Source organism: Streptomyces niveus (assembly GCF_001723055.1).
GTDB classification, from domain to species: Bacteria; Actinomycetota; Actinomycetes; order Streptomycetales; family Streptomycetaceae; genus Streptomyces; species Streptomyces niveus.
Map to the genome: position 1 here is coordinate 1 of NZ_MDCR01000005.1, position 51,911 is coordinate 51,911.

The 51,911-nt window shown below is 69.9% G+C and carries 78 protein-coding genes and 1 tRNA gene (1 of these 79 running past the window's edge); 14 read left to right on the plus strand and 65 right to left on the minus strand.

What is annotated here, in order from left to right; genetic code table 11:
- Window positions 1-1,779: cysteine protease StiP domain-containing protein (locus BHU15_RS00415; protein ID WP_069625302.1), on the plus strand; the 1,779-nt coding region annotated here is incomplete at its 5' end.
- The gene (locus tag BHU15_RS00420) at window positions 1,776-2,609 is read left to right on the plus strand and encodes an HAD family hydrolase (RefSeq protein WP_069625303.1); all 834 of its coding nucleotides are present in this window, start codon (window positions 1,776-1,778) and stop codon (window positions 2,607-2,609) included. The genes BHU15_RS00415 and BHU15_RS00420, both read left to right, overlap by 4 nt.
- On the opposite strand, the gene BHU15_RS00425 is transcribed toward BHU15_RS00420, so the two are convergent.
- Entirely contained in the window at window positions 2,578-3,204 is a 627-nt protein-coding gene (locus BHU15_RS00425) for a DedA family protein (protein WP_069625304.1), read from the minus strand. The two genes, BHU15_RS00420 and BHU15_RS00425, sit on opposite strands and share 32 nt — an antisense overlap.
- Window positions 3,205-3,313: 109 nt before the next feature.
- On the opposite strand from BHU15_RS00425, the gene BHU15_RS00430 reads away from it, so the two are divergent.
- Window positions 3,314-4,453 carry a sensor histidine kinase gene (locus BHU15_RS00430; RefSeq protein ID WP_107422735.1) on the plus strand — a complete coding sequence of 380 codons (1,140 nt, stop codon included), beginning with the start codon at window positions 3,314-3,316 and terminating at the stop codon, window positions 4,451-4,453.
- Window positions 4,444-5,088, plus strand: a complete 645-nt coding sequence (locus BHU15_RS00435) for a response regulator transcription factor (protein ID WP_069625306.1) — start codon at window positions 4,444-4,446, stop codon at window positions 5,086-5,088. Before BHU15_RS00430 ends, BHU15_RS00435 begins: the two co-directional genes overlap by 10 nt.
- 17 nt (window positions 5,089-5,105) lie before the next feature.
- Here BHU15_RS00435 and BHU15_RS00440 read toward each other — a convergent pair whose 3' ends face one another.
- The 4 genes from BHU15_RS00440 to BHU15_RS00455 all read right to left on the minus strand — a co-directional run bounded on the left by BHU15_RS00440 (window position 5,106) and on the right by BHU15_RS00455 (window position 8,290).
- Window positions 5,106-5,327 (minus strand): FmdB family zinc ribbon protein, encoded by a 222-nt coding sequence (locus tag BHU15_RS00440; RefSeq protein ID WP_031231787.1) that lies wholly within the window; start codon window positions 5,325-5,327, stop codon window positions 5,106-5,108.
- A 9-nt stretch (window positions 5,328-5,336) separates the two neighbouring features.
- Window positions 5,337-5,969, minus strand: coding sequence for a DUF4383 domain-containing protein (locus tag BHU15_RS00445; RefSeq protein WP_079127774.1), 633 nt, complete (start codon window positions 5,967-5,969; stop codon window positions 5,337-5,339).
- An 88-nt stretch (window positions 5,970-6,057) separates the two neighbouring features.
- Window positions 6,058-7,422: a coiled-coil domain-containing protein gene (locus BHU15_RS00450; protein WP_069625307.1), complete on the minus strand. Its 1,365-nt coding sequence runs from the start codon at window positions 7,420-7,422 to the stop codon at window positions 6,058-6,060.
- Window positions 7,423-7,495: 73 nt separating this feature from the next.
- Window positions 7,496-8,290, minus strand: coding sequence for a DUF4097 family beta strand repeat-containing protein (locus BHU15_RS00455; RefSeq protein ID WP_069625308.1), 795 nt, complete (start codon window positions 8,288-8,290; stop codon window positions 7,496-7,498).
- A gap of 189 nt (window positions 8,291-8,479) precedes the next feature.
- On the opposite strand from BHU15_RS00455, the gene BHU15_RS00460 reads away from it, so the two are divergent.
- A tRNA-Val gene (locus BHU15_RS00460) sits at window positions 8,480-8,554 on the plus strand.
- Between the two features lie 524 nt (window positions 8,555-9,078).
- The gene (locus BHU15_RS00465) at window positions 9,079-9,315 is read left to right on the plus strand and encodes a helix-turn-helix domain-containing protein (RefSeq protein ID WP_069625309.1); all 237 of its coding nucleotides are present in this window, start codon (window positions 9,079-9,081) and stop codon (window positions 9,313-9,315) included.
- Between the two features lie 42 nt (window positions 9,316-9,357).
- Here BHU15_RS00465 and BHU15_RS39910 read toward each other — a convergent pair whose 3' ends face one another.
- The 5 genes from BHU15_RS39910 to BHU15_RS00485 form a co-directional block, all read right to left on the minus strand.
- On the minus strand, window positions 9,358-9,531 hold the full coding sequence (locus tag BHU15_RS39910) for a hypothetical protein (RefSeq protein ID WP_171908282.1): 174 nt from the start codon (window positions 9,529-9,531) through the stop codon (window positions 9,358-9,360).
- Window positions 9,532-9,595: 64 nt separating this feature from the next.
- A complete protein-coding gene (locus tag BHU15_RS00470) occupies window positions 9,596-10,087 on the minus strand; it encodes a glycine-rich domain-containing protein (protein ID WP_107422737.1) in 492 nt (163 codons plus the stop codon).
- A gap of 97 nt (window positions 10,088-10,184) precedes the next feature.
- Complete coding sequence (locus BHU15_RS00475; protein ID WP_069625310.1) at window positions 10,185-10,367, minus strand: hypothetical protein; 183 nt, start codon at window positions 10,365-10,367, stop codon at window positions 10,185-10,187.
- A complete protein-coding gene (locus BHU15_RS00480) occupies window positions 10,367-10,546 on the minus strand; it encodes a hypothetical protein (RefSeq protein ID WP_069625311.1) in 180 nt (59 codons plus the stop codon). Before BHU15_RS00480 ends, BHU15_RS00475 begins: the two co-directional genes overlap by 1 nt.
- A complete protein-coding gene (locus BHU15_RS00485; protein WP_069625312.1) occupies window positions 10,543-10,773 on the minus strand; it encodes a hypothetical protein in 231 nt (76 codons plus the stop codon). Before BHU15_RS00485 ends, BHU15_RS00480 begins: the two co-directional genes overlap by 4 nt.
- Window positions 10,774-10,936: 163 nt before the next feature.
- On the opposite strand from BHU15_RS00485, the gene BHU15_RS00490 reads away from it, so the two are divergent.
- On the plus strand, window positions 10,937-12,103 hold the full coding sequence (locus BHU15_RS00490; protein ID WP_079127776.1) for a helix-turn-helix domain-containing protein: 1,167 nt from the start codon (window positions 10,937-10,939) through the stop codon (window positions 12,101-12,103).
- A 38-nt stretch (window positions 12,104-12,141) separates the two neighbouring features.
- On the opposite strand, the gene BHU15_RS00495 is transcribed toward BHU15_RS00490, so the two are convergent.
- Window positions 12,142-12,543, minus strand: coding sequence for a WYL domain-containing protein (locus BHU15_RS00495; RefSeq protein WP_171908283.1), 402 nt, complete (start codon window positions 12,541-12,543; stop codon window positions 12,142-12,144).
- Between the two features lie 100 nt (window positions 12,544-12,643).
- Here BHU15_RS00495 and BHU15_RS00500 point away from each other — a divergent pair, with 100 nt between their 5' ends.
- A complete protein-coding gene (locus BHU15_RS00500) occupies window positions 12,644-12,895 on the plus strand; it encodes a hypothetical protein (protein ID WP_069625315.1) in 252 nt (83 codons plus the stop codon).
- On the plus strand, window positions 12,892-13,287 hold the full coding sequence (locus BHU15_RS00505) for a hypothetical protein (protein WP_069625316.1): 396 nt from the start codon (window positions 12,892-12,894) through the stop codon (window positions 13,285-13,287). Before BHU15_RS00500 ends, BHU15_RS00505 begins: the two co-directional genes overlap by 4 nt.
- Window positions 13,288-13,351: 64 nt before the next feature.
- Here BHU15_RS00505 and BHU15_RS00510 read toward each other — a convergent pair whose 3' ends face one another.
- From BHU15_RS00510 to BHU15_RS00665, 36 genes are all read right to left on the minus strand, one after another.
- Entirely contained in the window at window positions 13,352-13,762 is a 411-nt protein-coding gene (locus BHU15_RS00510; RefSeq protein WP_141726736.1) for a DUF732 domain-containing protein, read from the minus strand.
- Window positions 13,763-13,845: 83 nt separating this feature from the next.
- Entirely contained in the window at window positions 13,846-14,460 is a 615-nt protein-coding gene (locus tag BHU15_RS00515) for a collagen-like domain-containing protein (RefSeq protein ID WP_069625318.1), read from the minus strand.
- Window positions 14,461-14,468: 8 nt separating this feature from the next.
- Complete coding sequence (locus BHU15_RS00520; protein WP_069625319.1) at window positions 14,469-14,816, minus strand: hypothetical protein; 348 nt, start codon at window positions 14,814-14,816, stop codon at window positions 14,469-14,471.
- Between the two features lie 32 nt (window positions 14,817-14,848).
- Window positions 14,849-15,235: a hypothetical protein gene (locus BHU15_RS00525; protein ID WP_069625320.1), complete on the minus strand. Its 387-nt coding sequence runs from the start codon at window positions 15,233-15,235 to the stop codon at window positions 14,849-14,851.
- Between the two features lie 15 nt (window positions 15,236-15,250).
- Window positions 15,251-15,487, minus strand: a complete 237-nt coding sequence (locus tag BHU15_RS00530; RefSeq protein ID WP_079127784.1) for a hypothetical protein — start codon at window positions 15,485-15,487, stop codon at window positions 15,251-15,253.
- Window positions 15,488-15,498: 11 nt separating this feature from the next.
- A complete protein-coding gene (locus BHU15_RS00535; protein WP_069625321.1) occupies window positions 15,499-16,380 on the minus strand; it encodes a hypothetical protein in 882 nt (293 codons plus the stop codon).
- A gap of 1 nt (window position 16,381) precedes the next feature.
- Entirely contained in the window at window positions 16,382-16,945 is a 564-nt protein-coding gene (locus BHU15_RS00540) for a hypothetical protein (protein ID WP_141726737.1), read from the minus strand.
- A gap of 96 nt (window positions 16,946-17,041) precedes the next feature.
- A complete protein-coding gene (locus tag BHU15_RS00545) occupies window positions 17,042-17,479 on the minus strand; it encodes a hypothetical protein (RefSeq protein ID WP_069625323.1) in 438 nt (145 codons plus the stop codon).
- 10 nt (window positions 17,480-17,489) lie between these two features.
- Window positions 17,490-20,810 (minus strand): hypothetical protein, encoded by a 3,321-nt coding sequence (locus tag BHU15_RS00550; RefSeq protein ID WP_069625324.1) that lies wholly within the window; start codon window positions 20,808-20,810, stop codon window positions 17,490-17,492.
- Window positions 20,810-24,133 (minus strand): hypothetical protein, encoded by a 3,324-nt coding sequence (locus tag BHU15_RS00555; RefSeq protein ID WP_069625325.1) that lies wholly within the window; start codon window positions 24,131-24,133, stop codon window positions 20,810-20,812. The genes BHU15_RS00550 and BHU15_RS00555 overlap by 1 nt, the downstream gene beginning before the upstream one ends.
- 132 nt (window positions 24,134-24,265) lie before the next feature.
- The gene (locus BHU15_RS00560; protein ID WP_069625326.1) at window positions 24,266-24,670 is read right to left on the minus strand and encodes a hypothetical protein; all 405 of its coding nucleotides are present in this window, start codon (window positions 24,668-24,670) and stop codon (window positions 24,266-24,268) included.
- 4 nt (window positions 24,671-24,674) lie between these two features.
- On the minus strand, window positions 24,675-25,082 hold the full coding sequence (locus tag BHU15_RS41020) for a hypothetical protein (protein ID WP_255292985.1): 408 nt from the start codon (window positions 25,080-25,082) through the stop codon (window positions 24,675-24,677).
- Window positions 25,083-25,087: 5 nt separating this feature from the next.
- Window positions 25,088-25,516: a hypothetical protein gene (locus BHU15_RS00570; protein ID WP_069625327.1), complete on the minus strand. Its 429-nt coding sequence runs from the start codon at window positions 25,514-25,516 to the stop codon at window positions 25,088-25,090.
- Entirely contained in the window at window positions 25,516-26,265 is a 750-nt protein-coding gene (locus tag BHU15_RS00575) for a hypothetical protein (protein WP_069625328.1), read from the minus strand. The genes BHU15_RS00570 and BHU15_RS00575 overlap by 1 nt, the downstream gene beginning before the upstream one ends.
- Window positions 26,262-26,717 carry a hypothetical protein gene (locus BHU15_RS00580; protein ID WP_069625329.1) on the minus strand — a complete coding sequence of 152 codons (456 nt, stop codon included), beginning with the start codon at window positions 26,715-26,717 and terminating at the stop codon, window positions 26,262-26,264. The genes BHU15_RS00575 and BHU15_RS00580 overlap by 4 nt, the downstream gene beginning before the upstream one ends.
- Window positions 26,717-27,100, minus strand: a complete 384-nt coding sequence (locus BHU15_RS00585; protein ID WP_069625330.1) for a hypothetical protein — start codon at window positions 27,098-27,100, stop codon at window positions 26,717-26,719. The genes BHU15_RS00580 and BHU15_RS00585 overlap by 1 nt, the downstream gene beginning before the upstream one ends.
- A gap of 1 nt (window position 27,101) precedes the next feature.
- A complete protein-coding gene (locus BHU15_RS00590) occupies window positions 27,102-28,163 on the minus strand; it encodes a hypothetical protein (protein ID WP_141726738.1) in 1,062 nt (353 codons plus the stop codon).
- A 31-nt stretch (window positions 28,164-28,194) separates the two neighbouring features.
- Entirely contained in the window at window positions 28,195-28,452 is a 258-nt protein-coding gene (locus BHU15_RS00595) for a hypothetical protein (protein ID WP_069625332.1), read from the minus strand.
- 367 nt (window positions 28,453-28,819) lie between these two features.
- Window positions 28,820-29,236: a hypothetical protein gene (locus BHU15_RS00600; protein WP_218028036.1), complete on the minus strand. Its 417-nt coding sequence runs from the start codon at window positions 29,234-29,236 to the stop codon at window positions 28,820-28,822.
- Window positions 29,233-29,673 (minus strand): hypothetical protein, encoded by a 441-nt coding sequence (locus tag BHU15_RS00605; protein ID WP_069625333.1) that lies wholly within the window; start codon window positions 29,671-29,673, stop codon window positions 29,233-29,235. Before BHU15_RS00605 ends, BHU15_RS00600 begins: the two co-directional genes overlap by 4 nt.
- Before the next feature lie 96 nt (window positions 29,674-29,769).
- Window positions 29,770-31,128, minus strand: coding sequence for a phage major capsid protein (locus tag BHU15_RS00610; RefSeq protein ID WP_069625334.1), 1,359 nt, complete (start codon window positions 31,126-31,128; stop codon window positions 29,770-29,772).
- Window positions 31,125-32,132, minus strand: a complete 1,008-nt coding sequence (locus BHU15_RS00615) for a head maturation protease, ClpP-related (protein WP_069625335.1) — start codon at window positions 32,130-32,132, stop codon at window positions 31,125-31,127. Before BHU15_RS00615 ends, BHU15_RS00610 begins: the two co-directional genes overlap by 4 nt.
- Complete coding sequence (locus BHU15_RS00620; protein WP_069625336.1) at window positions 32,129-33,784, minus strand: phage portal protein; 1,656 nt, start codon at window positions 33,782-33,784, stop codon at window positions 32,129-32,131. Before BHU15_RS00620 ends, BHU15_RS00615 begins: the two co-directional genes overlap by 4 nt.
- A 254-nt stretch (window positions 33,785-34,038) precedes the next feature.
- Window positions 34,039-35,379 carry a phage terminase large subunit gene (locus BHU15_RS00625; protein ID WP_069625337.1) on the minus strand — a complete coding sequence of 447 codons (1,341 nt, stop codon included), beginning with the start codon at window positions 35,377-35,379 and terminating at the stop codon, window positions 34,039-34,041.
- Window positions 35,376-35,723, minus strand: coding sequence for a hypothetical protein (locus tag BHU15_RS00630; RefSeq protein WP_069625338.1), 348 nt, complete (start codon window positions 35,721-35,723; stop codon window positions 35,376-35,378). Before BHU15_RS00630 ends, BHU15_RS00625 begins: the two co-directional genes overlap by 4 nt.
- Complete coding sequence (locus BHU15_RS00635; RefSeq protein WP_069625339.1) at window positions 35,720-36,253, minus strand: hypothetical protein; 534 nt, start codon at window positions 36,251-36,253, stop codon at window positions 35,720-35,722. The genes BHU15_RS00630 and BHU15_RS00635 overlap by 4 nt, the downstream gene beginning before the upstream one ends.
- 149 nt (window positions 36,254-36,402) lie before the next feature.
- Window positions 36,403-36,576, minus strand: a complete 174-nt coding sequence (locus BHU15_RS39915; protein WP_171908284.1) for a hypothetical protein — start codon at window positions 36,574-36,576, stop codon at window positions 36,403-36,405.
- Window positions 36,577-36,809: 233 nt separating this feature from the next.
- Complete coding sequence (locus BHU15_RS39920; protein ID WP_171908285.1) at window positions 36,810-36,980, minus strand: hypothetical protein; 171 nt, start codon at window positions 36,978-36,980, stop codon at window positions 36,810-36,812.
- A gap of 77 nt (window positions 36,981-37,057) precedes the next feature.
- Window positions 37,058-37,504: a hypothetical protein gene (locus BHU15_RS00640; protein WP_141726740.1), complete on the minus strand. Its 447-nt coding sequence runs from the start codon at window positions 37,502-37,504 to the stop codon at window positions 37,058-37,060.
- 116 nt (window positions 37,505-37,620) lie between these two features.
- Window positions 37,621-38,130, minus strand: a complete 510-nt coding sequence (locus BHU15_RS39005) for a hypothetical protein (RefSeq protein ID WP_069625341.1) — start codon at window positions 38,128-38,130, stop codon at window positions 37,621-37,623.
- Window positions 38,127-38,696: a hypothetical protein gene (locus tag BHU15_RS00650; protein WP_069625342.1), complete on the minus strand. Its 570-nt coding sequence runs from the start codon at window positions 38,694-38,696 to the stop codon at window positions 38,127-38,129. Before BHU15_RS00650 ends, BHU15_RS39005 begins: the two co-directional genes overlap by 4 nt.
- 89 nt (window positions 38,697-38,785) lie before the next feature.
- Window positions 38,786-39,844 (minus strand): hypothetical protein, encoded by a 1,059-nt coding sequence (locus BHU15_RS00655; RefSeq protein WP_069625343.1) that lies wholly within the window; start codon window positions 39,842-39,844, stop codon window positions 38,786-38,788.
- Window positions 39,841-39,990, minus strand: a complete 150-nt coding sequence (locus BHU15_RS39925; protein WP_171908286.1) for a hypothetical protein — start codon at window positions 39,988-39,990, stop codon at window positions 39,841-39,843. The genes BHU15_RS00655 and BHU15_RS39925 overlap by 4 nt, the downstream gene beginning before the upstream one ends.
- A gap of 75 nt (window positions 39,991-40,065) precedes the next feature.
- The gene (locus BHU15_RS39930) at window positions 40,066-40,224 is read right to left on the minus strand and encodes a hypothetical protein (RefSeq protein ID WP_171908287.1); all 159 of its coding nucleotides are present in this window, start codon (window positions 40,222-40,224) and stop codon (window positions 40,066-40,068) included.
- Complete coding sequence (locus BHU15_RS00660; protein WP_069625344.1) at window positions 40,224-40,526, minus strand: hypothetical protein; 303 nt, start codon at window positions 40,524-40,526, stop codon at window positions 40,224-40,226. Before BHU15_RS00660 ends, BHU15_RS39930 begins: the two co-directional genes overlap by 1 nt.
- The gene (locus BHU15_RS00665; protein WP_141726742.1) at window positions 40,523-40,825 is read right to left on the minus strand and encodes a hypothetical protein; all 303 of its coding nucleotides are present in this window, start codon (window positions 40,823-40,825) and stop codon (window positions 40,523-40,525) included. Before BHU15_RS00665 ends, BHU15_RS00660 begins: the two co-directional genes overlap by 4 nt.
- A gap of 137 nt (window positions 40,826-40,962) precedes the next feature.
- Here BHU15_RS00665 and BHU15_RS00670 point away from each other — a divergent pair, with 137 nt between their 5' ends.
- The 4 genes from BHU15_RS00670 to BHU15_RS39010 all read left to right on the plus strand — a co-directional run bounded on the left by BHU15_RS00670 (window position 40,963) and on the right by BHU15_RS39010 (window position 42,935).
- The gene (locus BHU15_RS00670; RefSeq protein ID WP_079127781.1) at window positions 40,963-41,757 is read left to right on the plus strand and encodes a GntR family transcriptional regulator; all 795 of its coding nucleotides are present in this window, start codon (window positions 40,963-40,965) and stop codon (window positions 41,755-41,757) included.
- Window positions 41,750-41,929, plus strand: a complete 180-nt coding sequence (locus BHU15_RS00675) for a DUF6221 family protein (protein ID WP_069625346.1) — start codon at window positions 41,750-41,752, stop codon at window positions 41,927-41,929. The genes BHU15_RS00670 and BHU15_RS00675 overlap by 8 nt, the downstream gene beginning before the upstream one ends.
- Window positions 41,926-42,321 (plus strand): helix-turn-helix domain-containing protein, encoded by a 396-nt coding sequence (locus BHU15_RS39615; protein ID WP_141726743.1) that lies wholly within the window; start codon window positions 41,926-41,928, stop codon window positions 42,319-42,321. The genes BHU15_RS00675 and BHU15_RS39615 overlap by 4 nt, the downstream gene beginning before the upstream one ends.
- A 251-nt stretch (window positions 42,322-42,572) precedes the next feature.
- Window positions 42,573-42,935: a hypothetical protein gene (locus BHU15_RS39010; protein WP_107422739.1), complete on the plus strand. Its 363-nt coding sequence runs from the start codon at window positions 42,573-42,575 to the stop codon at window positions 42,933-42,935.
- Window positions 42,936-42,949: 14 nt separating this feature from the next.
- On the opposite strand, the gene BHU15_RS00690 is transcribed toward BHU15_RS39010, so the two are convergent.
- The gene (locus tag BHU15_RS00690; RefSeq protein ID WP_141726744.1) at window positions 42,950-43,285 is read right to left on the minus strand and encodes a hypothetical protein; all 336 of its coding nucleotides are present in this window, start codon (window positions 43,283-43,285) and stop codon (window positions 42,950-42,952) included.
- Between the two features lie 92 nt (window positions 43,286-43,377).
- On the opposite strand from BHU15_RS00690, the gene BHU15_RS00695 reads away from it, so the two are divergent.
- The gene (locus BHU15_RS00695; RefSeq protein ID WP_079127782.1) at window positions 43,378-43,728 is read left to right on the plus strand and encodes a DUF6233 domain-containing protein; all 351 of its coding nucleotides are present in this window, start codon (window positions 43,378-43,380) and stop codon (window positions 43,726-43,728) included.
- Window positions 43,729-43,781: 53 nt separating this feature from the next.
- Here BHU15_RS00695 and BHU15_RS00700 read toward each other — a convergent pair whose 3' ends face one another.
- The 17 genes from BHU15_RS00700 to BHU15_RS00775 form a co-directional block, all read right to left on the minus strand.
- Window positions 43,782-43,991 carry a hypothetical protein gene (locus BHU15_RS00700; RefSeq protein WP_069625351.1) on the minus strand — a complete coding sequence of 70 codons (210 nt, stop codon included), beginning with the start codon at window positions 43,989-43,991 and terminating at the stop codon, window positions 43,782-43,784.
- A 107-nt stretch (window positions 43,992-44,098) separates the two neighbouring features.
- The gene (locus tag BHU15_RS39935) at window positions 44,099-44,272 is read right to left on the minus strand and encodes a hypothetical protein (RefSeq protein ID WP_171908288.1); all 174 of its coding nucleotides are present in this window, start codon (window positions 44,270-44,272) and stop codon (window positions 44,099-44,101) included.
- 60 nt (window positions 44,273-44,332) lie between these two features.
- Window positions 44,333-44,602 carry a hypothetical protein gene (locus BHU15_RS00705; RefSeq protein WP_069625352.1) on the minus strand — a complete coding sequence of 90 codons (270 nt, stop codon included), beginning with the start codon at window positions 44,600-44,602 and terminating at the stop codon, window positions 44,333-44,335.
- Entirely contained in the window at window positions 44,602-44,958 is a 357-nt protein-coding gene (locus BHU15_RS00710; RefSeq protein ID WP_069625353.1) for a hypothetical protein, read from the minus strand. The genes BHU15_RS00705 and BHU15_RS00710 overlap by 1 nt, the downstream gene beginning before the upstream one ends.
- Window positions 44,955-45,194 (minus strand): hypothetical protein, encoded by a 240-nt coding sequence (locus tag BHU15_RS00715; protein WP_069625354.1) that lies wholly within the window; start codon window positions 45,192-45,194, stop codon window positions 44,955-44,957. Before BHU15_RS00715 ends, BHU15_RS00710 begins: the two co-directional genes overlap by 4 nt.
- On the minus strand, window positions 45,191-45,640 hold the full coding sequence (locus BHU15_RS00720) for a hypothetical protein (protein ID WP_069625355.1): 450 nt from the start codon (window positions 45,638-45,640) through the stop codon (window positions 45,191-45,193). Before BHU15_RS00720 ends, BHU15_RS00715 begins: the two co-directional genes overlap by 4 nt.
- Window positions 45,637-45,969, minus strand: a complete 333-nt coding sequence (locus tag BHU15_RS00725) for a hypothetical protein (protein WP_069625356.1) — start codon at window positions 45,967-45,969, stop codon at window positions 45,637-45,639. The genes BHU15_RS00720 and BHU15_RS00725 overlap by 4 nt, the downstream gene beginning before the upstream one ends.
- A 127-nt stretch (window positions 45,970-46,096) precedes the next feature.
- Window positions 46,097-46,396, minus strand: coding sequence for a hypothetical protein (locus BHU15_RS00730; RefSeq protein ID WP_069625357.1), 300 nt, complete (start codon window positions 46,394-46,396; stop codon window positions 46,097-46,099).
- Complete coding sequence (locus tag BHU15_RS00735) at window positions 46,393-47,403, minus strand: hypothetical protein (RefSeq protein WP_069625358.1); 1,011 nt, start codon at window positions 47,401-47,403, stop codon at window positions 46,393-46,395. Before BHU15_RS00735 ends, BHU15_RS00730 begins: the two co-directional genes overlap by 4 nt.
- 80 nt (window positions 47,404-47,483) lie before the next feature.
- Window positions 47,484-47,969, minus strand: a complete 486-nt coding sequence (locus tag BHU15_RS00740; RefSeq protein WP_069625359.1) for a hypothetical protein — start codon at window positions 47,967-47,969, stop codon at window positions 47,484-47,486.
- Window positions 47,970-48,021: 52 nt separating this feature from the next.
- Window positions 48,022-48,351 carry a hypothetical protein gene (locus BHU15_RS00745; RefSeq protein WP_069625360.1) on the minus strand — a complete coding sequence of 110 codons (330 nt, stop codon included), beginning with the start codon at window positions 48,349-48,351 and terminating at the stop codon, window positions 48,022-48,024.
- A gap of 32 nt (window positions 48,352-48,383) precedes the next feature.
- Window positions 48,384-48,620, minus strand: a complete 237-nt coding sequence (locus BHU15_RS00750; RefSeq protein ID WP_069625361.1) for a WhiB family transcriptional regulator — start codon at window positions 48,618-48,620, stop codon at window positions 48,384-48,386.
- A 352-nt stretch (window positions 48,621-48,972) separates the two neighbouring features.
- Window positions 48,973-50,679 (minus strand): DNA cytosine methyltransferase, encoded by a 1,707-nt coding sequence (locus BHU15_RS00760; protein WP_255292986.1) that lies wholly within the window; start codon window positions 50,677-50,679, stop codon window positions 48,973-48,975.
- A complete protein-coding gene (locus tag BHU15_RS00765; RefSeq protein ID WP_069625363.1) occupies window positions 50,676-51,137 on the minus strand; it encodes a RusA family crossover junction endodeoxyribonuclease in 462 nt (153 codons plus the stop codon). Before BHU15_RS00765 ends, BHU15_RS00760 begins: the two co-directional genes overlap by 4 nt.
- Window positions 51,134-51,466 carry a hypothetical protein gene (locus BHU15_RS00770; RefSeq protein ID WP_069625364.1) on the minus strand — a complete coding sequence of 111 codons (333 nt, stop codon included), beginning with the start codon at window positions 51,464-51,466 and terminating at the stop codon, window positions 51,134-51,136. Before BHU15_RS00770 ends, BHU15_RS00765 begins: the two co-directional genes overlap by 4 nt.
- Window positions 51,463-51,726 carry a hypothetical protein gene (locus BHU15_RS39620; protein ID WP_141726745.1) on the minus strand — a complete coding sequence of 88 codons (264 nt, stop codon included), beginning with the start codon at window positions 51,724-51,726 and terminating at the stop codon, window positions 51,463-51,465. The genes BHU15_RS00770 and BHU15_RS39620 overlap by 4 nt, the downstream gene beginning before the upstream one ends.
- Window positions 51,723-51,911, minus strand: partial view of a phage/plasmid primase, P4 family gene (locus tag BHU15_RS00775; RefSeq protein ID WP_069625365.1) — the final stretch only. It continues 2,328 nt past the right edge of the window; the window shows 189 of its 2,517 coding nt (coding positions 2,329-2,517); the start codon falls outside the window, past its right edge; its stop codon occupies window positions 51,723-51,725. The genes BHU15_RS39620 and BHU15_RS00775 overlap by 4 nt, the downstream gene beginning before the upstream one ends.

A 51,911-nucleotide genomic window follows, 5' to 3' on the forward strand; every position in this document is an offset into this window, starting at 1 on the left:
CTCCCCACCCCCACCTCGCGCCCCGATGCGACACGCAATGGCATCGTGCGTGTGTCGCTCGGCTGGCCCGACGGGCTGCCCGACGGCGGGCGGCACGGCTTCACACCGGCCCACCGCGCACGCCTGGAGGCCGCCGCACCCGGCATGGCCGACGCGCTCGCCCAGGAGCTCGGCGACGCCCGACGCGTCCTCGTCCTCGGCTTCGAGGAGCTGATGTACGCGCCCCTGCGCCTCGCACTGGAGCTGGAGCGGTCCGTCACCGGCATCGAGGTCCGCTACTCGACCACGACCCGCTCACCTGTCCTCGCCGTGGACGACCCCGGCTACGCGATACGCAGCCGACTCGTCTTCCCGGCCCACGACACCGCCGCTTTCCCGGCCGGCGAAGGCACCGGCGACCGGTACGCCTACAACGTCGCCGGCGGCGGCTTCGACGCCGTCGTCGCGGTCGTCGACTCCCTGGCGGACTCCCCGGAACTGCATGCCCCGGGCGGCCTGCTCGCCCAGCTCGCCGCGCATGTGCCGCGTGTCGTGCTCGCCGTCGTCCCCTCGTACCTCCCCTCTCCCTCGCACGTCGCCGACCGGCAGGAACCCTCCATGCTGCCCGCCCCTCTCCGTGGCCCCGCCTTCTCCTCGTACGCCCCCGACGACGTCGGCTGGCTCCTCCAGGACCTCTCCGACGTGGAACTGGAAGCCCCGACGGAGGAGCGCGAAGAGGCGATACAGAGCGGCGGCGCCCACTATGCGGAGTCGCTGCCCGTCGAGTACCAGCCCAGCCCCGAGTACCAGGAACTCTTCCGCTCCGCCCTCGGCACCTCCGCGGCCCGAATCGCCCGTGCCGTCGGGACCGTCACCGAGACCGTGCTGGCCGAGCACCCGCGGCGCTACGACGACCCCGCCTCCCGGGAAGCCACCCAGGCCCGGCCCGTCCTGGTCTCACTCGCCCGGGCTGGCACACCCGTGGGTGTCCTGATGCGCCGCTGGGCCATGCACCGGCACGGTCTGGACCTCAAGCACTACGCCATCTCCATCGTGCGCGGCCGAGGCATCGACACCAACGCCATCCGCTGGCTCGCCGCCCACCACAACCCCGCCGACATCGTCTTCGTCGACGGCTGGACCGGTAAGGGCGCCATCACCCGCGAACTGGCCGACGCACTGGCCGAGTTCGCCGACTTCCACCCCGAGATCGCGGTACTCGCCGACCCCGGCGGCTGCGTACGGACCTACGGCACCCGTGAGGACTTCCTCATCCCTTCCGCCTGTCTCAACTCCACCGTCTCCGGACTCATCTCCCGCACCGTCCTGCGCGCCGACCTCGTCGGACCCGAGGACTTCCACGGAGCCAAGCACTACCGCGAACTCGCCGACGCCGATGTGTCCGGCTACTTCCTGGACACCGTCGCCGCCCGCTTCGCCGACGTCACCGACGCGGTGGACACCGACGTCAAGGAACTTCTGTCCACCGACCGCGCACCCACCTGGGAAGGCTGGGCCGCCGTCGAGCGGATCAGTGAGGAGTACGGCATCCACGACGTGAACCTCGTCAAGCCCGGTGTCGGCGAGACCACCCGCGTCCTGCTGCGCCGCGTCCCCTGGAAGATCCTCGCCAAGCGCGGAGCGGGAACCGACCTCGACCACGTCCGGCTGCTCGCCGAGCAGCGCGGCGTACCGGTGGAGGAAGTCGACGGACTTCCCTACACCTGCGTCGGGTTGATCCACCCGCGCTACACCCGTGGCGCCACGGGCGCGGACGGCACGGCGGTGGCCACCTCGTGAACGCCTCCACCTCCCCGGCGGCACTGGTCGCCAGCGACCTCGACCGCACCCTCATCTATTCGGCCGCCGCGCTCCAGCTGGCCATGCCTGACGCCGAGGCACCCCGTCTGCTCTGCGTCGAGATCTACGAGCGCCGGCCCCTGTCGTACATGACGGAGACCGCCGCCGGGCTGCTCGAAGATCTCGCCGCTGGCTCGGTCTTCGTACCCACCACGACCCGCACCCGCGAGCAGTACTTCCGTATCCATCTGCCGGGCCCCGCCCCTCGGTTCGCGATCTGTGCCAACGGTGGTCATCTTCTGGTCGACGGCGAGTCCGACCCCGACTGGCAGACCCAGGTGAGGGAGCGTCTCGCCGAGAGCTGCGCCCCGCTCAAGGAAGTCAGGGAGCACCTTCTCGCCGCCGCCGACCCCGCGTGGCTGCTCAAGGAGCGCATCGCCGAGGACCTGTTCGCGTATCTCGTGGTCGACCGTGCGCTGCTGCCCGAGGGCTGGGTGAAGGAACTCTCCGAGTGGGCCGGCCGACGTGGCTGGACGGTCTCCCTCCAGGGCCGGAAGATCTACGCCGTACCGCGACCGCTGACCAAGAGCGCCGCCATGCGTGAGGTCGCCCGGCGGACCGGAGCCGAACTGACCCTGGCTGCCGGGGACTCGCTCCTCGACGCCGATCTGCTGCTGGCCGCCGACCGTGGCTGGCGGCCCGGCCACGGCGAGTTGGCCGACACCGGCTGGAGTGCCCCGCACGTGGAGACGCTGACGGAGACCGGCGTCGCCGCGGGGGAGGAGATCCTGCGGCGGCTCAGTCGCGCCGCTTCTCCTTACGCGACCTGACCACCCGCCTGACCACCAGGACCAGAAGCGCGAGAAGCGCGATACCCAGGACCAGCTTCGAATACGTCGAGACATAGCCGCTCACCTCCTTCCAGTTCGCGCCGAGCGCATAGCCGGCCATGATGAACGCGGTGTTCCAGATCGCGCTGCCGAGTGTGGTCAGACCGAGGAAGAGGGGCAGCGGCATTCTCTCGACGCCCGCGGGCACGGAGATCAGGCTGCGGAACAGGGGGATCATCCGGCCGAAGAAGACAGCCTTCGCCCCGTGCCGGTTGAACCACGCCTCGGTCCGCTCGATGTCCCTGGTCTTCACCAGCGGCACCTTGGACGCGAGAGCGATGGTCCTCTCCCGTCCGAGCCACATCCCCAGCCCGTACAGCGCGAGCGCGCCCACGACCGAGCCCGCGGTCGTCCACAACACCGCCGCTGTCAGACTTATCTTGCCGGTGCTGGCCGCGAATCCGGCCAGCGGCAGGATCACCTCGCTGGGCAGGGGAGGAAACAGATTCTCCAGGGCGATGGCTATGCCCGCGCCCGGTGCTCCGAGCGCGCCCATCAAGCTGTTGACCCATTGCTCCGGGCTGTTTCCGATCATGACTCCCACGCTAGAGGCCTGCTCAGGCAAGCACATTGAGGCGGACCGTATGGATTACTGAGGTTTCCCGCAGTGTGCGGGCACATGTCCCCCGCTAGCGTTATTGATCGTGAACACAGTGGTGCGTCGAGTGGCGCGACTCGGGGTCGGACTCGTCATCGGAAGCGGCACGGCCGTGTTCGAGCTGCTCTTCTCGCTGGTCGTGGGCGTGGCTCTGCTCCTCGTGCGGGCGTGGCCGCGCGGGCGGCGCGCGGTCATGCGACCGGTGACGGCCTGTGCGCGAAGACTGGTCGATCTGGAGCGGCACCGGCTTCGCACGCTGCTCGACGAGCGGGTCTCGGCGAGTTACGAGCCGGCCGGAGCTCTGCTCTATCTCGCGGCGCGCTGGGCGCTCGGACTGTTCGGGGCCGTGATGGTGGGGACCGCGGCGATCAGCGCCGGGTACGGCACCTTTTTCGTCTACGCCTGGGCGATCACGGATCTCAACCATCCGGGCACGCTCGCGCTGGCCACCTTCGGCGGTCTGTTCCTGCTGTTCCTCTGTGTGCAGGGGTTCTTCGTGGTCGCCTCCCTCGAAGGGCAGTTGGCCAGGCACTTCCTGGGGCCGAGCCGGCAGGAGGCGTTGGAGCAACGTATAGAACAGCTCGCCGTCAGCCGGGCGGGAGTGGTGGACGTGGTGCATGACGAGCGCCGTCGTATCGAGCGGGATCTGCACGACGGGGTGCAACAGCAACTTGTGGCTCTCGGGATGCTGCTGGGCCGGGCCCGGCGCAGCGGTGACGCGCGGCACGCGGACGAACTGCTGCGGCAGGCGCACGAACACAGCAGCAACGCTCTGAACGAACTGCGGGAGGTGGCCTGGCGTGTCTATCCGACGGTGCTGGACGAGGCGGGCCTCCGGGCGGCGCTGGAGACGGTGGCCGAGCGGTCGCCGCTGCCGGTGCGGCTGCGCTGCCGGCTGGGCGGCGAACCGCCGAAGGCGGCGGCGACCGTGGCGTACTTCGTGGTGTCCGAGAGCGTCACCAACGCGGTCAAGCACTCAGGGGCGACGAGTATCGAGGTGAGAGTTGTCGAAGACACCCGCACCCTGCGAATACGAGTGACGGACGACGGCAAGGGCGGCGCCGATCTGTCGGGCAGCGGTCTGTTCGGGCTGGCCCGTCGTGTCGACGCCCTCGACGGGCTCCTGCGGATCGACAGTCCGCCCGGCGGCCCCACCACCATCACCGCGGAGATTCCATGCGAGTAGTTCTGGCCGAGGATTCGACGCTGCTGAGGGAGGGCCTGGTGCGGCTGCTCTCGGAGGAGGGGCACGAGGTGATGGACGCGGTCGCCGACGCCGGCGCGCTGCTGGCCGTCGTCGCCCATGACCAGCCCGATGTGGTGGTGGCGGATGTACGGATGCCGCCCTCACACACCGACGAGGGGCTTCGGGCGGCGCTGGAGATCCGCGAACGGTGGCCCGCGGTGGGGGTGCTGGTCCTCTCCCAGTACGTGGAGAAGCGGTACGCGGGGGAGTTGCTGAGCGCCGATTCGGGGGGAGTGGGGTATCTGCTCAAGGACCGGGTGGTCCAAGTGGACGAGTTCCTCGACGCGTTGGAGAGGGTGGCACAGGGCCGGGCGGCCTTCGACCCGGAGGTCGTGCGGCAGTTGCTGGCCCGCTCCAACCGTACGGACCCGCTGTCCCGGCTCACCGAGCGTGAGCGGGAGGTGCTCGCCGAGATGGCCCAGGGGCACACCAACACGGCCATCGCGCGGCGCCTGCACATCTCGGTCAGCGCCGTCGAGAAACACTGCAACGCGATCTTCGAGAAGCTGGAGATCAGCGGCACCGGCGGCTACAGCCGCCGGGTCCTCGCCATCCTGCGCTACCTGAACACCTGACGCGGGGGCCGGGGGCCCTAGGAGCAGCAGCCCCCGCCGCAGCAGCCGCCTCCGCCGCCCGCCGAGGGGGCGGGGGCCGGTGAGCCCTTCGCGGAGCCGCCCACCGCGACGGTGGACAGCAGCTTCACGGTGTCCTGGTGGCCGGCCGGGCAGGTGGCCGCGGCCGACGACTCCGCCATGGGACGGCTGAGTTCGAAGGTGGTGTCGCAGGGGCGGCAGCGGTACTCGTAGCGAGGCATGGGGCCAGGCTATCCGGCCGTCCGGTGCGCGCCCTGCCGGTGCTGGGAGGTCACGGCACGGTGGGCGTGGGCCGCGCGCTGCTCGGCGGCGGCCCGGTCACGCCGCTCGTCCTCCACCTGCCGGGGATGGCGGGCCCGCCAGTAGGGGTTGTCGTGCGGCAGGCTGCCGCTGACTCTCCCGTACATGCCGAAGAACATGAGCAGCAGACCGACCACGAAGCTGAACAGCACGTTCTGGATGCGGAAGTTGAGGGGGTTGAAACTACTGTCGATCAGCGCGAGATTGACGAAGCCGCTGAGGATGAAGAGCACGCCGAGGATCATGTTCAGCGTCGACGCGAAGTTCTTGCCGATGAGCATGCCGATGAACAGCAGGACGCCGACGCAGATGGACAGCACGCTCAGCGCGCCGTTGGTGTTCAGACCGGCCGTGGTGTGGCTGCCGGTGCCGAAGACACCGATCTGATTGACCAGCCCGAGGATGCCGAACACGAGCAGCACCAGACCGATCAGCCCCGCACCGATCCGGTACACGCGAATCAGGGTGTGGTCGACGGGCAGGTGCTCGTCGAGCCTGACCCGCCGCCGTCGCCGGCCCTGCCGTTGCCCTACGGGGCGGGAAATGGTCCCTTGACCGGACATGAGGCCCCCTTCAGCCGTGCGTGCCTGTGGCCTGGGTACGTACCTCAAGGATCCGTCCGGCACGACCGGGGGACAAGTCGGACGGACGTCAGGCTCCCGCGCCGCGCTCGTCCCGGATCTCGCCGACGACACGGGCCGCCGTGTTGCGTACGGCGTCCGTCTCCGTCAGGAAGTGCCACCAGTCGGGATGCCGGCCCTCCAGCCCCGCCACGGCCCGGTCCAGCCGTGCCACGGCGTCGTCCAGGGGGCGCGCGTGCCGGGGGTCGGGCGTGTTGCGGCCCGCCATCGCGAGGCGCTGCGCGTCCCGTACGGCGAACCGCGTCCGGTCGATCTCCTGCTGCGGGTCCTTGGAGACGGCGTTGAGCCGCTGCAGCCGGTCGCCTGCGGCGGACACGGCCTCGTCGGTGGAGTTCAGCAGCGCCCGGACGGTGCTGAGCAGGGCTGTCGCGTCGGGCCAGCGCTGCTCATCGCGCGCCTTGGCGGCCTCCTTCAGCTTCTCCTCCGCCTGGTGCACGGAGGTCTCCGCCTGACCGGGCACGGGCTGGAGGTCCTGCCAGCAGGCGGCGCTGAAGCGGCGCCGCAGCTCGCTCAGGACGGGCTCCACGGAGCCCGCGCGCGTCGTCAGGGCCTGCGCGCGCGTACGCAGCGACACCAGCCGCCGGTCGATCTCCGCCGCGCGCTCCGGCAGCCGCTCGGCCTCGGCCCGTACGGCCTCGGCGTCCCGCAGCACCCGGTCGGCGCGCTGAAGGGTCTCGGCCACGCCGTGCTGCCCCGCGCCCTGGTTGAGCTTGGTCAGCTCCGGTCCGAGCGTGGCGAGGCGCGCCGCGAGGTCGTCGGCCCGCAGCCCGGAGCCACGGACCGCGTCCAGGGCGTTGCTCGCGGCGAGCAGCGTCTGCCGGGCCCGCTCCACGGCGGGTGCCAGCCGTGCCAGCTGTGTCTCCGCCTTGTCGAGCAGCGGGCCGAGCCCGCGCTCGAAGCGGTCCAGCTCGCCCTTGACCCGTACCAGCTCGTCCTTGGCCCGCGTCAGCTCCGTACGGGCCGTGGAGGCCACGGACGGCTCCAGGTCGTCGCGGTCGAGATCATGGGCGTCGACGGCGTTGATGTAGCCGCTGCTGGCCTCGTCGATCCGCGAACCCAGCCTGGCGAACTCGTCCACGACCCGCCGCGCGCCCGGCGAACTGTCGACCGCGGTGATCGTCTCTATCGAGATGCGCAGGTCGCGCTGGGCGGTGTCCAGCTCGTAGAAAGCGGCGGCGGCGGCGTCCTTGGCGGCCTGCGCGTCGGCCCGCTGATTCTCGCCGCGCCCGCCGAACCAGCGCCGCGTACCCCCGCCGGCGAAGGCCCCCGGCAGGGTCGCGGCGATCAACGGCACCGGCAGCAGCATCAGGGTGAGGACATCACGGACGCCACCCGCCCTCGCTCGTGCGTGCGGCTGCGCGTGTGTCGCCGTCACATCCCTCTCCCGTGCCGATTACGCCCCTGCCGACTACATTCTCCCACCAGGAAGGGACGAACACACGGGTCGGTTAGTTCGCGCTTCGGACTGTGACTTTGCCGTTGTCACTACGGGCCTTCACCACATGCCCGCTTTTCCCGTCCGTGGGCACGTCCACGTCGACGCTCCCGTTGCGGCTCTTGGCGGTCACGGCGTAGGTGGCGCCGGACGCCGGCAGGTCGATCGTGACGGACCCGTTGTTACTGAAGGTGTCCACCGTGTCCGGTACGGAGGTCAGCTTCAGCCGTACCGCGCCGTTGTCCGACCGGGCGTGCACCGACTTGGACGAGATGCCGTCGGTCGTCACCTTGCCGTTGTCGCTGAACAGGTCGAGCTTGCCGCTGGAGTCGCGTACCTGGACGGAGCCGTTGTCGGAGCGCAGGCGCAGGTCGGTGTCGAAGCCTTCGGCGCGCACGCTGCCGTTGTCGTTCTCCACCGTCACGGCCATCCCGCGCGGCACCTTCACCTTGTGCCGGGACTCGCAGTTGTTGACGACGGCCTCGCACTTCACCTTGAGCGTGAGGGTGTCCTCGTCCAGCTTCCAGACGGCGTCGGGCCCCGAGCCGAACAGCACCCAGCCGTCGACCTGGCGCGTCACCTCGATGTCCTTCACGTCCGCGGGCACCAGGTCGATCGAGGAGTTCCCCGACGCGATGGTCAGCGTCTTCCCACTGAAGGCGAACGACCGCTTCTCGACGGGCGCCTCGCCGGCGTCGGCGCTCCCGCACCCACCGACGGCGACCACGGCGAGCACGGCCCCCGAGGCGGCGACGAGCGTACGGGCGCGCCGGGTGCGGCGGGTGTGGTGCGTGCGGCGTGTGTCCACGGTGATCGGTCCCCCAAGATGGTCCTGCGGATGTGCCTCCACCGTACGAATCGGACCGCCCCGGAACGATCCGGTCGGCCACCGTCTCCGTGGTGGGGATATCCCCCCGGCGCCCCGGACGGGCCGCCCGCTCCGTGAAGGCGTTTGTGGGCGGGGGCCGTGCTCCATGTACGCTGTTGCCTCATCCAAGGGTGCGTAGCTCAGGGGTAGAGCGCTGCTCTTACAAAGCAGATGTCGGCGGTTCGAAACCGTCCGCGCCCACCAGGGTAAGTAGCAGGTGAGTGGCCCCTTCGGCCCTCCGGTCGTGTTCGGCTGGAGGGCCGTTTCCATGATCGATGCCACATGGATGCCACATCCCCCTGAGAATCGGCCTGTTGGGAGATATTCAGCTCACCCGTTCGGGGGAGTGGACCAGCGGCGTGACGCACGTAGAGTGCTGTGCATGGGAGGGGCAGGTGTGTCTCCCCGCACACGCCTGACACGCGCCTCCCGCATTCTGCGGACGCCCGGCGGGGAGGCCGGCGCCGCAGGCGAAAGCCCCCGCGAGATCTGCGGGGGCTTTCTGATGCCCAAAGTAGACCGCCCCGCACCTGGATGGGCGCGGGGCGGGGCACCTTGACGGAGTCATGGCGCCTAACGACCGGATCCGGTGGACACGCGTACGCCGGATGGTCGCTCCTGTGCCGCCTGTGTCGGCGGCAGTTCGAGGATGGGTGCTGGATGCACCGATTGGGAAGTGCACTGTTAACAGTGCATACATTTGATCATGGACTCGCAACGGTGGGCAGGTGCCTGCACCGCCGCGACCCGACCGCCTACCGAGGCGCCGCGCCATCGGCGAGCAGATCCGCACCGCCCGCCGCCGTGCGGGCTTCAGCCAGATGACCGTCGCCGAGCGCGTGGGCATCAGCCTCGACAACTACGGGCGGATCGAACGCGGCCAGGCATCCCCGACGCTCGACGTGCTCCTCGGCGTCGCCGACGCCCTCAGCGTGCCGCTGTCCGAACTGGTCCGCGAGGAGTAGAGCCCCGGCCAGCGACGGGGGAGACACCGGCCGGGGCAGTCTTCAGCGGGGCACGGTGACCGGCGTCATCGTCGCCGGGTCCACGAACACCACGAACGGGTCCCCGTACGGCCGGTCTTTCATCAGCCCGTGCCGCTTCCGTGGCGCGGGCGCTGCCGCCTTCTCCGCCTGGTACCGGGCGGCCACGGTCACGTACCGCGGGTCTGTCCACTCCATCGGATCACCTCTCTCGGTTTCCCAACGACGGTACGGACGCCGGGCAACGACGTAATCGGAACGGTCAGTTCGGTCCGCTCGGCCCGTCACCTTCACCGCTGCCGGTGCAACTGCCCTCGGGGCCGCCTGGTGAGTGCTGGCACGATGCGGCCACGGGGATGGTCGTGTCGGTGGGGCCTGCCCACAGCTTCGGGTCGGGTACGTATCCGGCACCCTCGATGGCGGTCTGCGTGAGGAGAAGGGCGTCCACATCGCGTCGGCCTGGGTCCGGCGCCTCGGGGACGTGGTGCACGAAGTAGCCGAGCCTGGACGCGAGGTTGGCCTTCACGCGGGTGTGGAGGATCAGGGCGTGCCATCCCTCGTCCACGACGCGGCTAGGCGTCAGGCGCAGGGTCGGGGACGCGGCGCACGCGGCTTCGAACTTCACGGCCTCCAGCACGATGCGCTCCGCCAGCTCGACGGCCGTGCCGGGGTTGCTGAGCTGCACGGTGGTGGTGACGGCCGCCAACTCCTCGGCGGTCAGCAAGTCGCGAACGTCTCGCGCCACGGGCGCCATGACGGTGATACTCAAGGGGTCCTGCCTCTCTGTGATGGATGGGTGGGTACCGCCCTGGTCGGGGTTTCCTGGCCGGAGTCGTCGGCCAGGGCGGGGGTCAGTGGGGGCGCGCGCCGTCGGCGGGCAGGAGTTCGTACCGGGCAGGCCGCGACGGGTAGACGTGGCCGAGGTCTTCGGGCGTGATCGGCAGGCCGTGGAACAGCAGCGTGACTCCGTGCTCGGGGCAGTACGCGCCCTCGTCGTCCTCGCTTGGGAAGTCGTGGGTTCCGCTGATGCACATCACGGGCGCGCTCCCGACGCCAGGCGGGCGACAGCTTGTGCGTTCGCGGCCAGCAGCTCGTAGTCGGCCGGCCCGAGGACAAGGGGGCGCAGGCGCTCGCCCGGCCAGTACGGGCCTCGGTTGTACCAGTCGGGATCGCGCGGGTCCGGGGGTGCGCTGGGGGCGCCGCGCCCGGTCACGGGGCTGCCGTCCGTGCGGCGATGCTCGCCGACCGCGTCTCGTGCAGCCGGGCCTTAAGGGCGCCGACGTCGTAGCAGTCGATGCCCCGGCGGCGGCAGGCGTAGCAGTCCTTCACGTGGTCCATGAACGCCCGGTGCGCCGCTGTGTATGCAGCGGTCAGATCGGCTGCGGCGGTGTCCTGTTCGCGTTCCTGCGAGGCGTGCGGCGGTGGCTTATCGTCTGCCATGTCGGGGCTCCCTGCTGAGCGTCGGCCATACCCCGGACCGGTGACGCGGTCGCGGGGACCTACGTTCCGCCACGTTTCCGTCACCACGCGTTCGTGCACAGCGGCCCCGCGTAGGCCCGGTGTAGCCCACACTGGCCGTATGCGCGGTGAGACTGTGGCCCACATGATCAAGCGGCTGAGGCAGGCCAAGGGGTGGAGCCAGCCCCGCCTGGCCGCCGAGATGTGCCGCGCGGCGGGACTGCCCCCGGAATCCCTCACCCGGCAGGACGTCTACCGGTACGAGGCGGGGAAACGCACGCCGCGCGACTGGTTGCCCGCGCTCGCCCTGGCCCTCGGGGTACCGCTCGCCGAGTTCGAGGCAGCCCTGGCACCGCAGAAAGAACAGCCCGCCACGGTGGCCGACTTCCTACCCGAAGGCGACCCGCTCGCCCCGCTGAAGACCCGACAGGGCAGACGCGTCGGGACGGTCGACGTCACCGACCTCGCCGGCAGGATCCACGGCCTGCGCCTGGCCGACGACGTCATGGCAGGGGGCGACCTCATCGCCCCGGCCCTGCGGGAGCTGCGGTCCGCAGTCAAGCTCTACCGCGAAGGCGCCCACACCGAGGAGATCGGGCGCGCGCTGCTCGCACAGATCGGCGAACTCGCCCAGATCGCCGGATGGATCGCGGCGGACGCCGGCCAGCAGGACGAAGCAGAGCGCATCTACCGACTCGGCCTGAGCGCCGCGCAGCAAGCCGAAGACGTAACCGGCGTGGGCAACCTGTCGGGGTCGCTGGCCTACATGTGGGCCAACAACGGGCAGGCGGACAAGGCTGTCGAGCTGGCGCGGGCGGGCCTGTCGGACGATGCCCCGCCAAAGGCGCGGGCCCTGCACTGGGACCGTGTGGCATGGGCGCACACGCAGGCCAACGAGGCGAAGCCAGCGATCCGCGCACTCGGTGAGGCGCGCGATGCGTTGGGGCAGGATCACGGCGACAACCCGCCGTTTCTGTACTGGGTCTCGCAGGACGAACTCACCATCATGGAAGCGCGGGTCTACACCGAGCTGCACCGCCCGCTTCGGGCAGTTCCGATCCTGACCGAGGTGCTGGCTCGGTACGACGCCACCAGGGCACGCGAGTTGGCCTTGTACCTGTCGTGGCTGGCGGTGGCCTACGCGGACGCCAACGAGCCGGAAGAGGCCGCCGCGACGGCGCAGCGCGTCATCTCGATGGCGGCCGACGTGGCGAGCGACCGTACGGCGGCGCGCGTCAGCGCCGTGCTGGACCGGCTGCGAGAGTACGACGGCGTCCCCGAGGTGCGGGCGGTCCTCGACGGCGCTGCTTGACCCCGAACGCTCGAAGGCAGGAGGGGGCGCAGCGCTGTTCAGGCGGCGGTGAGGATGGCGTAGCCGTCGCCGTAGTACGCGGCGTCATCCCGGGCGATCTCCCGGCCGATCACGGCGGCCGGCACACGCGCGGCGGGGGCGGCGACGCGGGGCTGTCCGTCGGCGGCGGCCGGGCGGGGCACCAGGTAGGCGGTGCGGTGGACCGTGTACGCGCTGATGCGGTCGAGGCGCCAGGTGCGGGACTCGCCGGTCTCGCGGTCCATGGCCTTGAGGACGATGTCTCCGGCCTTCGTGGTGTGGATGTCGTAGATCTCGATGGTGCGGAGGGTCTCGGTGCCGTCGGCCTTGGTGTAGGTGATGGTGACGGGGTGCTGGCGGTCGGCGGCGGTGTAGAGGTCGGCGAGGGTCTTGGTGGTGGTCTGCTTCGCCGTGGCCTTCATGGTGTCCCCTTTGCCGTTACCGTGTACCCACACAGTAGTCATGAACCGTGTGGGTACACAAGAGGTTGCGGCGGGGAATCCGTGTGGGAACATGGAACGCATGGCAGCCGACCCGACCGATCACACCTTCAGCACCAAGTTCCGCATCCCCCGCGGCCTCTGGGACGCCTACGGACGGGTCACAGCCCGGCTCGACACCGACCGCAGCGCCGACCTCCTCGACTACGTGCGCGCCATGGTCGAACAGCACGGCGACGCGCAAGACCGCGCCGACCTCGCCGCCGCTGACCAGGAGTTGGCCGCGCGCCGCGCGCGCAAAGGCGGCCGGCCCAAGAAGGAGCCCACGCTGTGAGCGACGAGCACACTCTCGAACACCTCTACGTCGTCTTCTACGACAACGCCCAGGGCCTCGGCCTCTGCGGCTGCGGCAACCCCGAAGCGACCTACGACCTCGTCCGAGACCTTCTCGGCCTCGCACCCCTCTACGAGGAAGGCCGGTGGCAGACCGCCGAAGCGCTGACCGGGAACATCCCCGGCGCCAGCCACATCGTCCTCGGGGCAATGGAGCGGGCCGAACTCATCGAGCACGGTTCGAGCCTGCGTGGTGCGTGGCTGACGCCGAAGGGCGAGTGGTGCCTGGCCGCAATGCGAGCAGCGGAGTTCGGCGACTTCGACCAGCAGGGCTACCCGCACAACGGGGAGCGTTGCACGGACGGCTGCTGGAGAGTCCCAACCAGCGCCTGACCCCGAACGCGACGAAGCCCCCACCTAACCTCGGGCGGGGGCTGAATCGTGAGCGGCCACCAGGTCAGTACGCCCCGGTTGCCCGCAACTCCTCCACCACCTGATCCCTCATCTCCGGACAGTACGACTCCGTACCCAGCACGATCAGCTCCTGCGCATCCGGCTTCGCTGTACCCCAGTCCTGCCCGATCGGGTAGTACGTCGGATCGTCCAGCAGGTACGCCACGCTGTGCCCCGCCTCCAGCTCGCCGCACCACAATGGAGGGAACGTCACCAGCTCGTCATCCGTCGGCCCGGTGTCCTCCCAGCTCGCAAACGCGGCAGCTTCCACGGCGGCCAGGAACTCGGTGTCCGGGTCCGGTGCCGGCGCGGACGACTCGGCAGGCGGTTTCGCGTCGTCGCCCCCGTCGTCGGAGCAGGCGGTGAGCGCGCCGAGCAGCAGAACGGCCGCTATCGCGGCGGTGGTTGTACGCATGGTCCCCCCAAGGGCGCGGATCGTGAGGAGCATCATCCGGCCCGTGAGCATTTCGTGGAAGCCATGTGACGAAAGAGTGACCCTTACGGGTACTGGCGGCGGAACGGATCCATCGCCACCGACGACGGCCCCGGCGACGGCCCCGGGCCCGGCGCACTGTCCCGCCGGCACACCAGCGCGTCAGGGTCGTCGAGCGGGGGCTGGAGCGAGTAGCCGGCTGGGCACGTCTGGCCGTCGCGCCCGTCCTTGCCGTTCGCGCCGTCCGCACCGGGAGGCCCGGCGGGGCCCGGTGCACCCTGCGGCCCGGCGGGGCCAGGCTCGCCCACCACCGTCGCCCCGTCCTGGCCGGGAGTTCCCGGCTCCCCAGGCTTGCCAGTGCCGTCCTCCCCGTCGACACCGGGGTCACCCTCCGGTCCGGTCGGCCCAGTTGGCCCCTGGACGCCCTGCTCCCCGGCAGGACCGCGCGGCCCGGCCGCGCCCACACCAGGCTCGCCCCGGCTTCCCGGTGGCCCTGCGACGGGCTTCGCACCGAGGCGCTGCACCTGCGCCGCGAGCTGATCCCGCGCGGCGTTCGCCGTACGCAGATCACCCGACAGCCCCTGCACCAGGATCACGATCGCCGCGAACCCGCCGAGGACGAGCACGAACAGCAGCGCGAAGCCCAAGTCCGCCCGTCGGCGGCGGGTCGTCGTGCTCATGTGGCGCCTCATGCCGTAGCCCCCTGGGCGGAAAGGTAGAGAGTGAGGAGCAGCATCAGCACCGGGGCGATCAGCGCGGAGAACAAGATCCGGCGGTCGGCCGCGCGCCGGTCGGCTGCCTTCTGCTCGGCCTCCCGCCGGTCCCTGTCCTCCTGATCGCGGGCGCTCTCGATCGCCTTGACGCGCTCGACGATCTGCCGGAGCGCTTCGTCGCGGGCCTGCTGCTCCAGTGAGTACCGCTCCATCGACACCTTGCTGTCGAGGCGTGTGCCCAGCTCCCGGAAGTCCTCCTTCAGATCCGCGCGCACGTCTTCCAGGCGGCGCATCACCTCGCCGAGAGTCGGGTCTTCAGGCACGTGCGGCTCCTCGCTGGTCGATCAGATTCAGGTCAGGCGCTGGCAGGCTCGGCCGGCCGGTTCACCGGGCTCGACTGCTCCAGCCGGTGCGACGACACCGGGGCCGTCACCTCGCGGTGGATCAGCAGCGCCACGGCGCCTTCCACGGCGAGCATCCACAGCGACTGCGTCTCGGCGGACATGTTCAGCCCGAAGGCGAGGAAGAGGGCGAGGACGCCCTGCGCGAGGTTCACGATCGACGCGGCGACGGCGCCGGTGCGCAGGACGATGGCGGTGGCGACGGCGACGATGAGGGAGAGGACGGCCATGATGGCGCCCTGCTCTTCTCCGGTGACGTCGAGGCCGTAGGCGGCGCTGAGTTTGAGGGTGATGGCGATGAACGCGAGGACGTAGACGGGCTCTCTGCCGAAGATCTTCATGGTGGTGGTGTCCGTTCAGGTGGTGGTGGGCTGGGGGTCGTCCCAGACGATGGTGGTGTGGCCGCCGTGACCGTGGATGGCCTCGGCGTCTTCGATGCGGTCCCAGTGGACGGTGGAGGCGCGGGGCCCGCGCCAGCGGAGCGTGACCGCGCCGTCTGGCCAGAGCACGCCATCGGCGACGCGCCCGGTGCCGGACGCTCCGGTGACGTCCACGTCACGCTGGAGATGGAAGAGATGCGGAAGATCAGGCACGCGGCTCACGATCACGCGCCGAGCTTCTTGCGGATCGCGGCGAGACTGGTGCGGGAATACGAGAGGTCCGACAGCAGGCGGTTGAAGAGTGTCCGCCCGGACCATGTCGAGTTGGGCCCGGTGGGCTCGTAGTCGGACGCGTCCTTCGGCGCCGGCCACACGTCCTTGGTCATCATCCGGGCGACGACTGCGTCTGCGACCTTCTCGATGTCTGAGCTACTGAGTGCCACGTCTTCCTCCTCAGGGGGGTTGGTGCCTTTCGCGTGCGCGAGCACCCGGGCGAAGTCCAGATCGCCGGGGTCGCCGTGGTCGTTTTCGGGGACGTGCTGGTGGCCGAGCCACCCGTAGTAAGCGCCCCACTGGGAGCCCGTGAGCCGAACCCCGTTGGCGCCGTAACTGCCGCCGACCTGACCCTTCTTGTAGGGCTTCCAGGTGACGGTGGAGGCCAGGCGGACGCCGTGCTCCTCGTTCGCCCACTTCACGAACTTCGCCAGCTCGGCCAGCGCCCAGTCAGGGGCGGCGGGCCAGAAGATGTAGTCCACTCCGGCGCGCTTGCCGTCCCAGGTGGCGGTATGGCGCTCGTCGCACGTGCCGACCAGCTCCACCTGCACGGCGTTCGCGGTGTTCGTGTCGACGCCGCCCGCCTTGTTGACGAGCGCGCGGGAGGACACGTCGAAGTCGAAGTGCTGGTACCACTTCAGCTTCTTCGCCTTGATGTCCGGCAGCGCGGTGAAGTTCGGGGCCGAGCCGCCCCCGCCGTACGACGGGAGGGTCCTGCCCTCCGTGGTGTGCATGACGCCGACGTTCGACTCCATCGCCGAGCCGCCGAACTTGCTCTGGTAGAAGTACGCCGTCGACGCGCCCGGGTACTTCTGCGGTCCGGTCTTGGCCATATCAGGACTCCTCTGCTGTACAGCCCGCAGGCACGGGCGCTGGAATGATCCGGCCGCGGACCCACAAGTTCCCCGACGACGACGAGACCGATGCCGGGGACACCGGAGGCACCACACGCCGGCCGAACCGGGTCACGTACACCCGCATGCTCGTGAGCGGCGACGGAGCAGCGGCCAGCGACCCGTACGCCCCGCTGTAGAACCCCAGCTGAGTCGTCGTCGCGGTCAACGCCCCCACCTGCGCGAGGAGGTTGCCGCGGTTCGCGAGGGCCACCTCGCCGCCGGTGCCCATGTCCTCGTGGGTCATCGTCAACAGGCCGCCCGCGAAGGTGAACCCGCCGAACACGCCGTTCTCCGAGTGCCAGGCCCCGGACGCGTAGTACACGTAGTCGCCGATCCGGTCGGCGGGCTCGTCGTACAGATAGATCTTGCTGATGTCGATGCCGACGGACGCGCCGCACCGCAGCCCCAGCGCGGCGTACGTCTCATCGACACCGATCTGCATGAACGACACCCGCGCGCCACCCACCGCGTGCTGGAGTTCGATGTGATCCGCGTGGGTCACGACCCCAGTGATGCCCGTCGGCTCATGCCCGGCATCCTCGATCACCGCCCAGCCGGAACCCGAATTGCGGAGCGCTCCCGCCACCCACCCGCCCACTCAGACCACCTCGTAGATCGTGACGACCAGCCCGGTGTACAGGTTGAGGTTGACGCCGGTCGCCAGCGTCGTGGCGAGCTTCAGCGTGTGGGACCCGGCCGTGCCGAGGCTGACGCGGTAGCTCTGCGAGTGCGTGCCGCGGTCGCCGGAAACACCAGGGCCCGCCTGGAACACGGCAAACAAGCCGACCGCTACCCCGTCGACCCAGAGGCGCCCGGAGGACAGGCCGCCCACGGCGCCCGTGGGGTCGAAGTCGAACGTGGCGTCCACGGTGGCGATCGCGTTGTCCGTTTCCGTGATGAGGGTGATGGTGGCGCCGGGGACGTCCGTGTTGGTCTGCGGCCCCGTCAGGGCGGAGCTTGCGACGGCGTCGTACGTCGTCGGTTGCAGGCGGTTGAGCTTGGCCGCGGTGAGACGTTCACCCGCGAGAAGCGGCATCTGGTCCTCCTTACAGGGCGGTGATGGTGGGCTGGGTGAGACGGAGATCCGTCCCGGCGGTCTGGGGCTTGGTGATGCCGTTGACGGAGCGGGTCAGGGTGAACCGCTGCGGCGTGATGACCTCGAACTGGTCATAGCGCAGTTGGGCGTTGACGAGCGTCATCCCGGCGAACGCGGACCCCACCAGGCCGACCGTCCCGGTAGCGATCGTGTTGGTGACCACGGTCTCGGTGTGGTGCCACACATCGGGCTCGGTGGCGCCGACGGGCCAGACGCGAATCTGCACGGTGTGGCCGATGAGCCGCACTCGCACCTCGAACTCATCGTTCGCCGCGTAGGTGTAGGGGAGACTCGGGGAGGCACCGATCTGGGTGGTGTCCCGGGTGACGGACGCAAACATGCTGCCGCCGGTGCCGAAGTGCACCCGGGCCCGGTAGTAGTCCCCCGCGGTGGCGCACCGGAGCATGACCCCGGGCACGAGCGACGCGCCGGTCGCGACCGCCGAGACGGACAGGCGTACGCGTACCTCGCAGTTGCCGACGGCGGCGGACAGCAGTTCCTGGAGGCGGACCGTCGACACGTTCGCGGCGAGGGTGATGACGCCGCGGCTCCCGTTGACGGACCGGTCGGACGCGAGGCCCCCCGCCGTCTGCCACACCAGGCCGGACGATGAGGTGCCCCAACTGCCTGCCGCGACTGTGCGGTTGAAGGTGTCAGCGCAGTTGAGGATCCCCGTTGTTGTGACGACCTCCCCGCCCATGCTCACGTCGAACGGGAAATGGGAGGCGTACCCGGCGGAGTCGACCCACCGCGGGTACTCGGTGGCCCGGTCAGTCAGAACCCATGCCGTGGTCGCAGTGCTCGTCAGGTCCGTCACCAGCGACGATCCGTCTGTGTCCGCGCGGGACACGTCCGGGTCATCCACCACCCCCACCGTGTACGGGCTGGCGGGGGTGCAGTTGAACGCGAACGCCCATGTGTACTGCGACAGGGTCTCCGTGTAGCCCTGCACCAGCAGGTCGATAGTGTCCGGCTGGAACCGGGCCGGCGGGCCGGTGATCTGCATCCGCGCCCCCGAGTCCAGGGCCATGACCTGCGAGGTCAGCTCCGGATTGCGGTGCAGCGCCACATTCACGACCGGGTACCGGGCCTCGTCCACCGTGCCCAGGTGCATCAGCCAGCCCGCATGGAGCACTGCCTGCGCGTCCTGGTGCAGCGACAGGCTGACGCTGTCCGGGTACGGGCCGATCCCCGCCGGTGGCGCCAGGACGGACAGGCGCCCCTCCTCCAGCACCGCCCGGCCGCTGCTCCCGCCGTCCCTCGTGACGGTCACGTCGTTCGCCGACGCCAGACCGTCAGCAGCAGGCATCAGGCCGGGCATCAGGTCCGTGTCGTACGCCAGGACCGCCGTCGGGCTCTGGTTTTCCAGAACGCCGCGCCCCAGATACTGGAGCCCGATCCGCTCCCGCGCCTCGTGCAGGATCCCGTGATCCGAATCCGCTGCTTCCTGGAGGAGCGCGACAAGGACTTCCGGGCGCTGCGGCCCGAGCCGGGACTGCGCGCCGGTCAGACCGCGCGCCGCCACGGGCGTGGCTTCCTCCGTCCCCAGGCGCTGCATTCGCAGCCCTGCGGTTTCCCCGTTGAAGCCCTGGTCGGCGCCGGAGAACGGGGCATCGGACTGGGGTGTCAGAACGGCGAGATGCCCGAGACGGAGCCCCTCCAAGGTCGCTCCGTACGTGCCGGAGACTTGGGTGACGTACCCGGCAGTGCCGGAGTACGTGGCGTTGGTGGCGAGCCCGTTACCGCCGATAGTGATCCACCGGACCGTCGCAGTCACGGTGCCGCCGGACGTCTGTGTCTTGATCTGGAGGCGTGTCCACGCCCCGGTGAAGTCCGGGGCCGTCGAGTTCGCCACGAACACTTCATCACCGGCCGGGTCCAGGCCCTGGATGTCCACGTGGTTGGGGGAGATCCGCACCCGGATGCGGCTCGCTGTCCCGGTGGTCCGTACGAGCAGCAGTTCGCTCAGCGTCGCCGGCATCTCGTCCAGGTTGTACACGCACTCGACTTGCCACTCACCCGGCGTCGTCGGCGGCACCCCGGCGATCAGGGTCGCCGACGCCCCGGCCGCAGGAAGGGCCGATGATCCGGGCAGCGAGTCGTCGGAGCCGTACACGAAACCGGTGAGGCGCATGGGCAGCACACCGGGGATCGGCGAGTAGCTCTGGGTGGACACGGGCCCGTCCTCCATGGGCCAGTAAGCCACCGGGGAGAAGCTGGGGATACGGCGCCGCAGGGTGGAGTCGAGCGCAGGCCGGCCCTGCCCGAGGCGGCGCAGGATCCCCGCCGCCTCGACGGTGATGTACACGTCCTGCCCGGAAGTGTCGGACTCGACGGGCCAGTCAGGGATCTCCCCGGCGAACCTCGTTTGCCGGTTGGTGATGGCCGCGCCCCCGGACATGGACCACGAGCGGCCGGCCGCGTCGGCGAAGCTGGTCGCGCCGACGGCCTGCGTGGTGAAGTTGGGGTTCGCGACCACGGTGCCGCCGATGCCGGAGCGCAGCTCGAAGCCGAAGAACTCGGCCGCCGGGGAGAAGAATCCGCCCGAGCCGTCGCCGACCGTCACCGGGCTGGTGCTGTTGAAGATGCTGGTGGTGCCCGCGACGACGACCGGGTTGCCGAGCTGGGTCCACGTGCCGCCGATCGACGGCGCTGTGTAGAAGGTGATCGTCCTGCCGGACGCCCCGTTGTTGACGTCGATCGCGGCGCGTACGGCGAGGCGCCCGTCGCGCGGTACGTCGAGCTTGGACGTCGAGCTGTGCATCAGGGGCGTGGCCCCGTCGGACGTCGTGTACAGCCAGATCCGGCGCTGGTAGATGAACAGCAGCCACGACCGCTGGCCGGTCAACAGGCTCCACTTGGAGCACAGCTCGGCCGGGGTCGTGGCCTCCCAGTCGAACAGCCGCACGTCGACGCGTACGTCCGTGTCACCGGTGATGTCGAGCGCCGCGACGTCCGGGGTGGTCGCTGCGTCGCCTGGAGCACCGGGGGTCTCCAGGTAGGGGGTGCCCGTGTGGACGCTGACCCGCACGGGGGTGTTCTGGCCGATCTTCCCGTACAGCGGCGACAGCGGGTTTCTGGGGCTGAACTTGCTGTCGCGGTTGTTGAGCTGGAAGGTGCACCGGCCGGGGTTCACGGCCTGTGCTTCCTCGGTCCGGCCCCGGGTGATGACGATGTCGCCGCGCGAGTACACGTCCGACGTGTAATCCGTCCACGCTCCGTCGATCTGGAGGTCGACCTGGATCGGCAGCGCAGTCTGGGGAAACGCCATCAGTTCGCCCCCCGCTGTCCGAGGACGGCCTGGACGTTGCCGCCCTGCGTGCGGATCTCCTTGCGCAGCGGGTCGATGAGGACCTGCGCGATCTCCTTGGCGCCGACGTGCAGGTGCACCACCATCGGCTGCGCGCCGCCGCTCGCCGTGGCGTGGCCGCCGGTGAGCATGCGCTTCGTGTCCGGATTCGACCGCACCCGCGAACCGGGCGCGAGGTCCACCAGCTCCGGGCCCTGCTCGCCGACCATCGTGAACCGGGACCGCGGGCCACCGCCGGCCGCGCCGACGACACCGCCGTGAGCGAAGCCGCCGATGCTCTTCGCGAAGTCGGACACCCCTGAGGTGTCGGAGCGGTACTGGACCATGACGCTCACCGTCTTGCCCTTGACGCTGGCGATGGACTTCTTGGCAGCGGAGACGCCGGGACCGGTCTGGTTGCTGGCCCTGATCGCGGCGGCCTTCTTCTGCTTCAGCGCGTCCAACCGCTTCTGGGCGGCGGCCTTCTCCTTCGCGAGCTGCCCACCGTTAGCCCGGAGTTGTGCGGGGCTCTTCTGCTTCAGCGCGTCGACCTTCGCCTGCGCGGTTTTGATCTTCGCGTCGAGGTCGGAGATCGTGCCCTTGAAGAAGACTTCCTTGTCGGGCATGTCCAACATCTTCTCCGCGAGGAGCCCCGCCTCCTCGCGGGTCAGGCCCATCGTCTGAGCCATCTTGATGAAGTTGGCCCGGCCCCGCTCGTACGTCGCCTGGACCTGGTCCCACGACGCCCCGTTGTCCCGCGCTGCTGCGGTGGCCGCGTCCGTTGTCGCGCCGAGGTCCCGCAGTGCGGACTCGCCGTTCCTCGCGGCCTCGGTGTTCAAGTCGAGCGTCCCGGTGACCTTGTCGAACGCGCCCTTCAACCCGCCGGCGTTCTCAGCAGCGGCCTTCATCCCGTTGTCGATCGACGCCTCGAACGCATTCATCGCGCCCGACGCTGCCCTGTTGACGTCGTTCAACGCCTGGATGCTCTGCCGCAGCCCGTCCGCGCTGGCCTTCTGTGCTTCTAGCTTCTCCTGTGTCTTCAGCGCCGCCTGGCCGAACAGCCCCTGCGCGTCGGCCGCGAGCTGCTGCTCGAACTTCGCGTCCGCCAGTGCGTCCTTGTAGTCGTTGAGCTTCCCCGTGAAGTCGGAGACATCGCCGCCGCCCTTCTTGTACGACGCCTTCAACCGCTCCAGCGCAGCTGCCGCGAGGTCCGCCTTGCCGCCCTTTACGAGGTCGGCGAGCGCGTCGTCGATCGCGTTGAAGTTCTCCTTGGCTTCCTTCACCGGGGTGGAGTCGAACCCGGTCCAGCCGACGAGGAACTGCTGCACGCCGTCGGCCGTGCTTGGATCGGTCAGCGACCGGACCGACTTGTACAGCCCGTCCAGATCCTTGCCGAACACGCGCGACGCCTCGCCCGACGCCTTGCCTGTCTGCCCCAACTTGGCCAGGCTGCTGGACAGTTTGTCGACGTTCGGCGGCGCCTTGGCGCCGATGCTCGACAGCTCGATCAACGCGACCGCGAGCAGGCCGATCCCCGTCGCCGCCACCGCGACCTTCGCGCCGCGCGACAGCGCCATGAACGCGGCCGTCAGTGTCGCGACACCACCGGACGCGCCGATCGCCGCCGTACCCGCGAGGACCGCCTGCGCGCGCACCGCCGCCAGTGCGACACCTACCGCCGCCATCCCCGCCGCCGCCATCTTCACGGCCTTGAACGCGATCGCCATCTGCATCAGCGTCGTGATCAGCTCGGTCGGCAGCGACGCGACCAGCGCGGCGAACGCGTTGATCACCTGGAGCATCCCTACGCCGACCTCAGACGCCGCGTTGATCAACCGCCCCAGGGCCTCGCCCAGATTCCGCAGCGTCTCGCCAACGAGCGGTCCGTTCTCCTTCGCGTACTGCATGAACTCCGAGATCGGCCCCGACCCGGTACCCGACGACAGGGCGCGGGAGAAGGTGATGATCCCGTTCGTCGCCGACCGCAGCGCACCGCCAGCCCAGTCGGCCATCTTGTCCATGAACTGCTCGAAGCCCTTGGTCTGGGTTCCGCCGGCCAGGACCGTCATCATTCGGTCCAGCTCGACGGCGGACGACTTGACGACCGGCGTCATGCCCTCGATCAGCCCCGTGAACGTGCTGAAGCTCTTCGTCGCGATGGGCATGGTGTCGCCAGCCAGCGCCTCGCCCCAGCCGACGTACTCCTCCTTCACCACCGACAGCGCCGCTGCGGCCTCGCGTGTCGCCGGGGGCAGCTTGGCCAGGGAGTCGGTCATCGCCTTCTCGGCGGTAAGCGCCTCCTTGGACCCGGCGCCGTTCTTACGGAGGGCCTCGGTGTACTCCGTGCTCGCCTTGCTGGCGTCGGCCATGGCCTTGGCCTGCGGTGCGAGCGCCAGCGCGAACGCGGTCACGCCGACAGCAGCAGCGCCGACGGCGCCGATGATCGGAACGGTGGCTGCGGCGATCGGGAGCAGCGCGGGGGCGAGGGCGATCGCGGCCATCATCAGGCCGCGGGTGCCGTCGGCCGCGCCGCCTGCGGAGGACCCAAGGGTTCCGAGGGATCCGCGGAGGGCGCCCATGCGTCCGCCTACACGTGTCAGTGACGTGTCGAGGTCGTCCATGTCGCTACGGAGCGAGCGGGTGCGGGTCGACAGGTCTCCGAGGCGACCATCGGCCGCCGCCGCACGGGTGTTGAAGGACCGGAGCCCGTTGGACGCGAGCATGGTGCTGGCCCGCAGTTCGGCCATCGCCGCAGCCGCCGCCGCAGCCCGGCCGCGCAATGTGCGGAGCGCGTTCGACGCCTCCTGTGCGGCGTTCTTCAGCACCGTCAGCGCGGCAGCCGTCGCCGTGGCCTTCGGGGTGAGCGCGCCGAGGGCGGTTCCGGCCGCGCCGGCGGCGGTCTTGAGGTTCCGCATCGCGGTGGCCGCTGCGGTGATTTCGCCGGTGGACCCGCTGAAGTTGGCTTCGAGGCGTACGGGGCTGAGGGCGCGGAGGCGTGTAATCGCGGTACGGATCGCAGTCGTGCCGGGGCCGGTGCGGTCGTTCAGGGTGGCGTCCAGCTCGACTGGGCTGAGCCGCTTCAGCCCGGCGATGGCCGCCTTGACGGCGGTGGCGCCTGTCCCGGTCCGGTCGTCGAGGGTGACGGCCGCCGAGAGGTTCCGGGCCAGGGTCGTACGGAGGCTGGTGACCGCCCGGTCGGCGTCCTTGGCCTTGTCCTTGAGGTTGCGGAGGGCGGTGGTGACCCCGGCCAGGCCCGTGCCGGACTGGTTGTTGACGCGGACGCTGATCGAAATGTCATTGCCCATGGTCACCACCTCCTTCCGGGGTTCCGCGTTGCACGATCTTCAGGAGGCGCCACAGGGAGGCGTCTTCGGCCAGCAGTTGGCTGGGCAGGCACCCGAACCGCTCGCACAAGGTCAAGACGGTTCGGGCGTGGGTCAGCTCGCCTGGCTCAGTGACAGGGGTTCCATCGGCAGCGACGCCTCCAGGGACGGCTGCCCATCGGTCGAGCCGCTCTCCAAAGGGGCGGACACGCCGGCCAGTCCGTCGGCCCACGCGGTGGCGAGCGCGAGCATCAGATCCTGGTCCTGCTCGTACACCGCTTCCTGAGTGGGCGGGATGGGCTCGCCGGTGTCCTCGTCGAGGAGGTTCCAGGAGATGAGCGCGCGCCCCATCTCCTTGAGCTGGTCAGCGATGCCGCTCATGTCGACTTCGCCGATGCCCATGAGGTTGAGGTACTCGCCGAGGGACTTGCCGCGCAGGACAGCCTCGAACCCGGCGTACTCGTGGTCGCCTTCGAAGGTGACGTTGATGCGCTTGCGCTTGTGGCGGTATCCGGCCATTTCGTCAGCTCCAGGTGGGGACGGTGCCGTCGGACAGGACACCGGGGACGGCCCACGTCAGCTCCCCGGAGTCGGATCGGCTGATGGGGTAGTCGGTGAAGACGCACTCGTTGGCGAGGGTCTGGCCGGACACGGCGAGGGACACCGTCCGGGCCACGCTGGTGCTGGGGACGGTCTTGAACACGGCGTGCGACTTGTTCGCCGCGTCGTTGAACACCCCGTTCAGGGTGATCGAGAAGTCGGCGAGCAACAGCAACCTCTCCATCGCGCTCTTGTCGATGCCGGTGACGTCCTGCACGGCGCGCGGCGTGGCGAACTGCAAGTTGGTGACGTCGTTCCGGATGTCCTGCGGTGTGCCCGTGGCGTCGTCGACGCTGCACGTGGTCCACCCGAGCCCTGATTCCTTGGCCATGGCCGTTATCCCTTCTGCTGCTGGTCGGCGAGCCGGAGCTGGTTCTCGCCGAAGTCCTCGACCCAGTCGGCCGGGCGGGTGTGCGTACGGTGGCGGCCGGTCGGGTTGCCGCGGTGGTCGCCGTCCCTCACCGCGAAGATCTGCGGCCGGGTCTGGTGTTCGGCGAAGCACCGCTGGTGCGCCTCGAAGCGGAACACGGTCAGCCCGGTGTCGGTCTTCATCTCGCGGAACGTGCGACCCGCCTTGAGCCGGACGTACGCGGCCTGCCGCTGCCCCTGCTCGGTGCTCTCGTCGAGGACGGTTTCCCACCCGAACTGCCACGCTGCGCACCCGACTTGCTCGCACGCCGCGCGCACGAGGGTGTCGGCCGGCTGCGCGATGCCGAATGTCTGGTACGCCTGGGGCGGGAGGAGATCCCGTTCGAGCCTGGTCATCAGAACTCCGTCTCCACTTCGTTGCGGTTCACGGCCACCGCGAACACCGCGCTGGTGAAGGTGCCGACGGACACGGCCCGGAGGTAGCGCTGGACCGTCTGGTTGCGGGCGGTCTGGATGCGCTGCGCCGTGATGCCGGTCGCCGCGGTGAACCCGCCGCCGACGACATCCGTCCATACGGAGTTGTCAGGGCTGTCCTGGAGCTTCACCGTGACGCTGGTCCCGGTGAGGCCGAACACGTGGAGGTACGCCTGAAGGCCGAACGCGGTCGGCCCCGTGGCCAGGTCGACGCTCGACCCGTTCCCGGCCGCAGTATCGGTGCGCTGCCCGGCCGTGAGACCGAGGCACCACTCCAGGCCGTACCCGTTGCCCTGGGTGGCGCCAGCGAACGTCATCGCCCCGTCATCGCCCCTGGTGCCGTCGTAGTTGAGCTGCTTCGCCATGAGGCAGGCGACCGGGCCGCCGAGCGTCGCGCCGCGTACGTACGTCATGAGAACGTCCGAGGTCGGAAGCGGCGATAGCACCTCGTGCGCGCTCTTTGGCTGGCCCGGCCCGTTCGTGGGGTTCCAGAACGCGGAGTAGTCGATGGCGCCGTCGCGGAGGCCGCCGATGCGGGCCATGGCGTAGACGTTGATCGGGGTGACGTCGATGACCGCCGGGCCGCCGCCGACTTTGTTGACGGCGCCGATGTCGCCGGACACATCTTGACCGGAGATCCACAACTGATCTCCGAGGCCGGACTGCTTCACGGTGTCTCCTCCCAGAGGTCGTTCACGATCAGAGGCAGCTCGACAGTCAGCACCCTGGACACGTCACCGGACTGCTGGACGTAGCCCGCCCGCACCCCGAGCGGCACACCGTGCTGGCCGAGGATGTCGACCTGCCGCACCAGGCCGCCGAGGGTGAAGTCACCGCAGTACGCGGCGCACAGAGTGTCGACAGCCGCGACGAGTTCGGGGTCGATCGCGTCGCGGGGCTCACTCTTAGACGAGGAGAACAACCTCACGTTGAGGACCACCAGCACGCTGACCGAGTTCAAGCCCGAGCTGCGCACCGGGGTCACCCGGTCCACCCACACCGCGCAGTCCAGCCCGCCAGACATGGGGGTGTTCAGGGGTTCGTGTCCGTTGACCGTCTCGAAGTGCCCGGACGATGAGGCGTGGGTGATGGCCGCGTCGAGGAGGCCGGTGATGTCGAGCATCAGCGCATCCCCTCGATGTGGCGGGTGAGGACCTGCTCCGCGATCTGCACGCCACGGTTTCGGACGAGGTCCTTCGCGATGCGCCAGTGCCCGTAGCCCTTGAAGCGTGTGTGCGGAAAGTTCCGGGAGCCGACGCCTTCAAGCCACGGCCCGTACACGACACCGGAGTCGTCGACCTTCGCCGTGTCGGAGGAGACGAGGCTCGTCTTTACCCGCGACTCGTAGTAGCCGGTGGGGTGTTTGAAGACGAGGCCCATTTCGCGCAGGGCGATCTCCTCGCCGAACTCCGCGATGGTGTCGCGCGCGTCGTCGCAGTAGTCGGCGATCGCCTGGGCGGCGCGCCCGTCGAACAGCGGCCCCTCGGCGGAGATCTCGACGCCCATGTCACACCCCCCGCAGTCGGGCCTTGCGGCCATGCGCGTCGTACACCTGGACCCGCAGGCCCTTGATGCCGGACAAGTCCTTGCGGCGCTCTGTGTCGCCCTCACCGGAGCGCAGGACCTGGGAGTACGCGGAGTGCTCCATGCCCGCGGTGACGATGGCCTCGGCGATCGACAGCTGCCGTACGAGCGGCGGCGGGTCCCACCGCTCCACCGTCGCGCTGTCCGTGTGTGTGGAGACGACGCTGCCGCACGAACCGCGCGCGACGCTCAGAGTCCGCGGGGCGTAGATCGCAGCCCCGGTGAGGTGCGGCGCGGACGTCGATCCGTCCCAGGCGCGTTTCACGATCAGGCTGTTGCCCGCGATGTCGACGACGAGCATCCGCTCGCCGCCGATGAGGATCGCCTCGTCAACCGCGTACCCGGCGCCGGACGCCACGGTGACCGTGACGGACTTGGCCTGCGCGTCCATGTCAGTGGCGAGGGTCTGCCCGGTGTCGGACTGGGTCCGGCCGGTGACGAGCATCCGCTCCCCGTCGAGGCGCAGGAGGCTGCCGATGCCGAGCTGCGCCGAGGCTTCCCCGGTCACGGTGAGCGTGGTCTGCATTGCGTCCAGCGCGGTGGTGGTCGTGCCGACGGTGGTGTGGTCGTCGCGGTACCCGTACAGGCCAGTCAAGGCGATGTCCTGCTGGTGGGTGGAGCCGCCGATCCACCCGGACGTGGTGCTGATGTCGAGGTCGGCACGGTTGTACGGGGGGCCCGAGGTGTTCGGCTCCAGGAGCACGGTGTCCATGGGGATGACCGTGCCGCCGGACGTGACGGCGGTGAGGGAGATCAGCTCGTTGTCGTCGAGCCACAGGCGCCACGGCCTGGCGTACTGCCCGTTGGGCCAGTCCCACCGCCGGGTGTCGTACTGGGGGTAGAAGGTGCGGTGACAGAGCGAGTCGACGCTGCGGGACCCGGCATCGACCGCGCGGTCGATGCGTCGGCCGTTTCGGGCCGTGAGCTTGAAGTCGGCGGCGGCCTGGACGTCTTCGCGGGTGCAGTACGGGATCATCTCTGTCACCTCCCTTGGTGGCTTCTAGTGCTGGTGGTGGTCAGCGGGCTCGGGGCGGCCAGTACGCGGCCGGCCCGTCCCAGGTGCGGGCGGTCTCCTCATCGGCGAACAGCCGCACGGACGTGAGCCACTTCGCGGTGGTCGACGCGTCCAGATCCGCCTTCACGTTCACGGTCCATGTGCCGTCGTCGTGCTCGCTGCCGACCCGTACGACGGTCGCCGGCGCCACGTCGGCCCCGCCGTTGGTGACGGGGTTGACGAGGACGAGCACGACGCGGCCGAGGCTGGGGGTCTGCATCAGGCGCTACCGTCCGACGAAGGACCCGTCGGGGCGCCATCCGTCCCACTTGCAGAAGAGGAGCCCGTCCGGCCCGGAGCTGAGGGGCTCGCCGTCGTTGGGGCAGGCTTCCGGCGTCCGGCTCCGCTCCTCTTCGGCGAGGACTGCTCCTGCTCTGAGGATCGCTCCGAGTTCTTCCCAGCTGATGTCTGCTCACCTGCTTCCTCGTCCGGCTCGCTGTCGGCGAGCGCGTCGGTGGGCCCGCCGTGAACGGTGACCTTCGCCATGTCCTCTCCCTGCTCGATGTAGTCCGTGACCCCGCACTGCGGGCACCGGCCGGCGCCCACCGCGTACGCGGCCGTACAGCCGGTGCAGATCAGTAGCGCCATCAGGACCCCGTGATGATTCCGCGCGCCCGCAGAGCGGCCAGCAGCGTGTTGTAGGCGGTCGTCGCGGCGGTCAGGTCGGCGAACGTGGCCGCGTTGTTCACCGCGGATGCTGACCCAGTGAGGAGCCGCGCATCGTTCCCGGCAGCCGCCGTCGTGGCACCCGTACCGAGCGCCCGGACCGTAGCGGTGCCGGCGGCGCCAGCCGTCAGCCTGCTGTCGTTGCCCGCGACCGCCGTGACCGCGGTGGCACCGATCGTCGGCGCGAACGTGGCCGGCTTCCCGGTGACGTCGTCCCACGCGACAGCAGCCCCGCCGCCTCCCTCGATGCCCTCGGAGGAGATGGTGACCACCACCTCGTCGGACTCGCTGTCGTAGAACTCGACAGCCCCGTCAGCGCGAGTCCGGCCCCGGATCATGCGGTGGCCATTGCGGGCAGGTTCTCCGGTGTCCGCTGCACGTTCAGGTCGGAGGTGATCGCGTTGACCGCGCCGGATCCGGTCGACGCGAGCCGCACGAACTGGAACCCGTCGTCGAGCGACACACCCAGCACCTCGATCGCGACGGCGTTCTGTGTGGCCGCCGCCGCAGCGACGACCGTGTTGGCCACCGCCTGCGTGCGCTTCGTCCAGGCGTCCGAGCCGTTGCCGGTGTTGGTGTAGTACTCGGTGATGCAGGTCAGGGCCTTGGCCCCGGTGCCGGACGCGTCCTGCGCCTGCGTGAGGGTGTACGTGTCGCCCGCGCCGCCGGTGAGGAAGCACAGGAAGGACACGCCGCCCGCGTCCTGAAGGTTGATCCACACGTTGTCGGCGGCCGGGGTGCTGTTGAACAGCCGGCCGAGTGCCTTCTGCGCCATGGTCGTTCTCCTGTCTGGATGCCTTGTCGGGGCGACACTGCCGACCCGGTGGAAGCTGGCGCCGGGGAGTTACTGCCGGCGCCAGCCGGGGGTGGATCAGGCTGCGAGTTCGACGAACGGCGACAGCTTGTTGCTGGAGCCGTTCGCGGGGGTGATGGCCGACTGGAGCCACGGGCGGCCGTCGACGCGCTGGATGATCCGGAACGTGGTCTTGTCCGAGCCGAACTGGTAGTCCGTCGAGCTGTCGGCGGTCATCGTCTGGCGGTCGCCGATCAGGTAGTACGCCAGGTCGACGAACGCGATGTCGCCGCGGGCGCCGAGCTGTCCGGCCTTCTCGGAGATGATCAGCGGGCGGCCGAAGATGCTCATGGGCATCGGGCCGGCCGCGTTGACGACGAACACGCTGTTGCCGCCGGTGCCGACGTCCAGGGACATCTGGAGGAGCTGCGGCAGGGCGTCGGGGGCGACGATCCACACCGCGTTGGACAGCGAGGAGGGCAGCATGCGTGCGTACATGCCGACGATGTCCGGGTACTGGATCTTCGAACTGGTGGTGCGGGTGACCGCGACGGCCGCCTTGTTCTTCGCGCCGAGGAACCCGAGCGGCATGCCGACACCGGTGCCGACCATGAACGCGTTGTCCTCGGAGAAGGACAGAGCCTGCGGCCACAGCGTTTCGATCAGCGAAGCGAAGCTGACGATGGAGTCCTGGAGCAGCTCGTTCGGCACTGCGGACAGGCCGGTGAGCTTCTTCGCATCGAGGTCGACCCGCCCGAACTTCGGGTTGGAGTCCTGGAGCATCGCGCCTTCCTCGCCCCAGTACGTGATCATGCCGCCGAAGACCGAACCGCGGTTCGTCGTCGAGTCGATGATCGGCATCGGGACCCGGGCCGAGTCCATCGGGACGACGGTTGCGAGCGGCCGGACGACGGACATCTCCAGTGCGATCTGGAGGAGCTGGGAGCGGAGCACCTCGGGGACGAGGAACCCGCCGTCCGCCGGGCTCACGCTGCTGGCCGCGTTGCGGAGGGTGGCGAGCTTCTCGCCGATCTCGTTGGTCTGCTGGGTCTTGTGCCAGATCGTCTGGACGTAGTCCACCGAGTTGGCGAACGTCTTGTCCAGGCTGGCCCCGGGAGCGGCCGGGTTGTGCGCGGTGCCCTTCCGGTGCGTGGTGAGCATCCCGCCGCGCTTGGCCTGCGGGTCCAGGTCCAGGCGCTGGATCTGGTCCTTCCCGCCCGGCATGTTGTTGTCGCGCAGCATCTGCGCGAAGACCTTCTGCGTCTCCTCCGCGACGAGCCGGTTCAGCTCGGTGCCGTCGCCCTGCTGCGCCTGCCCGTACGCGGTGATGAACTCCGTCAGCGAGTCCTTGGAGGCCATCACCTCCTTCAGCTTCGCCGGGTCAGCGAGCATCTCCGCAAGCTCGTCGCTGGTGCGCGGGATGGTGGGTGTGGTCACAGCAGTGCCTCCTTCAGGCGGGTGAACTCGTCGTCCGCGCTGGGGGCGACGGCGGTCAGGCGGGCGACCAGGTCGGCCCACTCGGTGTCGGCCGCGGCAGCGGGCGCCGCTGCGGAGTCGGATGGTTCGGTGGCCCGGCCCTCGGCAGGCGGGTCTTCCTCCGTGCCGTCGCCGTCGCCCGGGTTCCCGACCCCCGGCTCCACCCCGGGAGGGAGCGAAGGCTCGGCAGGCGGCTCCGGGGCGGGCTCCGGATCGGGTTCCATGACCGGCGGAGGTTCCGGCTCCGGCGTCGAGTTGAGGACCGGAGCGGGAGCGTCGGCGCGGCCGGCGTACCGGAACACCGACAGGTCCCACGTGTTCGTCAGGTCTTCCGGCACTGCGGGCTCGGTGGCCGTACGGCCGGGTGCTACCTCGTCGGCGAGCCCTGCGGCGACGGCTTCGTCGGCTAGGTACCAGGTCTCTTCCTGCATGAGGTCGCGCCACTGCTCGCGGGTGCCGCCGCCCTTGGTGGCGTACACGTCGGCGATGTTGTCGCTGAGCTTGTCGAGGAGGTCGGCCATGCTGCTCATGTCGGCGGCGTTGCCCATGCACAGCCCGGACGCGTCGTGAATCATCAGCGTCGAGCTGGGCATCATGACGAGCCGGTCGCCGGCCATGGCGATGACGGACGCGATCGACGCTGCGATCCCGTCGACCTGGACGGTGACGTCGGCGGGGTGCGCGCGCAGGGCATTGGCGATGGCGATCCCGTCGAACACCGACCCGCCCGGCGAGTTGATGCGGACGCGGATCTTCGACGCGGTGACGGACCGCAGTTCGGCGACGACGTCGTCGGCGGTGGAGCCGAACCAGCCGCCGATCTCGTCGTACAGCACGAACTCCGCTTCGTCTGCGGTGGAGTTCGTGATGCGGTACCAGGGGTGCTCGGCGCGCGCCTGCTTCTGCGCCTTGGCCTGGATGCCCGGAGGCACACCGGGGGTGGTGATCCACGGCAGGGTGCTCACTCGTCGTCTCCCGTCTTGCGCCTCTTCACGACGGTGCAGCGGCACTCGTTGCCGTGCTGCGCGCCGACGCAGTGGATGTAGCCCTTGCCGCCCGGGTAGTCCTTGTAGGCGGCAGCCCGGTTGCGGTACGTCTGGCCGTCGTTGTTGCGGCACGGATCACAGGAGTTGTCGTCGTCCTTGCACACCGCGACCCACCGCATGGCAGCCTCGATGGTGTCGTCCGCCGGGTCATCGGCAGGCGGTTCACCGAGGAGCGCTGCGGCGAGGTCCTCGAACTGCGCGCGGGCGCCGCGCCGCGGGGGCGGGCCCTCCGGGGCCGGGGTGGTCAAGTTCAGGCCGGCGCCGGCCCGGTTGAGGATGTCGCGGCCCTCTTCCCAGGTGATGACGGTGCCGATTCCCAGGTAGATGGACTGGATCATGTCGCCCAGCTCGCGCGGGGTGATCGTCCCGTCGCCGCCCTCGGCGGGGGACGACTCGATCTCCGGCAGGCCGACGGCGGACAGGACGGACGCGGACGACAGCCCGGCGTCGATCAGGTCCTTCGCGGCGGCCGTACGGGCGGTGAGGAGCTTCGCCTCGGTCTCCGGGTCCGGGGGGACGGGGCTTTCGTAGTCGAACTCCAGCCCGGCGGCGGTCGGCCCGAAGAGCGGCAAGAGGTCGTGGTTCAGCGCAGCCTTGATGCGCTCCAGGCGGGGCACGGTGAGCTGGTCGGCGAACCACGCCTTCGACGCTTCGGCGGTCGCCCTGTTGATGTCGGTGACCTCGCCGAGCGCGAACGCGCTGATGCCGAACGCCTCACGCAGCACGGCCCTGCTCACGTCGCGGAGTTCGACGAACTGCATGTCCCGCTGGGAGAGCTTCCGGTCCTTCCAGGCCCCGTGCTCCAAAATCGCTACGCGGTGCGCGTTCGCGACGCCGCGATGCTGCTCGTTCCACCGCTCACGGAGCTGGTTGAAGTCGTTGTCCGAGAGCCCGTTGGGGACCTCGATGATTCCGCCCGGCTCGGCCGAGTTGAGGAAGAAGTTGCGGTTCCACTCAGCGGAGTACCGGGTTGCGTCGAGGTCGGCGAGTACCGACTGGACCGGGCCCATGCCGCGGTACGGGTCGAGCGGGTTCGGCATCCGCAGGAAGATGACCTCGTTCAGACCGAGCGGCACCTGCTCCCCGTCCGGGCTGGTGTACACGTACCCGTCGAGGAACCGCTCTCTGTTCGGGACCGGCGTCATGCGGTCCGGGCGGGCCGGCCACAGCTCCAGCGGGATCGGCGACCGCGGGTCGCGGGCGACGATCCACCAGCCTTCGCCGGTGAGGTCCACGTGCTGCTGGAACGTCTCGACGAACTCTTGCCGCGGCATGTGCCGGTTGGGCTTGTTCCACAGGTCCAGGGCCGCGTGAGAGGTGACCTCGACGCGGTCTTCCTTCATGCCGGACTTGGCCTTGCGGTACAGCTTCCAGTCGACCTGCGCGACGGCGTTGGAGGTGCGGTTGACGATGCTGAAGAGGGTGCCGACGGAGCCCATGGCGCGCATCTGGCCGGTGACTCCGGCGGGGCGCAGGAAGGGCAGGGCGCGGGTCTGGCCGCGTGATGCGAAGGGGACGGGGGTGTCGACCGGTGCTCGGTTGAGGAGTGCGCCGAGGAGGGTTCTGGCCACGGCAACCCCCTGTCGGTTACTCGGTGTGGATGCGCCAGTTGATGACCATCAGGGCGAGTCCGGCGGTGATCCATCCGGCAGGCTCGTAGATCAAACTAGCACCTTGTGACAAAAGAATAGCCGCACCCGCGTCCAAAACTGTAGGGACTCCACCACGCAACTTGCGGCCCCACCTGGCCAATCGCGCATTTCCCATGGTCAGAGCCACCTCACCCAGGTAATCCCGGAGTTGTAGAGTTCCCACAAATGCATGATCAGAGCCAACGTACCCGCGTAGTGGCGGTCAGATCCCGCTGCGCCACGATGTACCGCACGCAGTCCATCCCGTGGTCGTGCTCCTTCACCGGAGCTTCCTTCGCCTCGCCACCCGGCTTCACCGCCCACACGTAACCGGTGATCTCCTCCTCCGTGCACGTCGGCTTCTTCGCCTCCACCAGCAGCGGATCCACCTCGGCCAACGCACCCCGCACCAGGAACAGCCGCGGCTTCCCGTCGCCCTGAACCTTGAGCCGGGACTGCGCCGCCTGGATCCCGTCCGACACGCCCTTCTTCGCCGGCCACGTGCCCAGCCCGAGGTGCTTCTCCAGCGTGGCCCGGTCCTCCGCGTCGTGGTCGCAGATCACCGCCCGCGGCTTCGGCTCTGTCCACTCGCCGTCGTCGTCGGTGACGAGGCGCAGGATGTCCTTCGCGTGGTCCTCAACGAGGCGCTTGGTGCGGTAGATCTCGCGGTAGAGGTAGAGGCGCCCGTCGGGGTCTTCGGCCCACCACTGGCAGACGAACGGGTTGGTGAACCCGAAGTCGACGACGAGCCATCGCGTCCACGAGTCGGGGATCTTGAACGGCTTGATGAGGTGGGCGGCTTCGTCCCACCCCTCGTAGATCAGCCCCTCGGCCGCAGCCCAGATCCCGTCCCGGTAGCGGAGTTTGCGGACCCCGGTGAGCGCGTCGAGCTTGGCCATGTAGTCCGCGCCCTGCGCCGTGAGTGTCCCGTCCGCCCGTACGTAGGCCGGGTTGTCGTGGTGCCGGGAGTTGAGCATCGTCATCGTGCCGCGCTTGGACCGCTGCTTGATCCAGTGCTTCGGCTGCGCCGGGTTGCACGCGGCCATCTGCTGCTGCCACGCGAGGACCCCGTTACGCAGGCGGGTGCCGAGGGTTTCCCAGTCGGTCTCGGTCAGCTCGGTCGCCTCGTCGGCGAACACCAGGTCGTACTCGGACGACAGGACTTTCTCCGGCTTGTCCATGCCGCCGACGACGATGCGGGACTTGTTGTCGTACCGGTAGGCGGCCGCCTCGCGCGGCGACCCGCCGAACCAGGTGACGATCCCCGCGGCCAGGGCGTGGGCGGCGACCTTCTTTTCGTACGTGACGAGCGTCGTGGCGCTGAGGCTGACGGCGGTCTTGCGGACGATGAGGCAGCGGATGCCGGGGTTGGTCAGTGCGGCCAGGTGCATACGAAACAGGCAGGCGAGCGACTTGCCGGTACCGGCGGGCCCGGCCATGGCGACTTCGGAGGCCCGGGTGCGGAACAGCTCCCGCGCTGCGCCCCGGGGCTCGTACCGAACGACAGTGCCTTGCGGCTCGGCTTCCGTGGTCATACGGGTGCCCGGTGGCCCATGATGCGCTGCTCGCGGGCGAGGAAGTCTCGCAGCCACTGCGGGTTGCAACGGGCTTCGCGGCGCAGCGCGGCAGCGACGGCCTCCCTGTTACGGGGGGCGCGGAGCGCGGCTGTCCAGTCCTCGGGCGACGGTGCGCTCGGGCTGCCGTCGAGCCAGAACCATGCCGCGGGTTCCAGGTACTCGGCGTCGTCTGCGGAGTCGAGCCAGTTGTCGAGGCAGCCCTTGCACATGCGCATCTCGTCGCCGTCCTGGCAGACGACGAGGGCAACGGCCAGCGGCCCGCAGGTGGGGTAGAGGTTGCCGCACGTGCCTTGCTTGCTCACGTCAGGTCCTCCGGGTTCACGCCGACGATCTCGTACCGGACGCCACCGGACACGCTGATTTTCTTCTCGGCGTCCAGGCCGTGGAGTTTGCGTCTCGACTCGCCGTTCCGCCTGCGGGAGTCCTCGATCTTCATGAGCCGGTCGACGGCCTGGAGGACAGGCGCGTCGTCTTCGAGCGGTTCCTCGTGGAGGTAGATGACCTTGCCGTTGGAGACGGTGACGTGCTTCTTCTTCAGGACTTCCCACACGACGGCTTCGAGTTCGTTGAGGCGTACCAACTCGGCGTCGAGGCGGGCGTCTTCAAGGGCGCGCAGTGCGTCACCGGCTTCACGGACGGTCGCGGCCAGAACGCGGCGTACGGCGTGGTGGGCTTCGCCCTTGTCGCAGAAGCCGAGGTGGTCGGCGATGCGTTGGTAGGTCCAGCCGTCCTCGCGAAGGAGCGCAGCGTCGCGGTCGCGTTCGGCTCCGGTGAGGGTGTACTCGAATCGCCCGTTGCCGTTGCGGTGCTGGTCGGGGTTGAAAGCCGCCATGGGTGCCTCCCTTCAGTGTCAGGGTAGGCCAATGGCCCACTTGTCAGGGAGTGTCTGCCTTGCAGATCGTGGGCCAATTGCGGCGGGCGGCATGGGGAAGGCCCCGACCGCGCGGTGCGATCGGGGCCTGGTGAGGAGTTGCTGGTCGGTCAGGGGCGGTGGCGGAAACCTTCGGCGAAGCGCTGGAGCCCCAGTCCCGCCTCACGGAACGCGGCCCCTTCGAGAACGGCTCGGGCTCCTGACCGCATCTGGGCCATGTGCTTCCGGAGCTGAGCATGCGGGTCGGGTACCGGGCTCTTGGTCAGGTTCACGGGCTGGCTCATGCTGTCCATCATCCCTTCTTCGGCGTGCCGGGGACAGGCTTCGGCGGCGCCGGGTAGTGGCCGCCGCGGGAGGGCTGGTACACCGTTTCGTGCTTCGGGTCGGGCCGGGTTCCGGGGGCTGTTGGGATCTTCGCGTTGAGTGCCATGATCGGGTCCTGTCTCAGAGATGGGATGGGACCCGGGGCGGCCGGTCTGCTTGCCGGCGTGACGGCCGCCCCGGGGATGAGCTGTGGTCAGGCGGTGCGCTGCCGAGCGATCTCGGCGCGGATGTCCTCATCTGTGGCCCCGGCGTCGTACGCCCGGCCCATCGCGTCGAGCGGCTGGTGCGGGTCGGTACGGCACTCGGGGCCGCCGTGCTCCAGTACTGCCGCGGCGGCCTCGCGTACGGCCTGCTGCTTGTCCATGAGGGTCCTCTCGGGGTGGGTAGACGGGCGGTAGATGCGCCGGTAGACCGTGGTAGATGGATCGGTAGACGTGCAGGTCAGGCGGCGGTAGACGAGGTGGGAGACGGGCCTGGGGCATCGTCCGGGGAAGGGGCTTCGAGGTCCCTCCGGCGGACCCCCCAAGTCGGGATGCGGCCCACCTTCACGCGGCGGTCGTGGGGGATGCCCAGGGCCGCCAGACGGACGCGCAGATCGGTCACCGTCCAGCCGGGGTGGTGGCCGCCCTCCTGAAGGTGCTTGAGGACTGTCGAGAGGTGCACCGCCGGGCGGTCGCCCAGGACCTCAACGAGGAGCGTCCGCACGGCGGCCGAATCGGGCGCTGCGTCGTTCTCGACCGGGGCGCCCTCGGTGATCTCCTCGGTTGTCCAGCCTGCGAGTGCGGCGCACCAGCACCACACGGCGGTGAGCACCCACATGACGTTGGGAGCGGCGCGCACGATGCGCGCGGCCACGTACAGCCCGAGGACCACCAGGACGATCCGCACGACGCGGTGCGTCCGGGTGGGCCCCTTCCGGACCCAGGCCGCAGCCCGGTCGGCGAACTGCCGGGCTAGCTCAGTCGACCCGAACCACAGCCGCTCGGCTGCCCGTTGACGCCGGGTCACAGGATGCCCGCGCTCTCCACGATCGCCCGCAGCTGCGCCCCACCCTCGTTGACCAGGCCGGGCAGCCAGTCGAGGAGGCTCGCGACCCCGGCGGTGACGCACAGGGTGAAGCCGCAGAAAGCGCCTCCGACCATGCGCTTCTTCTCGTCCTTCTTGGCGGCCTTCCACGCGAGGACGACGCCCACCGTCATCAGGAAGACGATCAGCGCCCCTTCGGGGGTGAGTTGTCCGAGGCTGCCCTTCGTGAGGGCGCCGGCCGGGGCGCTGCCGGTGACGGCGCTGGTTCCGGTCTCACCTGCCCGGTTGGCGACGCCTGCGGAGCATCCGGCGAGCCAGCCGAGGATGCCGCCGGTGCAGATGGTGCCGACCGCGCCTAGGGCGAACCCGGAGCCGAACGGAGCGAGGGACTTCAGCTCGTGGCCGCCCTTCCACCAGGGGCGGAGGTTGCCGTAGAGGACGGCGAGGCTGATGGCGAGCCCGGTGAGGGTCAGGCCGGTGGTGTTCATGGGCGTACTCCGGTGAGGGCGGTGACGGGGTCGAACAGGTCGATCGCGCCGGTCACGCCGACGAGGGTGATCGCGAGGGCGACGAGGGGCAGGGTGCGGCGGGTACGGAGGAACACCCGGCCGACGATGAGCAGGGGGACCAGGGCGAGGCCGTAGCCGTACGGGACGCCGAACCCGTCGCGGGCCTCGGACACGGTGTATGCCCAGGTGGTGCCCGCGCTGTACCCGGTGAACGGGATCGGCAGCATCGCGGAGGTGAGGGCGGCGCAGATCTGCCACGGGCGGGCGAGGCCGGTGAGCCACGACCAGATCCGTTCCCAGCGGGACGGCTCGGGCTCCGGGTCCGGATAGACCATGTCGACGGTGACCCGTACGGCGATCGGCTGCGGGTCGGGCGGCGGTGGGGGCATGCGGTGCCAGTCGGCTGGCGGCGGCTTGGCCGGGGGCGCGGGCGGCGCCGGAGGCGGGGTGCGCCACGGCGGCGCCTCACCCGGCTCGGGCGCGCGAGGCGGCAGCGGGGCGCCGGCGGGGATGATGCGGGACGGGACGATCGGCTCGGTGGCCATCGGGTCTCCGGGGTGGTGAGCGTGTGGGCCGACACCTTGGCGGCGTAGGAGGTGGCGGATGCGGGACTCGTCCGGGCCCGGGTCGGCGGTCACGAGGCGTCCGGTTCGACGCGGCGGCGTGTCCGGGCGACGGTGTCCGCGGGGACGTGCTGTCCGTGGATGCCTCGGACGTAGGACAGGACTGCGGCCCTGTCCGTGATGCCGGATGCGAGGGCTGTCCGGACGCTGTCCGCGATGGACTGTCCGGCCGGGGCGATGGCCCGGACGCGGGGCTGTGACCTGCTGTCCGTCGTGTCCGTGTCCGTGTCGAGGATGTCGCGGACGGTGTCCTCGTCGGTGGCGATCCCGGCGTCGGCGAGCTGCGCCACGATGTCCTTGGGGGTGGCGTCCGGCATGGTCGCGGACGCGGCGAGGACGGCGGACACGACTGTCCGGGCGTCGTGTCCGGGCGTGTCCGCCTCGGTGTCCGGTACAGCGGCGGTGATCGCGGGCGGGGCGTACACGGCGGCCTGCCCCTCCACGCGGGCCAGGTTGCGGAGCTGTGCGCCGAGGGCAAGCCGGGCGGTGATGTCCGCCTCGCGCTTGGCCAGCCAGCGGCGGGTCAGCTCGGGGAGCGGGCGCGCCTGCGCCTTCATGACGGTGGACCACATGTACTTCGCAACCGCGGACACGGCTGCCCCGGCGAGCCCGACGTACAGGGAGTCCTCCAGGCGCCCGTGCGCCGCGACGGCCGCCATATCGAGGACCAGGGCGACGGTCCCGGCGGTGCGCGGCCCTTTGGCGCGGTCGGCGTTGTACCGAGCCAGCCACTCCAAGGCCATGCAGCTCACCCAGACCAGCGCAAACGCGGACGCGGCGAGGTAGGCGATCGGGTCGACGACGGCGCGGGCGAGGAGGTCGCCGATGCTGGCGACGGACCAGACGATCGCGATGGCGAGGAGGCCGGCAGCGACGGCGGTGACCGCGGTCATGACGATGCGGTCCCAGTCCTTGGGCGGGACGGGGATGAGGACGTCGTAGTCCTTTTCGATGATCTCGGTGTCGCCGTTGACGGTGTGGGGGACGAGGCGCTGGCGGGTCTCGGTGCGGTACCGGACGCCGGGCAGACGGTGTCCGGGGGCGGGGTCCGGCTGTCCGGGGGTGTTCATCGTCGTGGGGCCTTCCAGGCGAGCGCGGCGAGGGTGCCGCAGATGAATGCGGGGAGGGGCTGGCCGGTGGCGATCGACAGCGCGGCGAGGGCGGTGAACCCGTAGCGGGCGAGCGGGGTGCCGAGGGTCGGGCGACGTCGGCGCATGAGCTGTGGTCCTTCGAGGTGAAGCCGAGCCCCCGCGGCGGGGGTTGGGTTGCGGGGGCCCGGCGGTCTGGTTGGTCAGCGGGTCGCGGCCTGTTCGGCAGCGTGCTGCCGTGCTTCGGCGAGCTGCGTGTTGGCGGGCCCCTGGCCCTGCGCCCGGTCGCGGTCCTGCTGGCACGCGGCCGGGGTCGCGGGGGCGTCCACGATCGGGTTCGGGCGCGGCTTCTCGGCGGCCATCAGACGGTTTTCGCGATCGCGTCGAGGAGCAGGGCGTACTCGCCGTGCGTCACGGTGTTGCCGACGTCGGGCAGCGCGGCGCGCGCCCGATCCATCGCGTCGAGCTGAACGGCCGTGGGCAGTTCACCGACGATGGCGTCGGCGCCGAAGCCGAGCGCGATGTCGAGGACGCGGGGGTGCAGGACGCGTTCGGCCTGGATACGGAGCACGGCGGCAGTGGTGAGGAGCACCTGCTGCGCGTACGACGGGGACGCCTGGATCTGCCGCAGCGCTTCGTCGGCCTGGGTGGGGGGCGTGTTCACGCGGCCACCGCCGTACGGCCGGTGGTGCCGGGGATGACGCTGATGGTGTCGAGGAACTGCGGGTCCGCGATGCGGACGATCCGCAGCAGCGCGCCCCCGCGGTCCGTCACGTTCCACTCGTCGATGTGCTGGCCGGCGGCGCGGGCGGCGGTGATCGACGCCTCGGTCTCGGCGACCGTGTCGGCGCCCCAGAAGGAGCCGTAGCTGTCGAAGTTCAGCACCCGAGGCGGATCCGTGACGGCAGGGGCGTCGAGCGGCTGGGATAGAGGTGTGTTACGCAGGATAGTGTGCATGGGCATGTGGTCCTCCTGTGTGCGTGCAGGGGGTATCGCATGGGCCCTGACCTGGTGTGCAAGACCAGGTCAGGGCCGCTTTGCTTCACAACACAGCGGACACTACCCCATTCAGATGGGGCCTGTATAGGATAGGAGGGCAGATGACCCGAGAGGACGCCATGGGCAGCACATACAGGGACGTCGCGGGCATGATCCGCCGCGATGTCGAAGCTGGCCAATGGCCGGTGGACAAGCCGATCCCCGGCATCGACCGCCTGCGCGAGAGGTACGGGGTCGCACGGGAGACCGCGCACCGGGCCGTCAAGCACCTCGTCGCCGAGGGGCTGCTCTACAGCGAAGGGCGCCGCGGCACCTTCATTCGCCCGGCGCCGCCGGCGCCGACGATCGTCCGCGACCGGCACGCCTACCGTGACGAGATCGGGTACTTCTTCGACAAGGGCGCGCAGGACTGGCGCGGCATCGGCCCCGCGACGCAGGAAGTCGGCGTGCCCCCGGCGGATGTCGCGGACGCTCTGGGCGTCGGGCGCGGCCAGCACGTCATGATCCGGGACCGGGCTGTCGGCCCGCCGGATGCTGAGCACCCGTACCAGCTCGCCACGTCGTATCTGCCGATGCGTCTCGTCGGTGAACTGCCGGTCCTCGGCGCCGCGAAGACTGGTCCGGGCGGGATCTACGACCGGATCGAGGAGCATCTCGGCGTGCCGATCGAGTGGACGGAGACCATCTCGTCGCGGCCGGCGAACGATGTGGAGCAGCAGCGGCTGCGCATAGGGGGTGGCCTGCCGGTGCTGATCGTGACGCGCGTGTCGCAGGTGAGTGACCTAGTGGTCGAGGTCAACCAGACGAGGATGAGCGCGGATCTGTTCGCCGTGTCTTACCGGGTGCTGCGGGACGAGTCGGCGGTCTGGCCGAGGAAGGAGTCCGACGGTGGGTGATCTGGTGGCGTTCGTACGGGCCCGGCTCGATGAGGACGAGCGGACGGCGCGCGCCGTGATGTGGGACGGGTCAGGTAAGAGGCTGTCGTGCGACGCAATGAACCCGATCCTTCGAGGGCTCGCGCTGCCCTACGCCGATCACCCTGACTACCTGGAAGCGTGGCGGCCTTGAGTACCGGACGACAGGACGGGCGCCCGCTGAACGGCGCCGACGCCAAAAAGCTGCTCCGCATCGCCTACGCCGGAGGGCTGGAACGGGCGCTTCGCGAGGCCGGGTACGAGCCCCTTCCGGCTCCTGCACCACCAGCACCGAGCCCGAGCCGGGAGGAGCGGGAAGGAGTTGCACCCCTGACCTCTCGCCTGGCGATGATTCTGGAGCAGGCCGCGTTGGGGTGGACGCCGGATCAGATCGGGAGATGGCACGGCCTGACCGCCGGAACGGTGACCACGTATCTGTTGGACGTACGACGGCGGTTGGGCGTGGGCACGCTGGAGGAGGCGATCGCGGAGGCCGAGCGGCTCGGGTTGATCGATCTCGGGCGGGGCTCAGAGCAGCGCCCGTAGCGCTGCTTTCTCGTACGTGTCTGCGCTCCGCTGATCTCAACGGCGGGGCGCTGTGCTGTCCCGTTCTCCTGCCGCACTCGTGACGTCCGCCGTACACTGGGTAACCGCCGATGTCGGGAGCGCATATGGAGCACCACCCGGACCACCCGCCGAAAACCCCGCCCCCGCCGAAGCGCCCGGTCCAACCGCCGCGCCCGACACCGGACACGAAGCCGAAGTCGGCAACACCGGCCGTGCGGGGCCGGGCGCGGATGAGCGTGGCCAACCGGCGCGCCGCGACCTGGGGGCTGGAAGCCGCCCCGTGGACCGCCGGCAAGGCGTCCCGTGAGGTTGTGGCCAAGCTCCACACCTGGGGATACACCGCCGCCGACCAGGCCGCCGGGAACCTGACCGCGCTCCTCGTCACCACGGCGGTGGCGGACGGGGGCCGGCGGGTTTCCGTGCACCTGGCCGACCAGAACCGTCAGGCACTGATCGTCGCCCTGTCCCACCGGCCGGGGCTCGCGGTCGCGGACGAGGCGGTGTTGCCGGAGCTGGCCGCCCTGGGTGCGGTGTCGTGCGGTACGGACACCGCCGAGGACGGGCGCCGGCACTGGGCGGTTCTCGATCTGTAGCCGTGATTGACGGTCTACGTGCCGGTGACCGCGCGTACGAGCATGCCGAGCAGCAGAATCGCCCCGGCGCCGACCGCGAGGAGGAGTACGGCCTGCCGCCAGTGCTCCGGAGGGGCCTCTCGGGGGCGCGGCTTCTGGGCGGTTTTTCGCGCGTACTCCGCGATCCCGCCGGCCGCCGCGCGCAGCACAGTGGACACCCAGCCCGGGGTCTCCAGGACCGCGTCCCCGTCCGGGGCGAGACCGTAGTGGGCCGCTGCCCGGTGTTCGCGCCGGTCGGCCTTGGCGTCTGGCGCGGTTGTGCGGCGTGGGGCGGTGACGGCGCAGGTCTCGCAGCGGTAGGTGTACGGCACGTGGTGGACGGTAGCGGTGGCGTGGCAGGTTGCGGAGCGGAACGGGGTACTCCCGCCGCCCCGGGTGTTCGATGCCATCTACACTCGAACGCGTGTCCGAATCCCCATCGTCGGAGGAACGCCTCGCAGCGCTCCACTTCCTACGCCGCGTCCAAGCCACCGACCTCGCGCGTACGGACAGGTGGATCGCCACAGAGGAGCAGCGCGCCGCCGAACACGCCCGGCGCCGGCCACCCCCACCACCGCCCGACTGGTGTGTTCAGTACGGCATGGGCGGACGGGCGGTGCGCCCCGCGATGGTGCACACCGCAGAATGCTGGATACCGGGAGCGGCCAGCATGGACGCTGTCAGCAGGGAGCAGGCGATCGAGGCGCTGACGCGCGGGGGTGTGCCGCCGTGCGTGCTGTGCCGGCCGGAGAGGGAACTCGGCGTACTGGACTGACGCACGAACGTCCGCCCCGGAATCTAGACGGGGCGGGCGCATGGCATACGCGACTAGGGGGCGACGGTGTACTCCACCTGCTGCCGACCACAGCCCTCGGCGATCCGGGCGAGTGCGTCCCGCTCCGCTACGTCGGCGGCGAGTTGCCAGCGGAGCTTGGTGGATACCCAGTCCGCGATGTACGTACAGCGCGCGTCGGCGCTCGGCGGCATCCACTGCGCCGGGTCCTGGTCGGCCTTGCTGCGGTTCGTCTTCGCGGTCACCGCGTGCTGGATCCGCTTGGGTTGACGCCCGCTGCTTCCAGCGCATCGGCGAGGTTCCGCAGAAGGCGCGCCAAGCGTGCCGGGTCGTCGGCGTAGCTCACGAGATGTCAGTCCTTGCCGTGGACGACCAGGGCGTACGCCTCGGCAAGCTTCTTGAGCCGGGCCACTTCGAAGTCGACGCCGCCGCCATCCTTCTTGACCTCGGCGACCTTCTCGGTGATGGCGTCGAGGAGCGCGTCGCGGGCGGCTTCTCTGTGCTTGCTGTTCGCGGCTACGGCCATGGTTCCCCCTGTGGGTTGTGGTGATTACGTGGTGTTGATGTGGACGTATCGGGTGGGTGCTTAGTTCCCGTTCTGCTGGGTGAGCCGGAGCGACGGCCGCTTCCCGGGGGTCTGTTCGTGGGTGACGGTGAGGCCGTCGGCCCGCAACGCCTCGGCGTACTGGTCGAGGTGGTCCTGCTCGTTGGGCCCGTCGTGCCAGAGGCGGACGGTGGTGGGGCTGGCCTGCGTAGCGCGGTGGCCGGGGGACCAGGTGGGGCCGGTGAGGGCGTTGTTGTGGCCGCGGGCGGTGAGGGTGCGGGCGATGCTGGCGGCGAAGACGCGGCAGTGCATCAGTTCTCCTTCGGTCCGTTGATCGTCACGGTCAGCGCAGTGGCGGCGACGGCGTGTCGCATGCCGACGCTGTCCCGGTTCTTGGGGTCGGCCCATGCAGCAGCGAGCTGGCGTACGCGGTCGAGCGCGGCCTGCGCCTGGACGCGACCTCGGGCGCGGGACCGGGCCGAGTGCCACGCGGCCCGGTAGGCGTCGCGTTCCTTGACCGCCTCACACGTCTTGTCGTTGTGGAGGGCGAGGTCGTTGGCCTCCTCGTGCGCGTCGCCGAGGTCTTTCTCCAGCTCGGCAATCCGGTCGTACAGCGTGTCGAGTTGGTCGCTGGTGATGTCGTTGATGGTGAGGCGCTTCTCGGTCATGCGGCGTGGCCTTCCTGGATGTCGCGCTGTTCCTCGATCGCGGCTTTGGTGATGGCCGCCGCATCCTGGGCGGCGGTGCCCGCGTGTACGGAGTGCGGGCGCGCACGGCGCTCGGCCAGGCCGGCCTCGATGCGCCTCAGGCGTCGGTGCTCGCCGAAGACCAGGGCGAGGACGATGACCATCGCGGCGAGGAGGACGAGTGCGGGGGCGGCGGTGAGGAGTCGGGCGAGGGTCACGGCGTGGTCTCCGTCCCGTTGATCTGCCGGGCCACCGCAAGGGCGGCGTGGACAGTTCGGCAGGCGAGGTCTGTGCAGGGCTCGCCGTCGATGTGGATGTGCCCGAGGTCGGGGTAGTCGTCGATCAGGTCGACCGCCACGTCCAGCCAGTCGGCAAACAGCAGCCCGAGCGCGGGGTCCATGAGGGCGATGTATTCGCCGTGGGCGGCGAACACCCACGGGCCGCGACCGGTGCGCCCGCCTCCTCCGTGGATGATGCTTTTCCCGAGGTCGGGGTCGGAAGTGATGGTGGCTGTGGGCGGGAAGCCATCGGTTCGATTCGTGGCCCGGAGGCGGCAGCTCCAGTGCTGGGTGTTGTCGCCGTTGAAGGGGTTGGCGAGCGCGGTGGTGGCGCGTTCCCTCAGCGTCAGGGTGGCGGCCCTGAGTTCGTCGGCGGGGCTGGTCATCGGGTCTCCTTCAAGGTCGTCGCCACCGCGAGGGCGGGTTCGTCGCTCGGGAACTCGCACCGTTTGTCGGGGTAGGACCACAGGGCGCCGGGCATGGTGCAGTCCGCTACGACGGGGTGCCGGTCGTCGTACACCCACCGGGCCTGGATCAGGGCCATGTGCTCGTCGCAGGTGATGCTGTTGTCCAGTTCGCCGTCCCACATCACGTGCCACGTCGCGGGCTTCCCGCAGTCCTCGGGCGCCCCGGACGGCTTGTAGCCGCAGGATTGGCCGCTATCGAACCGGGGTTCCCCCTTGGGGACGAACGGACTGTCGGCGGGTGTGGTCATGTGGTCCTCCGTGGTGTTGTGCGGGCGTGTGGCGCCCTCGGGGTGACTGGGCCCCGTCGGGCGGGTGCTCGGGCGGGAGACGGGCGTGTGGCGCGCCCCGTGGGGGTCAGGGCGCGCCACACCGGGGTCAGGCGGCAGTGGATGTGGCGTGGCGGAGCTTGGACTCCAGTTCCTCCACGAGTTCCTGAAGCGCCTCGATCGCCTTGACCGACTGGTTGCAGGTCGGGCAACTGTCGGAGCGGGGCTCGAAGTCCTCGCGCGGCATGGTGCGCAGGAGCTTCCGGTGCCGGGTGGCAGCGGCCTCGGCTCGGGACTTCGTCGCGCTGTCCGCGAGCCCATGGGGGAAGTAGCCGCACCGGTTGTCGCAGCACTCTGCGATCCAGCGGCCGGTGGGCTGCTCTTGGACGACGTACACCGGGTCGCTCACGACTGCGCCCCGTCCTCGGCCTGCCCACCGGGCTCGGCGGCGTCCTCCTTGGCCCACTGCTCCTCGCGCTTGCGGAGAGCCTGGGCAGCGTCGGCTTCACCCTCGAAGTCGCGGTCCTCGCGGGCCTGCGCTGCCAGGTCGAGGTATGACTGGCGGATCTCGGTGCGCTTCGCCCCGGAGTCCAGCGTGGTGGCGCGGGCCTGCTGGGCGGCTGTCCTCCAGCGGGCGATCACCTCGCGGGCGGCGGAGGGCTCCAGGTAGTCGCCGCAGTCGCAGGTGAGGCAGGCGTCTTCGAAGTGCTGCTGCTCGGGGTGCCCGCAGATACACACAACCGTGTTGGCGCGGGCCTGCTCCAGCTCGGCGATGCGGGTCTCGGCTTCCTTCAGCCAGCGGCGCCACGTCTCGCGGTCTTCGACGTGACGCAGGATGCCTTCCCCGTAGGCGGCGGCCCGTTCCCGCGCTGACGTCCACGCGGACCGGTACCGGCCTCGCTCCCGGCGGGCCTGCTCCAGCTCCGCACGCAGGCAGTCGCGCTCCTCGATCAGGTCGTGCACCCGGGCCTCGGACACGTCGTACATGACGCGCAGGTTGTCCCGGTCGGCGCGGAGGTCCCGCTGCTCCTCGTCCGCCACGGCCATCGCGGCATCGGCGTCCTCGTAGTAGTTCGTCCGGTACACCTCGTCGACGGAGGACCAGGGCACGCCGCCGGGGTTCGCTCGCTCGTACAGCGCCTTCGCGTACCGGTCGCGCCGCTCGGTGTCGGGCACAGGCCGGGCGGTCGCCGGGCTTTGAGGCCCCTTTGGGGCAGGTGTGGCAGTGAAGGCCGCACTCAAAGACGCAGGCCGGGTGTCGGGCTGCACCCCGGACGCGGGGACGGTGACGCGGGCGTGCTCGGCGTGCGCGTCGATCAACGCCTGCGCGGCAAGCCGGTCCACCCCCGCCTTCCGCAGCAGCACGTACAACTCGGCGTCGGGACGGATCGTGGGCTCGGGCTCGGGCGTGGTCACGGTTGATCTCCAGTCGGTCAGGTGATGGACTCGGATGGCGCCCGCCCCGGGTCGAACGGGGCGGGCGCACAGCGGGGTAGTCACGCGGCAGGGACGAGGGCCGCGCACGGCTCACTGCTGTACTCGTCGTCGGGACCGCGCTGGCAGGAGCACGCCCGCTCTTCGCGGATGTGCGAGCACAGCTCGACACCGGGGTCGGCATCCCCGTCATCGGTGAAGTACTCGTCGCACTCGCGGTCGAGGCATTCGAGGATGCCGACCCAGACGGTCACCCGCTGGTGCTCGGCGGCCGGACTGGGGACCATGCCGTGCTTCGGCTTGGCGTGCTCGCGGGCGCGGCAGGCAGCCCACGGGACCATGTCGCCCTCCTCAGTGGAGCAGTCGAAGCAGGCTTCACCGGCGGGCGCGTCGAGGCAGATGCGGCCGTCTTCGCTCACCGGGTGCCGGTCGGACCAGAGGTCCCACGCTTCGCCGTTGGTGTTCCAGTCGGGCTCGGCTCCGTGCTCGCAATGGGGGCTGTCGGCGTTCCAGTAGTAGGTGCCGTGTTCGTGCTGGCGGTCGGGCATGTGCTGCTCCTTCGTGGCGCGCGGGCCGGCGAGGACCGGATCCCGGCGGGGGTCAGGTCGTGGGCCGGGTGCGGCGGTACGCGTCGAGCGCGGTGTGCCCGTTGACGACGATGTGCGCGGCGTGCTGGCGGGCGAGGCGCAGCGCGGTGTCGAGGTCGAACCGATGTGCGGTGAGCCAGTTGTCGCCCCGGTCGTACTCCTTGATCCCGAAGTCCCATTCGCCGTCAGCGCCGAGGCAGGAGCCGTGCCGGGTGACGGCCCACCGTCCGTCGCCGCGGTACTCGACGTCGATGTTGAAGACGTGCCGGTTGATGTCGTCCTCGGGGAGGATCGACACCTCGTAACGGACGGGCTGGCAGGTGGCGTCGGGGATGTCGGGCACGTGGTTCTCCTGTTGGGTCGGGGTGTGGTTGGTCAGGCGGCGGTGGGCGCGAGACTGCGGCGCAAGCGCTGCCGTTCCCTCGGGGAGAGGCCGCCCCAGACGCCGTACGGCTCGTTGGGGATCGCGTGGTCGGCGCATTCGCGTCGTACGGGGCAGGCCATGCACACCTCCCTGGCAGGGCCGATCGACTCGCCCTGCTTCGGGTGGAAAATCTCCGGATCGACCTCGGCGCACAACGCGTCGTCGCGCCACTCCTGCACCCGGCTCATGAGCTGGCCTTCCTCTTGGCGCGCTGCGCACGGCTCGCCTCAGCGCGGGCGGCACGGCACGGTTCGCAGACCGGCTCGCCGTACCGCCAGTGCCGGTGGGCACCGGCCGCGGTACCGCATTCCGCGATCTTCAGCGGGGTCACGCCGCGGGCTCGACGCGCCTTCAGTCGGGCCGCGTTCTTCGCTTCCCGGCACGGGTCGCACGGGGGTTCGTTCCGCCGGCGGTGCCGGTCCCACCCGGCGGCGGTGCCGCACTTGGTGATCGCACCCGGGCGACTCGCCGGCTGCCGTCTCGGGGCAGAGGGTTCGAGACCGAGGTTCACCATGAGGTCGTCCCAGGCGGGGATGGGGCTCATGCTGCGGCCTCCAGTTCGGCCGTGGCGTAACGCTCCATCTCGTCCCCGGTGACGGCTTCGACGAGGGCGCAGAGGATGACTTCGGCGGCGTTGGGGGTGACGGCGTTGCCGTACTGGCGGACCTTGTCGCGCTTCGTGCCGAGGACGATGTATTCGTCGGCGAAGCTCATGGCTCGGCCGATCTCGTGGGGTTCGAGCATCCGGAACCGGACGTCGTTGAGGTCGACGTCGCCGCGCACGAGGGCGTATCGGTCGCGGGTGGAGAGTGCGCCGATCGGCTCGGCGACGGTCCGGGCGGTGCCGTTGCTGTAGTACGGGACGAGGATGTCCTGCCAGGTGACGAGGGACTGGTGTCCTGTCGTGGTCAGGGTCCGCAGCGGCTCGGTTGCCGGGGTGCAGTGCTCGCCGCCCGACCCCTTCCGGCTGCTGTTGTTCCGCATGACCATCGCGGGCAGTTCCGGCGTGACGAGCCCGTGGTGATTGCCGGACGCGGTGACCGTGGCCAGGGCGTCGGACACCGACCGGGCGACGGACCCGCCGCCGCGGAGTTCGGCGATGAACGGCAGCCATGCCAGACCGGTTTCGTTGCGGGTCGTCATGGTGCGGAGTGGGTCGTGGGCGGAACGGGCTTCTTTCCCGTCGCGGCCCTCCACGGGGACGAGGAGCGGCGGCACCATGAGACCGTCGTTCTCGCGGGTGGTGCGCGCGGCCATCGGCTCGCCCACGCTGACCGCGTTGTCCCGCCAGGTGCCGCCGGCCGGGACCATCATCGGGACGGGTCTGCTGAACTTCTTCAGCCCGGCCTCGATGCGGGCGATCGTCTTGTCCGCGAGGGGCTTGGTGCGGTCGCCGATGCGCTGACCGGGGATGGTCCAGTCGATCGCCGCCGCTGCGGGGAGGGCCCGGGGTTCGACGATCTGGTTGCGGCAGCTGGTGGACGGGCAGCGGTACACGTACTGGGTGCGGTAGCGGCCCATGTCGCGACCGGGTTGCTTGAAGACCTGCATGGCCTGCACCCACTGGTCGCAGCCGGAGCACCAGGCGCGCGGGCGCAGCCACTTGTCCCAGTCCGGGGTACGACCGAGGGACTTGTGCCAGTACCCGACGTACAGCCGGTCACGGGACTGCGGCGCCTCGTGCACCGTGCGCGGGTTGGCGTGCATCGAGTTCAGCGCGATGATCCGGGTGCGGTAGCCCATCTTGTGCAGCTCGCCGATCCACCGGTCCCACTGGTCCCACGCCCGCACGTCGGTGACGTTCTCGACGACCCCGGCCTTGACGAGGCCGCCGCGCTCCTGGACGCCGCGCAGATACAGCGGCACCTCCTCCATCAGCGCCCGGGACTCCTCTTCGAGGTCGGCCGGCTCCTCCTCGTGCTCCTCGATGAGGAGGTCGAGCAGGCTGCCCTGCATCGCGGTGTCGAAGTCGCGGCGCTTCCCCTTGGCCACGGACCAGTTGGTGCACTCCGGGGAGGCCCAGAAAATGTCGGTGACGGGCCAGTCCCACACGGGTGCCTTGCGGATATCCCCGCGGTAGTGGCTGGCCTCGGGGAAGTTCGCCTCGTGGGAGTCGATGGCCTTCGCCCAGTGATTCGCCGCCCTGGTGACCCGCACGTTCGGTACGGCGTGGGCCCCTTGGGAGGATCCACCCGCCCCGCAGAACCAGTCCATGACGCTCAGCGCGTCGTTGTCGTGGAGACTCACGCGGTCACCGCCAGTCGGGCCGCGGGTGCGGTGGCCCATTGGAACGCGGCGTGTTCAGCGGTGGTGAGTTCTTGGATGATCAGGGCGAGTTGCCCCTTCTTCACCACGGGCCCGATGCGCATGTCGGGTCCGACGACGTGGGTGTGGTCGTCGTCTTCGAGGACCCCGGCGTCGACGAGTCCGTCAACGGCGGCCTTGAACGAGGGGTACCAGTTCGCGGGGTCGGCTCGTCTGCGGGACGGAGGGTGGAGCACTCCGAGGATGTAGGCGTGGCGCAGAACGGGGGCGGTGCCGGCGGTGACGAGTGCGGCGCGCATCGTCGGGTCTTCGGAGCAGGTGGCCATGGCCGCGCCGCGGATGGCCGAGGTGAGTTCGGCGCGTACCCGGTGGTGGACGCGCTGGTTCGCGTTGAGGAGCCGTAGCCCTGGTGGCAGCGTGATGGTGAAGGTGCGGTTCATAGGAGCGTCTCCTGCACTGGGTGTGGCGGACAGACGTGATCGGCAATGACCGGGTGCTTGGCGTGCGGGGTGAAGGTCGGGTTGCGCCAGGTGATGCGGTGGACCCCGAGGGAGCTGGTGATCAGGAACCAGGTCAGCCGCCCGTTGAGTCGGGCGAGGATCTCTGCGGTGGCGTCGATCGGCTCCGGGTCGGCGACCACGCGGAGTGCTGCTACGCGGCCGGCCCATGCGGTGAGTACGGGGCTGCGGCACCGGGGGCAGGTGGTGGGTCTCGCGTGGTCGGCTGCGGCGGCGATCTTCGCGGTGATGCCTGGGTTGGGATTGGTCATCGGGTGCCGCCGTGGGGCAGTTCCGTTGCAGTGCCGTTGATGGAACTGCTGTTGTTGCAGGTCACCCGGGGTGGCAGTTCCATCAGTGCCGTCAGTGCCAGTTTCTGAGCATTAACGCTCTTGTGTGCGCACGGGGCTGGATTGCGGATTTCAACGGCACTGATGGAACTGATGGGCTTTGACCTGGGGAAACGCAGGTTTTCAATGGCACTTTTGATGGCACTTTGATGGAACTGCAACGGCACTTTGATCTTGGTCATTTGTCGTCCCACCGATCGTCAGCGGGCGCGTTCAGCGCGACGTTGATGTACGAGTAGGTGCCGTTCGACCCTTTGCGGACGATGTTGAAGCGGTCCTTCAGCTCACGGCCGAGCTGGCGAGAGGGCATCGGGTCTTCGCCTTCGCCCCGGCACCACTTCTCATATGCGGAGCGGAACACCTCGGT

Coding starts and splice junctions, on each gene's coding strand:
- BHU15_RS00545 (WP_069625323.1), bottom strand. CDS start 17,479: ATGCCGCTTCTCGCGGGTGAACGTCTCACCGCGGCCAAGCTCAACCGC.
- BHU15_RS00655 (WP_069625343.1), bottom strand. CDS start 39,844: ATGAACACCCCCGGACAGCCGGACCCCGCCCCCGGACACCGTCTGCCC.
- BHU15_RS39010 (WP_107422739.1), top strand. CDS start 42,573: ATGAGCGTGGCCAACCGGCGCGCCGCGACCTGGGGGCTGGAAGCCGCC.
- BHU15_RS00510 (WP_141726736.1), bottom strand. CDS start 13,762: ATGCGTACAACCACCGCCGCGATAGCGGCCGTTCTGCTGCTCGGCGCG.
- BHU15_RS00515 (WP_069625318.1), bottom strand. CDS start 14,460: ATGAGCACGACGACCCGCCGCCGACGGGCGGACTTGGGCTTCGCGCTG.
- BHU15_RS00500 (WP_069625315.1), top strand. CDS start 12,644: ATGGCAGCCGACCCGACCGATCACACCTTCAGCACCAAGTTCCGCATC.
- BHU15_RS00435 (WP_069625306.1), top strand. CDS start 4,444: ATGCGAGTAGTTCTGGCCGAGGATTCGACGCTGCTGAGGGAGGGCCTG.
- BHU15_RS00535 (WP_069625321.1), bottom strand. CDS start 16,380: ATGGCCAAGACCGGACCGCAGAAGTACCCGGGCGCGTCGACGGCGTAC.
- BHU15_RS00665 (WP_141726742.1), bottom strand. CDS start 40,825: ATGCCCATGCACACTATCCTGCGTAACACACCTCTATCCCAGCCGCTC.
- BHU15_RS00725 (WP_069625356.1), bottom strand. CDS start 45,969: ATGACCACACCCGCCGACAGTCCGTTCGTCCCCAAGGGGGAACCCCGG.
- BHU15_RS00440 (WP_031231787.1), bottom strand. CDS start 5,327: ATGCCTCGCTACGAGTACCGCTGCCGCCCCTGCGACACCACCTTCGAA.
- BHU15_RS00585 (WP_069625330.1), bottom strand. CDS start 27,100: ATGGGCGTCGAGATCTCCGCCGAGGGGCCGCTGTTCGACGGGCGCGCC.
- BHU15_RS00635 (WP_069625339.1), bottom strand. CDS start 36,253: ATGGCGGCTTTCAACCCCGACCAGCACCGCAACGGCAACGGGCGATTC.
- BHU15_RS00650 (WP_069625342.1), bottom strand. CDS start 38,696: ATGGCCACCGAGCCGATCGTCCCGTCCCGCATCATCCCCGCCGGCGCC.
- BHU15_RS00495 (WP_171908283.1), bottom strand. CDS start 12,543: ATGAAGGCCACGGCGAAGCAGACCACCACCAAGACCCTCGCCGACCTC.
- BHU15_RS00625 (WP_069625337.1), bottom strand. CDS start 35,379: ATGACCACGGAAGCCGAGCCGCAAGGCACTGTCGTTCGGTACGAGCCC.
- BHU15_RS00475 (WP_069625310.1), bottom strand. CDS start 10,367: ATGTGCATCAGCGGAACCCACGACTTCCCAAGCGAGGACGACGAGGGC.
- BHU15_RS00555 (WP_069625325.1), bottom strand. CDS start 24,133: ATGGGCAATGACATTTCGATCAGCGTCCGCGTCAACAACCAGTCCGGC.
- BHU15_RS00470 (WP_107422737.1), bottom strand. CDS start 10,087: ATGGCGCCCGTGGCGCGAGACGTTCGCGACTTGCTGACCGCCGAGGAG.
- BHU15_RS00605 (WP_069625333.1), bottom strand. CDS start 29,673: ATGGCGCAGAAGGCACTCGGCCGGCTGTTCAACAGCACCCCGGCCGCC.
- BHU15_RS00765 (WP_069625363.1), bottom strand. CDS start 51,137: ATGAACCGCACCTTCACCATCACGCTGCCACCAGGGCTACGGCTCCTC.
- BHU15_RS00525 (WP_069625320.1), bottom strand. CDS start 15,235: ATGAAGATCTTCGGCAGAGAGCCCGTCTACGTCCTCGCGTTCATCGCC.
- BHU15_RS00740 (WP_069625359.1), bottom strand. CDS start 47,969: ATGCCCGACCGCCAGCACGAACACGGCACCTACTACTGGAACGCCGAC.
- BHU15_RS00595 (WP_069625332.1), bottom strand. CDS start 28,452: ATGCAGACCCCCAGCCTCGGCCGCGTCGTGCTCGTCCTCGTCAACCCC.
- BHU15_RS00770 (WP_069625364.1), bottom strand. CDS start 51,466: ATGACCAATCCCAACCCAGGCATCACCGCGAAGATCGCCGCCGCAGCC.
- BHU15_RS00560 (WP_069625326.1), bottom strand. CDS start 24,670: ATGGCCGGATACCGCCACAAGCGCAAGCGCATCAACGTCACCTTCGAA.
- BHU15_RS00670 (WP_079127781.1), top strand. CDS start 40,963: ATGACCCGAGAGGACGCCATGGGCAGCACATACAGGGACGTCGCGGGC.
- BHU15_RS00485 (WP_069625312.1), bottom strand. CDS start 10,773: ATGGCAGACGATAAGCCACCGCCGCACGCCTCGCAGGAACGCGAACAG.
- BHU15_RS39915 (WP_171908284.1), bottom strand. CDS start 36,576: ATGAGCCAGCCCGTGAACCTGACCAAGAGCCCGGTACCCGACCCGCAT.
- BHU15_RS00600 (WP_218028036.1), bottom strand. CDS start 29,236: ATGATCCGGGGCCGGACTCGCGCTGACGGGGCTGTCGAGTTCTACGAC.
- BHU15_RS39920 (WP_171908285.1), bottom strand. CDS start 36,980: ATGGACAAGCAGCAGGCCGTACGCGAGGCCGCCGCGGCAGTACTGGAG.
- BHU15_RS39935 (WP_171908288.1), bottom strand. CDS start 44,272: ATGGCCGTAGCCGCGAACAGCAAGCACAGAGAAGCCGCCCGCGACGCG.
- BHU15_RS00550 (WP_069625324.1), bottom strand. CDS start 20,810: ATGGCGTTTCCCCAGACTGCGCTGCCGATCCAGGTCGACCTCCAGATC.
- BHU15_RS39930 (WP_171908287.1), bottom strand. CDS start 40,224: ATGGCCGCCGAGAAGCCGCGCCCGAACCCGATCGTGGACGCCCCCGCG.
- BHU15_RS00580 (WP_069625329.1), bottom strand. CDS start 26,717: ATGCTCGACATCACCGGCCTCCTCGACGCGGCCATCACCCACGCCTCA.
- BHU15_RS39910 (WP_171908282.1), bottom strand. CDS start 9,531: ATGGAGTGGACAGACCCGCGGTACGTGACCGTGGCCGCCCGGTACCAG.
- BHU15_RS00710 (WP_069625353.1), bottom strand. CDS start 44,958: ATGACCGAGAAGCGCCTCACCATCAACGACATCACCAGCGACCAACTC.
- BHU15_RS39005 (WP_069625341.1), bottom strand. CDS start 38,130: ATGAACACCACCGGCCTGACCCTCACCGGGCTCGCCATCAGCCTCGCC.
- BHU15_RS00750 (WP_069625361.1), bottom strand. CDS start 48,620: ATGAGCCGGGTGCAGGAGTGGCGCGACGACGCGTTGTGCGCCGAGGTC.
- BHU15_RS00705 (WP_069625352.1), bottom strand. CDS start 44,602: ATGCACTGCCGCGTCTTCGCCGCCAGCATCGCCCGCACCCTCACCGCC.
- BHU15_RS39620 (WP_141726745.1), bottom strand. CDS start 51,726: ATGACCAAGATCAAAGTGCCGTTGCAGTTCCATCAAAGTGCCATCAAA.
- BHU15_RS00720 (WP_069625355.1), bottom strand. CDS start 45,640: ATGACCAGCCCCGCCGACGAACTCAGGGCCGCCACCCTGACGCTGAGG.
- BHU15_RS00425 (WP_069625304.1), bottom strand. CDS start 3,204: ATGATCGGAAACAGCCCGGAGCAATGGGTCAACAGCTTGATGGGCGCG.
- BHU15_RS41020 (WP_255292985.1), bottom strand. CDS start 25,082: ATGGCCAAGGAATCAGGGCTCGGGTGGACCACGTGCAGCGTCGACGAC.
- BHU15_RS00445 (WP_079127774.1), bottom strand. CDS start 5,969: ATGTCCGGTCAAGGGACCATTTCCCGCCCCGTAGGGCAACGGCAGGGC.
- BHU15_RS00490 (WP_079127776.1), top strand. CDS start 10,937: ATGATCAAGCGGCTGAGGCAGGCCAAGGGGTGGAGCCAGCCCCGCCTG.
- BHU15_RS00570 (WP_069625327.1), bottom strand. CDS start 25,516: ATGACCAGGCTCGAACGGGATCTCCTCCCGCCCCAGGCGTACCAGACA.
- BHU15_RS39925 (WP_171908286.1), bottom strand. CDS start 39,990: ATGCGCCGACGTCGCCCGACCCTCGGCACCCCGCTCGCCCGCTACGGG.